44 protein-coding genes and 3 pseudogenes (1 of these 47 only partly in view) are annotated in these 50,614 nt (G+C 75.5%); 29 read left to right on the top strand and 18 right to left on the bottom strand.

All coding sequences use genetic code 11. The features are described from left to right. Positions 1–67: 67 nt before the first annotated feature. The gene (locus PGB27_RS26000; protein WP_456298483.1) at positions 68–364 is read right to left on the bottom strand and encodes a MoaD/ThiS family protein; all 297 of its coding nucleotides are present in this window, start codon (positions 362–364) and stop codon (positions 68–70) included. Beyond that, complete coding sequence (gene moaA / locus PGB27_RS25995; RefSeq protein WP_274203342.1) at positions 361–1,449, bottom strand: GTP 3',8-cyclase MoaA; 1,089 nt, start codon at positions 1,447–1,449, stop codon at positions 361–363. The genes PGB27_RS26000 and moaA overlap by 4 nt, the downstream gene beginning before the upstream one ends. A gap of 326 nt (positions 1,450–1,775) precedes the next feature. Between moaA and PGB27_RS25990 the strand changes: the two are divergent. Both PGB27_RS25990 and PGB27_RS29515 read left to right on the top strand, forming a co-directional pair. Then, positions 1,776–2,143: pseudogene (locus PGB27_RS25990) on the top strand (phenylacetaldoxime dehydratase family protein); the annotation flags it as partial. A 64-nt stretch (positions 2,144–2,207) separates the two neighbouring features. Beyond that, a pseudogene (locus PGB27_RS29515) lies at positions 2,208–2,429 on the top strand (phenylacetaldoxime dehydratase family protein); the annotation flags it as partial. A gap of 10 nt (positions 2,430–2,439) precedes the next feature. On the opposite strand, the gene PGB27_RS25985 reads toward PGB27_RS29515, so the two are convergent. Next, positions 2,440–3,063, bottom strand: coding sequence for a TetR/AcrR family transcriptional regulator (locus PGB27_RS25985; RefSeq protein ID WP_274203340.1), 624 nt, complete (start codon positions 3,061–3,063; stop codon positions 2,440–2,442). Between the two features lie 45 nt (positions 3,064–3,108). On the opposite strand from PGB27_RS25985, the gene PGB27_RS25980 reads away from it, so the two are divergent. The 3 genes from PGB27_RS25980 to PGB27_RS25970 all read left to right on the top strand — a co-directional run bounded on the left by PGB27_RS25980 (position 3,109) and on the right by PGB27_RS25970 (position 5,329). Further along, positions 3,109–3,738: an NAD(P)-dependent oxidoreductase gene (locus tag PGB27_RS25980; RefSeq protein WP_274203339.1), complete on the top strand. Its 630-nt coding sequence runs from the start codon at positions 3,109–3,111 to the stop codon at positions 3,736–3,738. Positions 3,739–3,827: 89 nt separating this feature from the next. Then, the gene (locus PGB27_RS25975) at positions 3,828–4,880 is read left to right on the top strand and encodes an efflux RND transporter periplasmic adaptor subunit (RefSeq protein WP_274203338.1); all 1,053 of its coding nucleotides are present in this window, start codon (positions 3,828–3,830) and stop codon (positions 4,878–4,880) included. Beyond that, positions 4,877–5,329 (top strand): hypothetical protein, encoded by a 453-nt coding sequence (locus tag PGB27_RS25970; protein WP_274203337.1) that lies wholly within the window; start codon positions 4,877–4,879, stop codon positions 5,327–5,329. Before PGB27_RS25975 ends, PGB27_RS25970 begins: the two co-directional genes overlap by 4 nt. Positions 5,330–5,335: 6 nt before the next feature. On the opposite strand, the gene PGB27_RS25965 is transcribed toward PGB27_RS25970, so the two are convergent. After that, positions 5,336–6,376, bottom strand: a complete 1,041-nt coding sequence (locus PGB27_RS25965) for a hypothetical protein (protein WP_274203336.1) — start codon at positions 6,374–6,376, stop codon at positions 5,336–5,338. Beyond that, positions 6,360–7,625, bottom strand: a complete 1,266-nt coding sequence (locus tag PGB27_RS25960; RefSeq protein WP_274203335.1) for a hypothetical protein — start codon at positions 7,623–7,625, stop codon at positions 6,360–6,362. The genes PGB27_RS25965 and PGB27_RS25960 overlap by 17 nt, the downstream gene beginning before the upstream one ends. Positions 7,626–7,810: 185 nt before the next feature. Here PGB27_RS25960 and PGB27_RS25955 point away from each other — a divergent pair, with 185 nt between their 5' ends. Then, positions 7,811–8,557, top strand: coding sequence for a response regulator transcription factor (locus PGB27_RS25955; RefSeq protein ID WP_274203334.1), 747 nt, complete (start codon positions 7,811–7,813; stop codon positions 8,555–8,557). Between the two features lie 55 nt (positions 8,558–8,612). Here the strand turns inward: PGB27_RS25955 and PGB27_RS25950 are convergent, their stop codons facing one another. Then, entirely contained in the window at positions 8,613–9,818 is a 1,206-nt protein-coding gene (locus PGB27_RS25950) for an acyl-CoA dehydrogenase family protein (RefSeq protein ID WP_274203333.1), read from the bottom strand. Between the two features lie 119 nt (positions 9,819–9,937). Between PGB27_RS25950 and PGB27_RS25945 the strand changes: the two genes are divergently transcribed. From PGB27_RS25945 to PGB27_RS25930, 4 genes are read left to right on the top strand one after another with little or no spacing between them, the layout of a single operon-like run. Continuing rightward, positions 9,938–10,342: a TOBE domain-containing protein gene (locus PGB27_RS25945; RefSeq protein ID WP_274203332.1), complete on the top strand. Its 405-nt coding sequence runs from the start codon at positions 9,938–9,940 to the stop codon at positions 10,340–10,342. Continuing rightward, the gene (modA, locus tag PGB27_RS25940) at positions 10,339–11,112 is read left to right on the top strand and encodes a molybdate ABC transporter substrate-binding protein (RefSeq protein WP_274203331.1); all 774 of its coding nucleotides are present in this window, start codon (positions 10,339–10,341) and stop codon (positions 11,110–11,112) included. The genes PGB27_RS25945 and modA overlap by 4 nt, the downstream gene beginning before the upstream one ends. 35 nt (positions 11,113–11,147) lie before the next feature. Beyond that, positions 11,148–11,921 (top strand): ABC transporter permease, encoded by a 774-nt coding sequence (locus PGB27_RS25935; protein WP_274203349.1) that lies wholly within the window; start codon positions 11,148–11,150, stop codon positions 11,919–11,921. Beyond that, on the top strand, positions 11,918–13,012 hold the full coding sequence (locus tag PGB27_RS25930) for a sulfate/molybdate ABC transporter ATP-binding protein (protein ID WP_274203330.1): 1,095 nt from the start codon (positions 11,918–11,920) through the stop codon (positions 13,010–13,012). Before PGB27_RS25935 ends, PGB27_RS25930 begins: the two co-directional genes overlap by 4 nt. A gap of 17 nt (positions 13,013–13,029) precedes the next feature. On the opposite strand, the gene PGB27_RS25925 is transcribed toward PGB27_RS25930, so the two are convergent. After that, complete coding sequence (locus PGB27_RS25925) at positions 13,030–14,214, bottom strand: phosphorylase family protein (RefSeq protein WP_274203329.1); 1,185 nt, start codon at positions 14,212–14,214, stop codon at positions 13,030–13,032. Positions 14,215–14,327: 113 nt separating this feature from the next. Between PGB27_RS25925 and PGB27_RS25920 the strand changes: the two genes are divergently transcribed. Beyond that, positions 14,328–15,977, top strand: a complete 1,650-nt coding sequence (locus PGB27_RS25920; RefSeq protein WP_274203328.1) for an AMP-binding protein — start codon at positions 14,328–14,330, stop codon at positions 15,975–15,977. A 148-nt stretch (positions 15,978–16,125) separates the two neighbouring features. Further along, a complete protein-coding gene (locus tag PGB27_RS25915) occupies positions 16,126–16,512 on the top strand; it encodes a cold-shock protein (protein WP_274203327.1) in 387 nt (128 codons plus the stop codon). A 92-nt stretch (positions 16,513–16,604) separates the two neighbouring features. On the opposite strand, the gene PGB27_RS25910 is transcribed toward PGB27_RS25915, so the two are convergent. From PGB27_RS25910 to PGB27_RS25900, 3 genes are all read right to left on the bottom strand, one after another. Next, positions 16,605–18,383: an RICIN domain-containing protein gene (locus PGB27_RS25910; RefSeq protein WP_274203326.1), complete on the bottom strand. Its 1,779-nt coding sequence runs from the start codon at positions 18,381–18,383 to the stop codon at positions 16,605–16,607. Between the two features lie 137 nt (positions 18,384–18,520). Further along, positions 18,521–19,039: a DUF2771 family protein gene (locus tag PGB27_RS25905; protein WP_274203325.1), complete on the bottom strand. Its 519-nt coding sequence runs from the start codon at positions 19,037–19,039 to the stop codon at positions 18,521–18,523. A gap of 7 nt (positions 19,040–19,046) precedes the next feature. Then, positions 19,047–20,585, bottom strand: a complete 1,539-nt coding sequence (locus PGB27_RS25900; protein ID WP_274203324.1) for an MFS transporter — start codon at positions 20,583–20,585, stop codon at positions 19,047–19,049. 120 nt (positions 20,586–20,705) lie between these two features. On the opposite strand from PGB27_RS25900, the gene PGB27_RS25895 reads away from it, so the two are divergent. Together PGB27_RS25895 and PGB27_RS25890 are read left to right on the top strand one after the other, a co-directional pair. After that, positions 20,706–21,524, top strand: a complete 819-nt coding sequence (locus PGB27_RS25895; protein WP_274203323.1) for a DUF3027 domain-containing protein — start codon at positions 20,706–20,708, stop codon at positions 21,522–21,524. Positions 21,525–21,553: 29 nt separating this feature from the next. Further along, a complete protein-coding gene (locus PGB27_RS25890; protein ID WP_274203322.1) occupies positions 21,554–24,619 on the top strand; it encodes a sacsin N-terminal ATP-binding-like domain-containing protein in 3,066 nt (1,021 codons plus the stop codon). 92 nt (positions 24,620–24,711) lie between these two features. On the opposite strand, the gene PGB27_RS25885 is transcribed toward PGB27_RS25890, so the two are convergent. Next, complete coding sequence (locus tag PGB27_RS25885; RefSeq protein ID WP_274203321.1) at positions 24,712–24,978, bottom strand: DUF2530 domain-containing protein; 267 nt, start codon at positions 24,976–24,978, stop codon at positions 24,712–24,714. Positions 24,979–25,055: 77 nt separating this feature from the next. Between PGB27_RS25885 and PGB27_RS25880 the strand changes: the two genes are divergently transcribed. The 3 genes from PGB27_RS25880 (at position 25,056) to sfnG (ending at position 28,971) form a co-directional block, all read left to right on the top strand. Then, complete coding sequence (locus PGB27_RS25880) at positions 25,056–26,501, top strand: NCS2 family permease (protein WP_274203348.1); 1,446 nt, start codon at positions 25,056–25,058, stop codon at positions 26,499–26,501. Between the two features lie 13 nt (positions 26,502–26,514). Beyond that, entirely contained in the window at positions 26,515–27,576 is a 1,062-nt protein-coding gene (locus PGB27_RS25875) for a nitrilase-related carbon-nitrogen hydrolase (RefSeq protein WP_274203320.1), read from the top strand. 264 nt (positions 27,577–27,840) lie between these two features. Then, positions 27,841–28,971 carry a dimethylsulfone monooxygenase SfnG gene (sfnG, locus tag PGB27_RS25870; RefSeq protein WP_274203319.1) on the top strand — a complete coding sequence of 377 codons (1,131 nt, stop codon included), beginning with the start codon at positions 27,841–27,843 and terminating at the stop codon, positions 28,969–28,971. 76 nt (positions 28,972–29,047) lie between these two features. Here sfnG and PGB27_RS25865 read toward each other — a convergent pair whose 3' ends face one another. Continuing rightward, positions 29,048–31,834, bottom strand: coding sequence for an AAA family ATPase (locus PGB27_RS25865; protein ID WP_274203318.1), 2,787 nt, complete (start codon positions 31,832–31,834; stop codon positions 29,048–29,050). A gap of 150 nt (positions 31,835–31,984) precedes the next feature. On the opposite strand from PGB27_RS25865, the gene PGB27_RS25860 reads away from it, so the two are divergent. The 5 genes from PGB27_RS25860 (at position 31,985) to PGB27_RS25840 (ending at position 36,136) form a co-directional block, all read left to right on the top strand. Further along, on the top strand, positions 31,985–32,269 hold the full coding sequence (locus PGB27_RS25860; protein WP_408630121.1) for an ArsR/SmtB family transcription factor: 285 nt from the start codon (positions 31,985–31,987) through the stop codon (positions 32,267–32,269). Further along, positions 32,266–32,658, top strand: coding sequence for a VOC family protein (locus tag PGB27_RS25855; RefSeq protein WP_274203317.1), 393 nt, complete (start codon positions 32,266–32,268; stop codon positions 32,656–32,658). The genes PGB27_RS25860 and PGB27_RS25855 overlap by 4 nt, the downstream gene beginning before the upstream one ends. Before the next feature lie 86 nt (positions 32,659–32,744). Then, the gene (locus PGB27_RS25850) at positions 32,745–34,364 is read left to right on the top strand and encodes an AMP-binding protein (protein WP_274203316.1); all 1,620 of its coding nucleotides are present in this window, start codon (positions 32,745–32,747) and stop codon (positions 34,362–34,364) included. 124 nt (positions 34,365–34,488) lie between these two features. Next, a complete protein-coding gene (locus PGB27_RS25845; RefSeq protein WP_274203315.1) occupies positions 34,489–34,707 on the top strand; it encodes a dodecin in 219 nt (72 codons plus the stop codon). A 127-nt stretch (positions 34,708–34,834) separates the two neighbouring features. Further along, a complete protein-coding gene (locus PGB27_RS25840) occupies positions 34,835–36,136 on the top strand; it encodes an MFS transporter (protein ID WP_274203314.1) in 1,302 nt (433 codons plus the stop codon). Here PGB27_RS25840 and PGB27_RS25835 read toward each other — a convergent pair. Continuing rightward, complete coding sequence (locus tag PGB27_RS25835) at positions 36,082–37,596, bottom strand: glutamate--cysteine ligase family protein (protein ID WP_274203346.1); 1,515 nt, start codon at positions 37,594–37,596, stop codon at positions 36,082–36,084. The two genes, PGB27_RS25840 and PGB27_RS25835, sit on opposite strands and share 55 nt — an antisense overlap. A gap of 241 nt (positions 37,597–37,837) precedes the next feature. After that, positions 37,838–38,386 carry a bifunctional nuclease family protein gene (locus PGB27_RS25830; protein ID WP_274203313.1) on the bottom strand — a complete coding sequence of 183 codons (549 nt, stop codon included), beginning with the start codon at positions 38,384–38,386 and terminating at the stop codon, positions 37,838–37,840. Positions 38,387–38,562: 176 nt separating this feature from the next. Here PGB27_RS25830 and PGB27_RS25825 point away from each other — a divergent pair, with 176 nt between their 5' ends. Together PGB27_RS25825 and PGB27_RS25820 are read left to right on the top strand one after the other, a co-directional pair. Then, entirely contained in the window at positions 38,563–39,390 is an 828-nt protein-coding gene (locus PGB27_RS25825; RefSeq protein WP_274203312.1) for a TrmH family RNA methyltransferase, read from the top strand. Between the two features lie 11 nt (positions 39,391–39,401). Further along, positions 39,402–40,130, top strand: coding sequence for a DUF2537 domain-containing protein (locus PGB27_RS25820; RefSeq protein ID WP_274203311.1), 729 nt, complete (start codon positions 39,402–39,404; stop codon positions 40,128–40,130). 6 nt (positions 40,131–40,136) lie between these two features. Here the strand turns inward: PGB27_RS25820 and sepH are convergent, their stop codons facing one another. The 3 genes from sepH to PGB27_RS25805 form a co-directional block, all read right to left on the bottom strand. Next, a complete protein-coding gene (gene sepH, locus PGB27_RS25815; RefSeq protein ID WP_274203310.1) occupies positions 40,137–41,279 on the bottom strand; it encodes a septation protein SepH in 1,143 nt (380 codons plus the stop codon). 193 nt (positions 41,280–41,472) lie between these two features. Beyond that, positions 41,473–42,609, bottom strand: a complete 1,137-nt coding sequence (gene serC, locus PGB27_RS25810; RefSeq protein ID WP_274203309.1) for a phosphoserine transaminase — start codon at positions 42,607–42,609, stop codon at positions 41,473–41,475. A gap of 125 nt (positions 42,610–42,734) precedes the next feature. Further along, the gene (locus tag PGB27_RS25805; RefSeq protein ID WP_274203308.1) at positions 42,735–43,862 is read right to left on the bottom strand and encodes a citrate synthase 2; all 1,128 of its coding nucleotides are present in this window, start codon (positions 43,860–43,862) and stop codon (positions 42,735–42,737) included. A gap of 230 nt (positions 43,863–44,092) precedes the next feature. On the opposite strand from PGB27_RS25805, the gene pdxH reads away from it, so the two are divergent. Both pdxH and PGB27_RS25795 read left to right on the top strand, forming a co-directional pair. Further along, complete coding sequence (gene pdxH, locus PGB27_RS25800; RefSeq protein WP_274203345.1) at positions 44,093–44,716, top strand: pyridoxamine 5'-phosphate oxidase; 624 nt, start codon at positions 44,093–44,095, stop codon at positions 44,714–44,716. An 18-nt stretch (positions 44,717–44,734) separates the two neighbouring features. Continuing rightward, positions 44,735–46,072, top strand: a pseudogene (locus tag PGB27_RS25795) (MFS transporter); the annotation flags it as partial. Here the strand turns inward: PGB27_RS25795 and PGB27_RS25790 are convergent. Continuing rightward, positions 46,045–47,559, bottom strand: coding sequence for an NAD(P)/FAD-dependent oxidoreductase (locus PGB27_RS25790; RefSeq protein WP_274203307.1), 1,515 nt, complete (start codon positions 47,557–47,559; stop codon positions 46,045–46,047). The pseudogene PGB27_RS25795 and the gene PGB27_RS25790 sit on opposite strands and share 28 nt — an antisense overlap. A gap of 88 nt (positions 47,560–47,647) precedes the next feature. Between PGB27_RS25790 and PGB27_RS25785 the strand changes: the two genes are divergently transcribed. The 3 genes from PGB27_RS25785 to PGB27_RS25775 form a co-directional block, all read left to right on the top strand. Continuing rightward, complete coding sequence (locus tag PGB27_RS25785; RefSeq protein WP_274203306.1) at positions 47,648–48,583, top strand: aldose 1-epimerase family protein; 936 nt, start codon at positions 47,648–47,650, stop codon at positions 48,581–48,583. Next, positions 48,580–49,515 (top strand): carbohydrate kinase family protein, encoded by a 936-nt coding sequence (locus tag PGB27_RS25780; protein ID WP_274203305.1) that lies wholly within the window; start codon positions 48,580–48,582, stop codon positions 49,513–49,515. Before PGB27_RS25785 ends, PGB27_RS25780 begins: the two co-directional genes overlap by 4 nt. Before the next feature lie 246 nt (positions 49,516–49,761). Next, positions 49,762–50,614: the 5' portion of a citrate synthase gene (locus PGB27_RS25775; protein WP_274203304.1), read on the top strand. It continues 452 nt past the right edge of the window; 853 of the gene's 1,305 nt are visible here — the first part of the coding sequence; it begins with the start codon at positions 49,762–49,764; the stop codon falls past the right edge of the window.

Below are 50,614 nucleotides of genomic sequence, written 5' to 3'. Positions count from 1 at the left end.
CGGTTGCGCAAACACACGGCCCCCACCGCCACTTCGCTCACATCCACGCGAGCCTCGAGCGAGCCCGTCAGCCGCCGGCGAAGGGCGGCAGGACGTCGACGACGGCGCCGTCGGGCAGGACCGTGGCGCGGTCGTGCACCGCGACCTCGTCGAGCAGGAAGCTCGCCGCCCCGAGCACGCGGGCCAGGGCGTCGCCGTGGTCGGCGGCCAGGGCGGTGACGAGGTCGGCGACGGTGGCGCCGTCGGGCACCGCGACGGTCTCGCTGCGCGTGCCGGCCGCGGCCTTGGCGCCGGCGAAGTAGCGGACGGTCACCGTGGCGGCGGGAGCGGTCGTCGCGCTGGTGGACGCGGGAGCGGTCATCATCCTCCGATCGCGCTCATCGGACGGTCGGGCTGCAGGAAACCGGGGTCGTCGATGCCGTGGCCGGGCTTCTTGCCCCACATGGCCACGCGCCACGCGTCGGCGATCTCCTCGTCGGAGCCGCCGCCGCGCAGCAGGCCCCGCAGGTCGTTCTCGGTCTGCGAGAACAGGCAGGTGCGCACCTGGCCGTCGGCGGTGAGCCGCGTGCGGTCGCAGGTGCCGCAGAACGGGCGGGTCACCGAGGCGATGACGCCGACCTTCGCCGGCGTCCCGTCGGGCGCGGTCCAGCCGTCGACGAGGAAGCGCTCGGCCGGGGCGCCGCCGCGCTCGGCGGGGTCGTCGGTGAGGGTGAAGCGGGTGCGCAGCGACGCCAGCACCTGCTCGGCCGTGATCATGCGGTCGCGCTGCCAGGAGTGGCCGGCGTCGAGCGGCATCTGCTCGATGATGCGCAGCTCGTAGCCCTCCTCGAGGGCCCACGCCAGCAGGTCGGGCGCCTCGTCGTCGTTGAGCCCGGGCATGAGCACCGTGTTGACCTTGATCGGGTCCAGCCCGTGCTCCCGCGCCGCGCGCAGGCCGCCGAGGACGTCGTCGAGGCGGTCGCGCCGGGTGATCTCGGCGAACCGCTCGCGTCGGAGCGTGTCCAGCGAGACGTTGACCCGGTCCAGGCCGGCGGCCGCCAGACCGGCGGCGCGGCGGGTCAGCCCGAGCCCGTTGGTGGTCACGGACATCTCCGGGCGCGGCGACAGTGCGGCCGTGGCGGCGACGATGTCCTCGAGGCCCTTGCGCAGCAGCGGCTCGCCGCCGGTGAAGCGGATCTCCTGCACGCCCAGGCGCTCGACGGCGACCCGCACCAGGCGGACGACCTCGTCGTCGGTCAGCGCCTGCTCGCTCGGCATCCACTCCAGGCCCTCGGCGGGCATGCAGTAGGTGCAGCGCAGGTTGCAGCGGTCGGTCAGCGAGACGCGCAGGTCGGTCGCGACCCGGCCCCACGAGTCGACGAGGCGGGGGTCGGAGGGACGGCCCTGGGTGTCGGTGGTGGACGTGGCGGCCCCGGGAACGGCCGGCACACCGAGGTCGAGAGCGGTCATCACGACCACACTAACCGCGTCGCCGCGCTCTGGTGATCAGCATCTCCGCAGGTGGAGGACCGTCTCCGCGCCTGCGGCCGACGCTGGCGGAGATCGGGAGCAGATGCGGGAGCAGGTGTGGAAAAAGGTCCGATCGGAGGGGGTCCGTCACCGTGCCGGACTAGGCTCCCGGACCGGACGCCCTCCACCGAAGGGGAGTCGTGGAATCCGCCATCGACCGCCACCTGCGGTGCCCGCGCACGTTGTCCCGGCGCGCGTCCGACGACTACCGGCCGCCGTTCCCGATCGTCGTCGCCCGCGCGCGCGAGGACGTCACCCAGGTCGTCATGGCCTACCTGGGCGTCCAGTACCGCGGCGAGGAGCACCGCGCGCATGCCCTGGAGACGCTGCGGCGCATCGTCGGGCACTTCGGGCTCGACGACGGCCCCGGGCACCACGACGCCACCCACCACACGGACGCGCAGGGCCGCGAGAACCTCGTCGCGGTCGGCTACTGGCGCGACCCCGAGCGGTACCGGCGGTGGGCGGGTGGTGGGACGCCGACGAGCGCCTGCGGGCGGACGTCGGGGTCTTCCGCGAGGTCGTCATGCCGCGGGTCGACGGGTTCGAGACGCTCTACCCGTTCACCGAGGGGCTGCCCGGTGTCGGCGCGGTCCTGGACGGGGTGAGCGACGAGGTCCAGGAGCACGCCTACTGGGGCGCGATGCGCGACCGGATCCCGCGCTCCCAGACCCGGCCGACCTCTCGAGCAGACCTACGCCATCAGCCACTGGCGCTCGCTCGACCGGCTCGAGCGCTGGGCCGAGTCGCACCCGACCCACCTCAGCCTCTTCGTCGCCTACGTCCGGCGCGCGAAGCGGCTGCCCCGGCTGCGGCTCTACCACGAGGTCTCCGTCGTCGGCGCCGACGACCAGTACTACGAGTACGTCAACTGCCATTCGTCGACGGGCCTGCTGCGCGACGCGCGGCCGGGCGTCTGACGGACCGCCCTCACGGGGGCGGGGGCGGGACGCCGTGGACGGCGGCGCGGGCGATGGCCTGCGCGGCCGCGGTGTCGTCGGCGCCCGTGGTCGGCGCGCCCCTGAACGCGGCGAGGAACGCGGTCATCTGGCAGGCCCCGAGCAGGAGGGTCGCCGTGGCCCGGGGATCGGCCGTGGCGCCGACCCGGCCGGCCTCGGCCTCGGCCGCGAGGAAGGCGGCGAGCGCGTCGACGGGCACGTGCGGCCCGGTCCCGAGGCGGTCGAGGGCGGCGCGGTGGGCGGCGAGGACCGCGGGGTCGGAGAACAGCGACGCCGCGATGGGGAAGGTCTCGCGGTAGAACGCCAGCGCCTCGGCGGCGACCTCCGCGAGGACCGTCTCGACCTCCCCGGTGCCGACGCGGTCGGGCAGGCCGTCGAGCACCTCCCCGAGCCGCGAGGGCACCCGCTCGACCAGCACCGCGACGAACAGTGCCGTCTTGTCCTCGAAGTGCTTGTACAGCGCCGCCTCGGAGAGCCCCACCTCGCGCGCGATCTCCTTCGTCGTCGTGCGCGCGACCCCGCGGGTGCGCATGACGGTCAGGGCCGCGTCGAGGATGCGGTCGCGCGTCGTGCTGCTTGACCGGCGCGGGGACACAAGGCCATTCTACGTTGGTGAGTACTCACTGACCAGGGAGGCGTCGTGCGGCTCGTCGTGCTGGGGGCGTCCGGGCGGACCGGGCGCGAGGTCGTCACGCAGGCGCTCGCGGAGGGCGACGAGGTCGTGGCCGTGGCCCGGCCGGGCTCGGACGTGCCGGACGGCGCGACGGTCGTGCGCGTCGGGTTCGACGACGCCGACGCCGCCGAGGTCCTCGACCGGGCGGTCCGCGGGGCCGACGCCGTGGTGTCGGCGCTGGGGGGCCGGGGTCGCGCGCGCACCACCGTCTGCACCGACGGCGTCACCGCGGCGATCGCCGCGATGCAGCGCACCGGCGTGCGCCGGCTGCTCGTCGTCAGTGCCGCGGGCCTGCCGGGCGAGGGTGACGACCTCGCCGTGCGCCTGCTCGTCAAGCCGATCCTCCAGCGGGTGTTCCGCCACCCGTACGCGGACATGGCGCGGATGGAGGAGGTGGTCCGGGCGAGCGATCGCGACTGGACGATCGTGCGCCCGCCGCGGCTCCTCGACGGGCCCGGCGCCGGCCGCCCCCGACGCGCCCTCGACCGCCACGTGGCCGGCGGGCACCGCCTCGCCCGCGCCGACCTGGCCGGCGAGCTGCTGCGGCTCGCGCGCGAGGACGCGGTCGTCGGGCACCTCGTCGCCGTCGCGGACTGAGGTCCCGCGCCCCGCGACCTCCGGACGGGTGACACGCCGGACACGCGGTTGCCCTGGCCGCACGGCGCGCGGCACTACGGTCGGGCGCCATGTCCACCGGTCGGCGCCGCCTGGGCGGGCTGCTGCCGACGGTGCTGGTGGTGGTGCTGCTCGCGGGCGCGGTCACCGTCGTGGTCCTCCTGCGCCAGCCGCAGCTCCTCCGGGCGCCGTCGGCCGACGTCGTACCGGTGGTGCGCGCCGACGTCGTCACCGAGGTCCGGGCGCCGGGTGCGGTCCGCAGCGCGGGCGAGGCCGACGTGTCGTTCGAGGTCAACGGCACGGTGACCAGCGTCGACGTCACCCCGGGATCGGTGGTCGTGGCCGGCGACGTGCTCGCGACGCTCGACGACAGCACCGCGCGCGCCCGGGTGATCGCGGCGCAGACCGCGGTCGCGAACGGCGCCCGTGACCTCGACGCCGCCCGGAACGCGGTGCCGCCCGACCCCCTGCTGCAGAGCCGGCTCGAGACGACGGCCGCGCGCGACCGCGCCGAGCTGGCCGAGGCCGACCGGGTGCTGGCGGCCACGGTCCTGCGGGCCCCGCGCGACGGGACGGTGATCGCGGTCGCGGGGCAGGTCGGCGACCGCGTCGTCGCCGGCGTGCCCACCCCCGACGACGCGCCGAGCCGCCGCCCCTTCGTGCGCCTCGCCGACCTCGGGACGCTCGTCGTGCGCGCGGCCGTGCCGCCCCGCGACGTCCCCCGGGTGGCGGCGGGGCAGTCCGCGTCCGCGAGCGTCGACGGGGTCGGCGAGCCCCTGTTCGGCGAGGTCGTCGGCGTCGAGCCCGCGCCCGGTCCCGACGGCGCCTACGGCGTCACGATCGCCGCGCCCGTCCCGCCGGCGACGATGCGGGTGGGGCAGGTCGCCGAGGTCCGGGTGCTCGTCGAGCGCGCGATCGGGGTCGTCGTCGTGCCGCCCGCGGCGGTGCGGCGCACGGGCCCGGACCGCGGCACGGTCCTCGTGCGCCCCCAGGACGGGCGCAGCCCCGACCGCGTCGTCGCGGTGACGACGGGACTCGCGGACGCGGTGTCGGTGGAGATCCGCGACGGGCTGCGGGTCGGTGACCGCGTCCTCGTGCCCCGCGACCCGGGACCGCGACCGTGAACCGTCCCGACGAGTGGGAGACCGATCCCGGGGGCTACGGCTACGACGACCGTGACCTCGGCGGACCGCAGCCGGCGGTGCGGGAGCGACCCCGCCCGCGGCGCTGGGTGATCGGGCTGGCGATGCTCACGGTGTTCGTGCTCGGCGTGGTCGGCGGCGTGCTCGCGGACCGCCACCTCGCCGTCGGCTGCGCCGGCTGCCCGCCACCGGCCGGGGTGGGCGTCCCGCTCGTGGGCACGCTCGAGAGCACCGCCGACGGCCTCATCGCCGTCCGGACCCCCGACGGCCGGCTCGTCGCGCTGCGGACGTCACCGGCCACCCGTGTCGTCGGGCAGGAGCCGCGCCCGGGACCGGTCGGCGCGCTGCCGCGGGGGACGCGCGTGACCGTGCTGGGCGTCCCGGACACCGACGGCGTGCTCACGGTGGAGTCGGTCGGCGTCCCGGGCTGACGGTCGTCAGAACGCGCGGCCGAGCCAGGCGAGCAGGTCGGCGCCCCACCAGGACGAGGTCGGCGCGGCCGCGGGCAGGGGGCGCGCGGGCGGCAGGTCGGCGGTGGGGAGCGGCACGCCGGGGACCAGCGCGGCGGGCGGGACGACGGGCGTCGTGGTGGTGGTCGTCGGTGTCGTGGTCGAGGTGGTGGTGGTGGTCGGCTCGGTCGTGTCCGGCTCCGACGTCGGTGGCGTGGTGGTCGTGGGTGTCGTGGTGGTGGGCGCCGGGGTCGTGGTGGTCGGCTCCGGCCTCGCCGTCGTGGTGGTGGTCGGCTCGGTGGTGGTCGGCTCGGTGGTGGTCGTGGTCGTCGGCCGGGGAGTCGTCGTGGCGGTCGTGGGCGTCGTGGGCGTCGTGGGCTGTGTCGTGGTCGTGGTCGGCTGGGCCGTGGTCGTGGTGGTCGGTCGGGCGGAGGTGGTGCTCGTGCTCGTCGGCGCGGTGACGGTCGCGGTCTCGGTGCGGGTCCGGGTCCGGGTCTCGGTGCGCGTCTCGGTCCGGGTGGCCGTGGTCGGCGGCACGGCGGTGGTGGTCAGCCACAGCCCGCGCAGCACCGGGCCCGTGCCGGCGCCCTCGCGGCGCAACAGCACGCGCACGGAGATCTCGGTGCTCGGGCCGCCGAGGCGCGCGCCGCCCTCGCGGGGCACGGTGACCCAGGCGCCCCAGCCGCCGTCGCCGCGCAGCCCGCGGGCCTCGACGACGACGGAGCTGCCGGCCGGCACGTCGGCGGCCGCGACCCCGCGCACGGTGTCGACGACGCCCGCGGTGCGCCGCGGCGCGAGCACCAGCTCGCCGGAGCGCACGTCCGTGCCCGCGAGGCGGATGGCGCCGGCGTCGAGCACGACGTCGCGGTCGTCGCCGCCCTCGATCGCCAGCTCCGCCGCCCAGCTCTCGGTCCGGGGTGCCGGGTCGGTGCTGGCGCCGGCGGGCACGGCGAGGACGACGGCCAGCCCGAGGGCGCCGGCCGCGACCGCGAGGGCGCCGTGGCGGAACGGGTCAGCAGGACGGGACATCGCGCGCCTCCACCTGGTCGGCCGGGACGAACTGGGCGGGTCCGAGGCGCAGCCATCGGGGGCCGGCGCCGGTGCGGCCGGCAGCGGTGTCCACGGCGCAGTCGTAGGACACCCGCGCGTGCGGGGCGACGACGCCGACGACGGCCGCGTCCGGCGCGGGGGCGGCGCGGACCTCGAGGCGGGCCTCGCGGTCGCGGGCGGGGGCCGAGGGGCCGGAGCCGGTCCACAGGTACGTGACGGTCACCCAGGCGTTGTCGCGCAGCCCGAGGTCGTCGCGGAACGTGCCGTCGGCGAGGTCGATCCCCGCCGGGTTGCGCACGCGGCGCCCGGAACCGTCCCGGCCGTCGCGGTAGCCGTCGGTGAAGGCGGCCTCGGCCTGGGGTCGCCCGCGGGGCAGGTCGCCGAAGGCCTGGCGCCGCCGGCCCTCGCTCCAGTAGTCGTCGGTGGTGTTCCAGGGCCCGATGTCCCAGACGGGCGCCCACGTGCACCGGTTCTCCGCGGCGCAGACGCGCACGGTGTAGTCGCCGGACTCCTGCGGGCCGAGGCTGCGCCGCGAGGGCAGCGCGACGAACCGGTCGTCGCGCGCGACCTCGTGGCCGTTGGCGGTGTCGTTGCCGACGAGGCCGATGCGGGTGGCGAAGACGCGGCTGGTCACCGGCGTCGCCGGGCGCGGGACGCCGAGGCCGAGCGGGGCCCGGTCAGCGGTGAGCCACAGGCGTCGCAGGGCGGGGCCGGAGCCGTCGGGTGCCGCGACGAGGGTGACGCGCACCTGCAGCTCGACCGTCGGCTCGTCGAGGCGGGCGGGGCTCTCGGGGCGGGCCTCGCGCCACTCGCTCCACGTGCCGTCGTCGCGGGTGCCGCGCACCGACACGACGACCTCCGCGCCCGGCGGGACGTCGGCGGTGACCTCGGCCGCGACGCGGTCGGTGATCGCGGCCGGCCGCCGGGGGGCGAGCAGCAGGGTCCCCTCGGCGGGGACCGGTCCGGCGCTCGTGGGTCGGGGCGCGAGGTCGCGCAGCCGGACCGCGTCGTTCGCCGCCACGACGTTCGCGTCGTCGCCGCCGGTGATGGCGAGCTCGGCGGCCCACGACTCGGCCGCGGGCACCGCCTCGGCGACCGGGGCCGTGACGACCGCGGTGAGGACCGACGCGACGACCGCGCCCACCGCGACGGCGGCCCCCACGGCGCTCCGCGCCCCCGGCGCCGGGACCCTCCGCGTCGTGCCCGGTCCGGTCCGGCCGTCGGCCATCGGCGCTCCCTGCGCGTCGGGTCCCCGTGCCGCCGAGGACGTCGCGGGACATGCAAGGTCGTGGACTCTCCGTCGACAAGTGAAACGCCTGTCGATGCATGTGGGTGATACCCGGCCAGGCGACTTACAGCACTGTCATTTTCGTGATCGTCGCGCCGCGCGTCGTGCCATCGGAGATCACGCCGATGAGGTACCTCTACCGGGTGCGCGAGGACGGGGGGTCCGGGGAGACGTGTGTCGTCCACGACGAGCGACCCCAGGCACGACGACGCCTACGGTTGCTCGTCGACTCGGTCGCGGGCCCCGACGGCGTGGCCGTCGCGCGGGACGCCGACGACCTGATGGCCCACCTCGCGGCGACCCCGGGCGCGATCGCGGTGCTCGGGCTGGCCGAGACCGAGCCGACCGGGCTCGCCGTCGTGCGCCGTGTGCTGGCCGACGCGCCGGGCACCGGCGTCCTCGTCGCGGGGTCGGCGGGTGCCCACGCGCCCGCCCAGCAGGCGGTCGCCGAGGGCGCGGCGGGGTTCCTGCGCTGGGACGCGCCGCGGGCGATGATCCGCACGCTCGTGCGCAGCACCGCCGCCACCGCCGCCGGCGACGACCTGGTGCCCCGCCCGGCGGCGCCCGCGGACGGCCCGGCGGTCGGGTCGCGGGTCGACGGTCTGCACGACGTGGTCGTCGACCTCGAGGCCCAGCGGCGCCTGGAGCTGTCGGTGCGCGAGGTGCAGGTGCTCATCGGCGTCAGCCGGGGGCTGACCAACGCCGACATCGGCAAGCGGCTCTACCTGTCCGACCACACGGTGAAGTCGCACACCGGGCACCTGTTCCGCAAGCTCGGCGCGAGCGACCGGGCGCAGGCGGTCAGCCACGCCTGGCGCCTCGGGCTCTTCGTCCCCGCGCCCGCCCGCGCCAGGTGCGCTCCGCGCAGGTGAGCAGGAAGAAGTGCTCCAGCACTTCTTTCTGCTCACGAGCGCGTCAGCGCACCGGTCAGCCGTGGGCCTTGAGCTCCTGGCGCGCGACGGAGCGCAGGTGCACCTCGTCCGGGCCGTCGGCGAGGCGCAGCGCGCGGGCCCAGGCGTAGGCGTAGGCCAGCGGGAAGTCGTCGGAGACCCCGCCGCCGCCGTGGATCTGGATCGCGCGGTCGATGACGTCGCACGCCATCCGCGGGCAGATGACCTTGATCGCCGCGATCTCCGTCGCCGCGCCGCGCGAGCCCACGTTGTCGATCAGCCAGGCCGTCTTCAGCACGAGCAGGCGGGCCTGCTCGATCGCGATGCGGCTCTCGGCGATCTGCTCGCGCACCACGCCCTGCTCGCCGAGGGTCTTGCCGAACGCGACGCGCTCGTTGGCGCGGCGCACCATGGCGTCCACCGCGCGCTCGGCCATGCCGATGAGGCGCATGCAGTGGTGGATGCGGCCCGGGCCGAGGCGTGCCTGGGCGATGGCGAAGCCGCCGCCCTCCTCGCCGAGGAGGTTCGACGCCGGCACCCGGACCTCGTTCAGCTCGAGCTCGCAGTGCCCGTGCTGGTCCTGGTAGCCGAAGACCGGCAGCGGGCGGGTGACCGTCAGCCCCGGGGCGTCGCGGGGGACGAGCACCATCGACTGCTGGCGGTGCGTGGGGGCGTCCGGGTCGGTCTTGCCCATGACGATGAAGATCTGGCAGCGCGGGTCGGCCGCGCCGGAGATCCACCACTTCTTGCCGGTGATGACGTACTCGTCACCCTCGCGCCGGATCGACGTCGTGATGTTGGTGGCGTCCGACGACGCGACGGCCGGCTCGGTCATGGCGAACGCGGAGCGGATCTCGCCGGCGAGCAGGGGCTCGAGCCACTGCTGCTTCTGCTCGGTGGTGCCGAACAGGTGCAGGGTCTCCATGTTGCCGGTGTCGGGCGCCTGGCAGTTGATCGCCTCGGGCGCGATCACCGGCGACCAGCCCGACACCTCGGCGATCGGGGCGTACTCGAGGTTCGACAGCCCCGAGATGTCCGGCAGGAACAGGTTCCAGAGCCCGCGGCGGCGGGCCTCGCTCTTGAGCTCCTCCATCACCGGCGGCAGGTCGTGCTCGGCCGGCGTCCCGCGCCGCTCCTCGCGCCAGGCGTCGTAGACCTTCTCGGCGGGCAGGACCGCCTCGTCGAGGAAGGCCCGCATGCGGTCGGTGTAGTCCTGGGCCGCGGCGCTGGGTGCGAAGTCCACCACCGCACCTTCCCACCGCCTCGCCGCGGCGGCGAGTGCGGATCGTCACGACCGATCTCCGGACCTGCGGGACTCGAGGGCCCTGTACAGGCGCAGTCTCGGGCCTAGACTCCCCTCCCGTGACGCACTTCCGGATCGCCGAGGCCGCCCGGCTGCTCGGGGTCAGCGACGACACGGTGCGGCGGTGGACCGACGGCGGCGCGCTGCCGGTGTCGACCGACGCCAGCGGCCGCAAGGTCATCGCCGGCGCCGACCTCGCCGCCTTCGCGCGCGCCCAGGCCCACGCCACCCCCGACCCGTCCGGGGTGGGGCGCTCCGCGCGCAACCGCTTCGTCGGCCTGGTGACACGGGTGCACAGCGACGAGGTGATGTCGCAGGTCGAGATGCAGTGCGGGCCGCACCGCGTGGTGTCGCTGATGAGCACCGAGGCCGTCGAGGAACTCGGGCTCGAGGTCGGATCGCTGGCGGTCTCGATCGTCAAGGCGTCGCAGATCATCGTCGAGACCCCCGGTGGCATGGCGTGAGCAGCGCCCGCAGGCACGTCATGACGGCCCTGACCGCCGCGCTCGCGCTGGCCGTCACGGCGTGCGGATCGTCCGGGGACCAACAGCCCGCCCGCACGCTCACCGTCTCGGCGGCCGCGTCGCTGACCGACGTCTACAACGCGCTGAAGCCGTCGTTCGAGCAGGCCGACCCGGGCACGACGGTCGTGTTCAACTTCGGCGGCTCGGACACGCTCGCCCAGCAGGTCGTGCAGGGCGCGCCCGCCGACGTCCTGGCCACCGCGAGCACCCGCACGATGCAGACCGCGCAGCAGGCCGGGCGCATCGCGGGCGAGCCGGTCACCTACGCGTCCAACCGGCTCCAGATCGCCGTCCAGCCGGGCAACCCCGAGCAGGTCACGGGGCTCGCGTCGCTGGTCGGGCCGCAGGTCACCGAGTCGGTGTGCGCACCCGCCGTCCCGTGCGGGGCCGCCACCGAGGCCGCCGAGCGCGCCGCGAACGTCATGCTGGACCCGGTCAGCGAGGAGCAGGACGTCCGCTCGGTGCTCCAGCGCGTGCAGACCCGCAACGTCGACGCCGGCCTCGTCTACGTCACCGACGTGCGGTCGGCGGGCGGGCAGGTCCAGGGCGTCGACTTCCCGCAGGCGAGCGCCCAGGGCGCGGCGCAGGACTACCTCATCGGCGCCGTCGCCGGCAGGCCGGACGCCGACCTCGCCGACAGGTGGATCCAGTTCGTCACCGGCCCCCAGGGCGACGCGGCCCTGCAGCGGGCCGGGTTCACGCTGCGGTGACGCGCACCCGCCGGGGCGGCGCCGTCACGCTCACGCTGCCCTGGCCGGTGTGGGTGCCGGCGGTGGTGGGGTTCGGGCTCATCGCGGTGCCCGTGGCCGGGCTCGTGCTCCGGACGAACTGGCCGGACTTCGGTGCGCTCGTCACCACCCCCGCCGCGCTCGACGCGCTGTGGCTCTCGCTGCGCACGGGGCTGGTGTCGACGGCGCTGTGCCTGCTGCTCGGGACCCCGCTCGCGCTCGTGCTGGCGCGCTCCGACCTGCCCGGGCTGCCGGTGCTGCGCTCCGTCGTGCTGCTGCCGCTGGTGCTGCCGCCCGTGGTCGGCGGCCTGACGCTGCTGTTCCTGCTCGGGCGCACGGGACCGATCGGTCAGCTGCTCGACGCGTGGTTCGGGATCACGGTGCCGTTCTCCACCGAGGCCGTCGTCATCGCGCAGACGTTCGTCGCGATGCCCTTCCTCGTCGTCAGCCTCGAAGGGGCGCTGCGGACGGCGGGCGAGCGCTACGAGGTCGTCGCCGCGACCCTCGGCGCGTCGCCGCTGACCGCGCTGCGGCGGGTGACGCTGCCCGTGGTGCTGCCGGGGCTGGTGTCGGGGTCGGTGCTGGCGTTCGCCCGCGCGCTCGGCGAGTTCGGCGCGACGATCGCCTTCGCCGGCAACCTGCAGGGCACGACCCAGACCCTGCCGCTGCTGATCTACATCCAGTCGCAGAACGACCTCGACGGCGCGGTGGCGATGTCCCTGGTGCTGGTCGTCGTCGCGGTGGTCGTCATCGTCGCCACCCGCACCCGCGACGTCTCGGGCGTGCGGTGACCGCGCTCGAGGCCCGGGTGAGGACGCGGCGCGGCGGGTTCACGCTCGACGTCGCGGTCGAGGTCGCGCCGGGCGAGGTGGTCGCGGTGCTCGGGCCGAACGGGTCGGGCAAGTCGACGCTGCTCGGGACGCTCGCGGGGCTCGACGCGCCCGAGGACGCGCGGATCACCCTCGGCGGGCGGGTGCTCACCGACACCGCCGCGGGCGTCGCGGTGCCCGCCCACCGGCGCCGGGTGGGGCTGCTCAGCCAGCAGGCGCTGCTCTTCCCGCACCTCTCCGCGCGCGACAACGTCGCCTTCGGGCCCCGCTGCGCCGGGCGGGGGCGACGGGCGGCGCGGGCGGCGGCGGACGCGCGGCTCGCCGACGTCGGCCTCCCCGAGCTCGCCGAGCGCCGCCCGGCGGAGCTCTCGGGCGGGCAGGCGCAGCGGGTGGCGATCGCCCGCGCGCTCGCCGTGGAGCCCGAGCTCCTCCTGCTCGACGAGCCCTTCGCCGCGCTCGACGTCGACGCCGCGCCCGCGGTGCGCTCGGTGCTGCGCCGGGTCGTGCGGCAGACCGGGCAGACGACGCTGCTGGTCACCCACGACGTGGTCGACGCCGTGGTGCTCGCCGACCGTCTCGTGGTGCTGGCCGACGGCGAGGTCGTCGAGCACGGCCCGACCGCCGAGGTGCTGGCGCGCCCGCGCTCGGCGTTCGCGGCGCGGATCGCGGGGCTGGACCTCGTCGGGGGCGCGGCGTCGGCGGCCGGGCTGACGACGTCCGAGGGCACCACGGTGCACGGGCGCGCTTCCGAGGAGCTGGCGGACGGCGAGCCGGCGGTCGCGGTGTTCCCGCCGAGCGCGGTCGCGGTGCACCGCAAGCACCCCGAGGGCAGCCCCCGCAACGTGCTCCCGGTGCGCCTCGCGGCCCTCGAACCGCGCGGCGAGGTGGTGCGCCTGCGCGCGGCGGCGGCGCCGGGCGGTCCGGGGTGGGCCGAGGGCCTCGCCGCCGACGTCACCCCGGCCGCCGTCGCCGAGCTCGGCGTGGAGCCGGGCGACGAGCTGTGGTTCGCGGTCAAGGCCACCGAGGTCGCCGTGCACCCGCGCCGCCGCTAGGTGCGCGCCAGCGCACCTCAGAGGTCGGGCGGGCCCCCGAACAGCGGCTCGTCGACGGCGCGGATCTCCTGGCCGGGCAGGCCCTCGGGGTGCTCGCGGCGCACCGACTCCAGCGCGGTCAGCGCCAGGTCGAGGTGGTGGCGCTTGGACGCCTCGTAGAACTCCTGCGCGCCCGCCGCGAGCTTCGGCGAGCCGTGCAGCGGCTTGTCCGAGACGCAGAGCAGCGTCGCGTGGGGCACGCGGTAGCGGAAGCCGTTGGCCGCGATCGTCGCCGACTCCATGTCGACCGCGACGCTGCGGCTCAGCTGCATCGCCCGCAGCGTCGCCTGCTGGTTGAACTCCCAGTTCCGGTTGTCGGTGGTGTGCACGATGCCCAGCCGGTAGGTCATGCCCGCCCGCTGGAGCGCGTCGAGCAGGTAGGAGTTCAGGCGGTGGTTGGGCACCACGGGCACGTCGAGCGGCAGCACCTCGTCGAGGACGTGGTCGGCGCGCTGGTAGCCGGTGGCCAGCACGAAGTCGCCCTTCTGCTGGTGGTTCCGCAGCCCGCCGCAGTGCCCGATCATGATCATGGTGTCGGGCCGCAGGACGGCGACGTGGTCGGTGCCGGTCTTCGCGTTGGCGGGTCCGACGCCGATGTTCACGAGGCTCACGCCGTCGCCGGCCTCGGTGACGTGGTGGTAGGCGGGCATCTGGGTGCCGGGGCGCTCGGGGCGCACGGCGTCGGGGAAGCGCTCGAGGAACGCCTCGACGTGCATGGCGTAGTTCGTGAACAGCACGTGGCGCTGGAACGCGACGGCCGGCGTGCCCGTGTAGTGGCCGATCCGGTCGATCGAGAGCGCCATGCGCTCGGGGGAGAACAGGAAGAGCTTCTTCGAGCGCGTGTCGACGCGGTCCTCGTCGAGGGCGACGAAGAAGTCGGGGTCGTCGAACGGCGGCTGCACCCGCGAGGGCCGGGCGGTGATCCGCGCGCCCATGGTCAGCAGCGACGCCAGCTCGCGGCACAGGTAGCGCCGGATCGCCCCGGCGCGAGCGAACTCGCCGTCGAGGCGGGGGTTGTGCTGCGACCAGGGGCGCACGACCTCGAGCCGCCCGTACCAGCCGTCCTCGTCGGCGGCCACGAGCACGTCGACGAGCCGGTCGGTGACCTTCTCGACGTCCTCCCCCTGCAGGTCGGTGCCGTCGACCTCGACCACGTCACCCATGGCCGCCATGCTCCCAGGCCCCTCCGTCCGTCCGGTGACGGCGGGGCGGCCGCCGTGACATCGTGGCCCCGACCACAGTGGTCACATCACGTGCTCGTGCCCGGAGGTCTTCTGTGACGGCGCCCGCCCAGCCCCTCGTCCCCAGCTACACCTCGGGGATCTCGGACATCCCCCTGCTCGGGGACACCATCGGCGACAACCTCGACCGCACCGCCGGTGCGCGACCGGACGCCGAGGCGCTGGTCGACCGGGCGCGGGGCGAGCGGTTCACGTGGGCACAGTTCGTGGCCGAGGTCGACGCGCTCGCGCTCGGGCTGCTCGAGGCCGGCGTGGCCGTCGGCGACCGGGTCGGCATCTGGGCGCCCAACTGCTCGCCCTGGACGCTGCTGCAGTACGCGACGGCGAAGATCGGCGCGATCCTCGTCAACATCAACCCGGCGTACCGGACCCACGAGCTCGCCTTCGTGCTCGACCAGGCGGGCATCTCGCTGCTGGTCGCCGCGCGCAGCTTCAAGACCTCCGACTACGCCGCGATGATCGAGGAGGTCCGGCCCGAGCGGCAGGCGCTGCAGCGGGTCGTGATCATCGACTCCGACGAGTGGCACGGCCTGTTCGACCGCTCCGGCGACACGTCCCGCGTGCGCGAGGTGCAGGCGACGCTGACGCCGGACGACCCGATCAACATCCAGTACACGTCGGGGACCACCGGGTTCCCGAAGGGCGCGACGCTGTCGCACCACAACATCCTCAACAACGGCTTCTTCGTCGGGCAGCTCTGCGGCTACACCGACGTCGACCGCGTCTGCATCCCCGTGCCCTTCTACCACTGCTTCGGCATGGTGATGGGCAACCTCGCGTGCACCAGCTCCGGCGCGACCATGGTCATCCCCGCGCCCGGGTTCGACCCGACGCTGACCCTCGAGGCCGTCGCCGAGGAGCGGTGCACCTCGCTCTACGGCGTGCCGACGATGTTCATCGCCGAGCTGGGGCTGGACGACTTCGAGTCCTACGACCTCACGAGCCTGCGCACCGGGATCATGGCGGGCTCGCCGTGCCCGATCGAGGTGATGAAGCAGGTCGTCGAGCGGATGGGCATGAGCGAGGTGTCGATCTGCTACGGCATGACCGAGACCAGCCCCGTGTCCACCCAGACCCGCCGCGACGACTCGCTCGACCGCCGCGTGTCCACCGTGGGCCGCACGATGCCCCACCTCGAGTCGAAGATCGTCGACCCGGAGACCGGCCGCACCGTGCCCCGCGGCGAGCCCGGCGAGCTGTGCACCCGCGGCTACTCGGTGATGCTCGGCTACTGGGACCAGCCCGAGAAGACCGCCGAGGTCATCGACCGGGCCCGCTGGATGCACACCGGCGACCTCGGCGTCATGGACGACGAGGGCTACATCAACATCACCGGCCGGATCAAGGACATGGTCATCCGCGGCGGCGAGAACATCTACCCGCGCGAGATCGAGGAGTTCCTCTACACCCACCCCGACGTCGTCGACGCCCAGGTCATCGGCGTGCCCGACGAGCGCTACGGCGAGGAGCTCATGGCGTGGGTGCGGATGCGGCCGGGCGCCGAGCCGCTCACCGCGGAGGCGATCCGGGAGTTCTCCTCCGGCAAGCTCGCCCACTACAAGATCCCGCGCTACGTGCACGTCGTCGACGAGTTCCCGATGACCGTCACGGGCAAGGTCCGCAAGGTGGAGATGCGCGCCGAGGCCGTCGAGCTGCTGGGCCTGAGCCAGAGCCCGACGGCCTGAGCCCGACGCAGGATCGGGCCGCGGATCGGGTAGGTGGCGTCCGCACGGCGGATTCGTGGTGGCTGCGCGGGGATATCCTGGACGTCTGCGCTCCGGCACGGCCGCCGGGGCGCTTTGTCGTGGGTGGACGCAGGACAGGGAGACGACGGTGCCGACCGGCAGGGTCAAGTGGTACGACGCCGAGAAGGGGTTCGGCTTCCTCTCGCAGGAGGGCGGGGCGGACGTCTACGTGCCCAAGGGGGCGCTGCCCCGTGAGGTGGAGACGCTGAAGTCCGGGCAGCGCGTCGAGTTCGGGATCGCCGAGGGCCGGCGCGGGCCGCAGGCGTTGCAGGTCCGGCTCGTCGATCCCCTGCCCTCGGTGTCCGAGGCCGCCCGCCGCTCGCCCGACGAGCTCCACGGCCTCATCGACGACATGATCAAGATCCTGGAGGCCCGCGTGCAGCCCGAGCTGCGGCGCGGCCGCTACCCGGACCGCCGCCACACCAAGCAGCTGGCCGAGGTCGTCCGCGCGGTGGCGCGCGAGCTCGAGGGCTGATCCCCGCCACCGTCCCCCGTCACCGACCCCGCCACGGACGCGGGAGCGCCCGCCCGTCCCGGAGCACGGGCGGGCGCCCCCGCGGCTCCCGGTCAGCTGCCCGGCACCGGCCCGGTCGTCGTCGGCGGCACGGGGCCACTGGTCGCCGTCGTCTGCGGGGCCGTGGGCACGGTCGGCGGGACCGTCACCAGCGGCTGCACGAGCTCGGGCAGCAGCGGCTGGCGGGGCGTCCCGCCGCCGCCGATGCTGGTCGGCCCGTTGTTGTCGACGACGGCGAGCGCGGTGCGGAGCTTCTGGAGGTCGCGGCTCCAGGCGTTGGCGTTGCTGGCGTAGATCTCGAAGTCGTAGCCCCAGTCGCCGCGGAACTGCGTGCGCATGTTGCCGCCCGGCCCGTTCTCGGCGTTGAGGGCGAACGACGGACCGCTGGTGTCGTCGACGACGTAGGCGCCGTAGTTCTGCAGCGTCCACGCGATCTGGCGGGCGGGCTCGGTCTGCAGGTTCAGCGAGGCGATGCTCGTGCTCGCCGGCAGCGCCAGCAGCGCGCCCATGCGCATGGCGCGGTTCTGGTTGTTGGTCGCCTGGCCGTACCAGGTGACCGCGCGCGAGTCCGACTTCACCGCCGGCCAGCGGAAGCACTCGGCGCGCGTGGGCCCGCAGACCCCGAGCTCGCCGCGGGCGTAGAGGTTGACCTTCAGCGCGTGCCGCGGCCCCTGCTGGCCGGGGCGCAGCTCGCCGATGCGGATCGACCCGCCGAGCGCGCTCATGCCCGACCCGCCGTGCGAGCCCTCGATGCCCGGGCCGTAGATGTCCTGGTCGGGGTAGCGGACGTAGCTGGTCGCCGGCCCGCCCGCACGGCACCGGGCGAGCGGCTGGGGCGAGATGATCGTGCGGCCGTCGGCGGCGAGGATCGCGGCGCTCTGGTTCTTGTTGTCGCTGGGCAGGACGTAGCCCGACGGGATCGGCGCCCTCGCGAGCACGCGCGTGGGGTCGTTCTGGCAGCGGTCGCCGCCCCATCCGCCCGAGCTGAACAGGATGTCGGTCAGGGGCGCGGTCGGCGTGAGGATCAGCGGCTCGTCGTCGACCTGCGGCACGCGGGCGCCGGTGCTGCCGCCGGGCAGCGCGGGCAGGTCCGCGGGGACGTACACCGCGCCGCTGCCGATCGGCATGTTCCAGATCGACGTCGACGAGAAGGGCTGGCGCAGCGGGTCGCGCCCGGCCGGCGGCGGGGTGGTGGTCGTGGTGGTCGGCGGGACCGTGGTGGTGGTCGGCGGGACCGTCGTGGTGGTCGTGGTCGTCGGCGGGACGGGGGTGGTGGTCGTCGTCGGGGTCGTCGTCGGCGTCGAGGCCGCCGGGACGGTCCAGCGCATCGCGGCGGCGGTCGTGCAGTTCGCGAGGACCGTGCGCGTGCCGTTGGCGGTCGAGTTGTTCAGCGGCGCGAGGCAGCGCACCGCCTGCCGGTTGACCACGAGGCCGTCGGTGCGGATCACCCAGTGCTGGGTGTTGTTCGCGGGGTTGCAGGCGACGAGCACGACGTTGGTGCCGGCCGCGGTGCCGTTGTTCAGCGTGCCGAGGCACCGCCCCGCGGGCGTCTTGATCGCCTCGTCGTTCGCCCACCGGCTGAACTGCTGGGCCTGCGTGGTCGTCGGACCGCAGGCGTTGATCCGGATCGTGTTGTTCGTCGTCGTGGCGTTGTTGAGGTTCTCCAGGCACTTGCCGGAGCCGTTGCGGAACTGGCCCAGGACGGTGGCCGCCTCGGCCTGCGGCGCGACCGCGACGGTCGAGAACACGAGCGCGGCGGCGACGAGCACCCCGAGCACGGCGAACCACCGCGAGGCGCGGCGGCGGACGGTGATGGCACGCGACGTGACCATGTGGTGTTTCCCCCCGAGAGTCCCCGATGCAGTCGCGCACCCTGGCGCCCTGCGTTACCGGTACCCAGGGCTGATCGGGTGATAGCGATCTCTACCACTCGACCGCGTGTCACTCGACGGAGGCGCGCCGGGGTGGATCAGCGGTCGTCGACGCTCAGCACCCACGTCGCGCGCGTCGCGAACTCCAGGCCGTTGGGGCCCTGACTGATCCGCGCGCCGTACTGCTGGACCTCGGCGCTGGTCAGCTGGTCGGGGGCGGCCGGCAGGACGAGCGTGAAGCTCGGGGTGGTGCCCGGCGCGAACACGGGGCTGCGGCCCTGCTGGGTGGCGCCGGTCGGGTCACGGAAGGTGAACGCGAGTTGCCACGGGGTGCGCGCGACCTCCTCGGGCACCGTGACCGTCAGCGGGGTGTTCGGCGGGACGCGCAGGACGGCGGTCGCCCCGGGGTCGTCGCCGCACTCCGTGACCTGGACGTCGCAGAACTGGCTCGCACCGACGGTCGCGGTGGCCCCGCCCGCGGCGAAGGTCACGTCGCCGGGCGACGAGGGCCCGGCCGTCGCCCGCACGACGAGCACGACGACCACGGCCACGACGGCGACCAGGACGACGGCGCCGACGACCAGCGTCCGGCGGGAGAGCGAGCGCAGCGATCTCACAGCGACCTCACCGCCCCCTCCGGGGGATCATCGACGACCCGCGGCTCACCAGCACGGTCTGCACGGTACCGAGCGCCACCACGGCGCCGATCACCGTGAACCCGATCCACCACGTCGGCGGCAGCAGCACGCCCAGCGCGCCGCCGAACACCCACGAGAGCTGCAGGATCGTCTCGGAGCGCCCGAACGCCGAGGCGCGGCTCGCCTCGGGCAGGTCGCGCTGGACGACGGCGTCGAGGCAGACCTTGAGCAGGGCGCTGGTGGTCGCGGCGACGAGCGCGCAGACCGCGGCGCTCGCGAGCCCCGTCAGCACGGCCGCGACGACCACCGCCGCCAGCGCGAGCACGAGACCGACGACGAGGAGCACGCGCGGGCGGCGGAAGCGCTGTCGCGCGCCGATGAAGTTGCCGAGGAACCCGCCCGCCCCGGCGGCGGCGCCGACGATCCCGAGCAGCACGAGCTGGTCGCCCGGCGCGCCCTCGGTCTCGTTCTTGACGACGAAGGCCGCGAACAGCATGAGGAAGCCGGTGAGGCTGCGGATCGTGCCGTTGGCCCACAGGGCGGTGACGACGTCGCGGGACAGCGGGCTGCGACGCGGGACGTCCTCGGTGACCCCGGGCACCGGGAGGATGCGCGTGGGCTCCTCGCCCTCGGTGACCTCCACCCACGCCGGGATGCGCAGGCACAGCCACACGGCCGCGAGGCAGATGACCGCGGTGAGCCACGCGGCGCCGGGGGAGCCGAAGAGCCACGCGACACCGGCCGCGACCGCCCCCGCGACCCCGGACGCGATCAGGCCGAAGACGGTGAGCCGGGAGTTCGTCGTCACCAGCGTGATGCCGGGTGGGAGCACGCGCGGGGTCACCGCGGCCTTGAGCACGCCGAACGACTTCGACAGCACCATGATCCCCAGCGCCGCCGGGTACAGCGCCCAGGTGTCCATGTAGAGCGCGAGCACGACCGCGAGCGCGCCCTGGCCCGCGGTGGACGCCGCCATCGCCGCGCGCCGGCCCTGCTGCAGCCGGTCGAGCGCCGGCCCGATCACCGGCGCGACCAGCGCGAACGGCGCCACGGTGATGAGCAGGTAGAGCGCCACCCGGCCCTTGCTCTCGGCGCTCGCCGCCGAGAAGAACAGCGTGTTGGCCAGCGCGACCGCGAGCGTCGCGTCGGAGGCGTAGTTGGCCATCCAGGCGTAGGTCAGCGCCGTGAGCCCGGAGCGGTCGGCGCCGTCGGCGGACGCGGCGCGGTGGAAGGCCTGCGCGCCCCGGCGGGTGAGGCGTCGGGCCCGCCAGGCCGCGACGCGGGTGACGGTGATCTTGCGGGGACCGGGGTCGTCGTCCTCGCCACGGGGGTCGTGCGCGCGGGGGTCCTCGGTGCGGGCGTCGTGGCGGGTGTCGGCGCGCGGGTCGAAGCGCGTCGCGTAGCGGGTGTCCTGGTCGTCGGCGGGCTCGCCGGGGTCGCCCTCGGGGAAGGGTCGCGTGGACCGGGCCGTGGGCGGCAGGCGCTCGGGCCGGCGGCGCGGCGGCGGGCCGTACGGTCCGGTCACGGGTCCATGATGACCGACGGGCCCCCCGATCGGGACACCCTCGGTGACCGGCTGCCGACCGGGAGTGGCCGGTGCACGCCCGGCTCCGCCGTCCGGCGGCGTGGCGGGCACAATCGTGGCGTGGTCCCCGAGCTCGCCGACCCCGCCGTCCCGTCGACCGTCCCCGCCCACCTCGCCGCCGTGGGCGAGCTGGCGCGCGCCGCCGCCGTGGAGACCGCCGACGGCGAGGCCGGCCAGGTCGGCGAGGCCGTCGCGGTCCGCGCCGAGGACGTGCCCGACGCCGCGACCCACTACTTCGCGGCCGACAAGCCGGGCTACCGCGGCTGGTACTGGGCCGTGACCGTCGCCGGACCCGAGGGCGACGTCAACGTCAGCGAGGTCGTGCTGCTGCCCGGGCCGGAGTCGGTGGTCGCGCCGACGTGGGTGCCGTGGACCGAGCGGCTGCGCGCCGAGGACCTCGGCCCCGGCGACCTGCTGCCCGTCGAGGAGGACGACGAGCGCCTCGTGCCCGCGCACGCCGCCCTCGACCCCGACGAGGAGGAGGCCGCCGAGGCGCCCGAGCCCGGTCCCGGGGTCCGCGAGGTCGGCGACGAGCTGGGCATGGGCCGCCCGCGCGTGATGAGCCGCGAGGGACGCCTGGACGCGGCGGTGCGCTGGTCGGGCGGCGACTTCGGTCCCGGCGCCGACATGGCCCGCGCGGCGTCGGCGCACTGCGGCACGTGCGGCTTCTACCTGCCGGTCGCGGGCTCGCTGCGGGCCGCGTTCGGGGTGTGCGGCAACGGCAACGTCCCCGCCGACGGGCACGTGGTGCACGCCGAGTACGGGTGCGGCGGCCACTCCGAGATGCAGGTCGACAGCGGGTCGATCATCGCGGTCGCGGACCTCGTCTACGACGACGGCGTCGAGATGGAGCCCGAGACCACCGGTTCGGGCGGCTGAGGACGCGACAGATCGGGGACAGGGGAGCCGTGAGCCCCGATCCCTTCGGCACGGCCGCCCTGCGGCAGGCCGTCCTCGACGCGTGGTCGGGGTCGCCGGCGCGCTTCCGCGAGGACGCCAACGCCGAGGAGGACCTGCTCCGCGGGGGCTACCGCGACCGCTGGTTCGTCGAGCTCGCCCAGAACGCCGCCGACGCCGCGGAGCGGGCCGGGACCACGACGGTGCTGCGGGTGCGTCTCGAGGGCGGCGAGGTCCACGTCGCCGGGGCGGGTGCGCCGCTGGACGCCGACGGCGTCGCCGCGCTGGCGTCCCTGCGCGCGTCGGCGAAGCGCGGCGACGGCGGGGTGGGTCGGTTCGGGGTCGGGTTCGCGGCGGTGACCGCGGTCAGCGACGCCCCGCGCGTCGTCACCCGACGCCCCGACGGCACCGTCGCCGGCGTCGCGTTCGACCGGGCCCGCACGGCCCGCGCGGTCGCCGACGCGGGGGTGCCCGCGCTCGCCGACGAGCTCGCCCGCCGCGACGGCGCGGCCCCGGCCCTGCGGCTCGTCTGGCCCACCGACGCCGACGAACCGGCTCCGCCCCCGGGCACCGACACCGAGGTCCGCCTCCCGCTGCTCCCGGGCCTCGAGCCGGCGGACCTCCTCGCCGCCGCGGCGGCCCAGGCGCCCGACCTGCTGCTCGCCCTGCCCCCGCTGCAGGCGGTCGACCTGCCCGGCGGCGTGGTCGCGCGCACCGAGGACGGGGACGTCGTGCGGGTCGGCGACCGCGCCTGGCACGTGCTCCGCGTCGAGGGCACGATCCCCGCCGACCTGCTCGCCGGGCTCGCGGTCGAGGACCGCACGCGGACGGGGTGGCGCGCCACCTGGGCCGTGCCCGCCGACGGCGCCGCGGCCTCCTCCGACGTGCTGCACGCGCCGACCCCCACCGACGAGCGCACCACCCTGCCCGCGCGCCTGCTCGCCACCGTCCCCCTCGACCCCGACCGGCGGCACGTGCGGCCCGGCCCGGTCACCGAGCACGTCCTGCGTGCCGCCGCGGCCCGCTACCCCGACCTCGTGCGCGCCCGGCCCGTCGACGAGCGCCCCGGGCTGGTGCCGCGGCCCGCGCTGCCCGCGTCGGCGGTCGACGCGACCCTGCGCGACGCCGTGCTCGGCGCGCTGCGGACCTCGCCGTGGCTGCCGGGCACCGCCGGCCGGGACCTCGCCCCGGCCGCCGCGCAGGTCCTCGACCTCGACCCCACCGCCCCGCCGGAGGCGCTCGCCGCGCTGGGCGACCGGCTCGCCGACGTGCTGCCCGGCCTCGTCGACGCCCGGCTCGCCGCGCCCCGCCACGCGGCCGCGCTCGCCGCGGTCGGGGTGACCAGGGTCGGCCCCGCCGCGCTCGTCGACGCCCTCGCCGGCCTCGACCGGCCCGTGGCGTGGTGGCGCGCGCTCGTCGCGGGCCTGGCGGCCCTGCCCGCGCTCACCGCGTCCGGCGCGCGCGAGGAGCTCGCCGGCCTGCCGGTGCCGCTGGCCGACGGCCGGGTGGTGCGCGGGGCGCGGGGCGTGCTGCTCGCGGACGGCGGCACGGACGGCGGCACGGACGGCGACACCGATCTGGCGGCCCGGCTCGCGGCGGCCGCGGTCCCCGGGCTGCGGGTCGCCGCCCCGGGCCTCGACGCGGACCCCGGCGCCCGCGACCTGCTCGTCGCCCTCGGCGCGCGCCCGGTCGAGGGTCCCGCGCTGCTCGCCGACCCCGCCCTGCGCGAGGCCGTCGAGCGCTCGGTCGACGACGCCGAGGCGGGTGCGGACCCCGAGCTCCTCGACGCGCTCGGCGACCTGGTACTGGCCCTCGTCGCGGCCGGCGGCGACCCCGACGGCGGGCTCGGCGCGGTGGCCCTGCGCGACGCCGACGGCGGGTACCGGCGCGCCGACGAGCTCGTCCTGCCCGACGGCGCGCTGCGCGGGCTCGTCGACCCGGACGGCCCGCTCGGGGTGCTCGACCCGGCCGTCGCTGCGGCCCACCCTCGTCACGCGCTCACCGCGGTCGGCGTGCTCGACGGCTTCGCGGTCCTGCGCGACGACGCCCCCGCCGGTCCCGACCACGACCTCGACGACGAGGAGACGTGGTGGGCCGAGGAGGTCGACCCGGCCGCCGAGCGCCTCGACGGCCCCGACGGGCCCGGCCCGGGCCCGATGGTCGCCGTGCGCGACCTCGAGCTCGTCGCCGACGACCGCTGGGACGCCGCGTGGACCGTGCTCGCGGGTGACCGGGAGGTGCGCGAGGCCCTCGGCGGCGCCCGTCCCGTGGAGGCCGCCGGCGACGACCGGCCGCGCCCCTACACCGCCTGGTGGCTCGGGCGCCACGGACGCCTCGCGGGGCGCCCGCCGACGGCGTGGCGGCTGCCCGGCGCCACCGCGGTGGCGGGGCTCTGGGACCCGGTGCCCGACGCCGTCGCCGCGCGCCTCGACCCGGCGTTCCTCGCGGCGGTGGGCGTGCGCACGCGGGCCCGGGTGGCGTGCGCCGACGACGCCACCGACCTCCTCGCCCGCCTCGCCGACCCCGAGCGCACCGTGCCCCCGGCCCGCGCCGCCGCCGCGCACGCCGCGCTCGCCGAGGCGGTCGCGGCCGGCCGCGTCACCGTCGCCGACGTCGAGCCGCCCGACCGCGTGCGCACCGCCGACGGCCGCGTCCGCGACGCCGACCCGGCCCGCGACACCCCGCCCGCCGTCCTCGACCGCGCCCAGCTCGCCGGTGTCCTCCCGCCCGCGGTCCTCGTGCTGCCGGGCACCGGCGACCCGGCGGTGCTCGCCGACCTCCTCGACCTCGCCCCGGCGTCCGAGCGCGTGCGCGTCACGGTCCGCGAGGGCGGGCGCGCGGTGCCATGGGAGGAGCTGCCCGCGGCGGTGTCCTGGGCGGCGGCGCTCGGGCAGGCGCTGCCGGACGGCGCGCTGGTGCTGCACGAGCGCCTGCGGGTGCTGGTCGTCGACGGCGAGCGGGGCGGCGCGCCGGTCGAGTACACGCCCTCGGCGTGGGTCGACGACGACGGCGTCACCCACGCCGACGACCCGGTGCGCGGGCTGATCGCCGCGCTGGCCCACGAGCACGAGAAGTAGCGGACCGAATCCGTCCGCCCCTCCCGCGTCGACACGGTCGCCGCGGTCACCGGGCGCCCGCCGCGGACCGTCGCCGGGTGCGCCGGTGTGGCCTACAGCTTCTGCGCCCACTTGACGCCGCGGCGCACGGCGCGGCGCTGCAGCGCGAGGACCCCGAGCCCGATCCCGCCGAGCGCGACCCCGCACAGCGCCGCGGCGAACCACGCGTCGAGCGGCCGGACGCCGGTCGCCGCCAGCACACCGAGCACCACGGCGACGACCACCCACACCGCCGAGCCGGCGAGGACGGCCGGCACCGGGTCGGTCAGCCGCCGCGGTAGCGGCGGCGGTTCGGCGTGCAGATCGAGGCGGCGGGCCACGGGCTCACCCTACGTGGTGGAAACACCGTGTTGCGCCACGGAGATCACAGACATGAAATACCTGTGATGCGGTTAGCCTGCCCGCCGTGTTGCAGCGCTTCTTCCGCCTGAACGAGCGGGGGACCTCGGTCGGCCAGGAGGTCCGCGGGGGTGTCGTCACGTTCGTGACGATGGCCTACATCGTGGTCCTCAACCCCCTGATCCTGGGGAGCATCGACCCGGCCTCGCCGTCGGCGAAGCGCGACATCCTCGGCGCGACGCTCACGGTGCCGCAGGTCGCGGCCGTCACGGCCCTGGTCGCGGGCGTCATGACGATCATCTTCGGCCTCGTCGCGAACTTCCCGTTCGCCATGGCCACCGGGCTCGGCATCAACACCCTGGTCGCGGTGACGATCGCGCCGCAGGTCAGCTGGCCGGAGGCGATGGGCCTCGTCGTCGTCAACGGCGTCATCATCGTGATCCTGGGCCTCACCGGGTTCCGGACCGCGGTGTTCAACGCGATCCCCGACCCACTGAAGATCGCGATCGCGGCCGGCATCGGCGCGTTCATCGCGTTCATCGGGCTCGTCGACGCCGGGTTCGTGCGCCGCCTGCCCGACGCCGCGAACACGACGGTGCCGGTCGGCCTGGGCATCGAGGGCTCGATCGCGTCGTGGCCGACGGCGGTGTTCTGCTTCGGCCTGCTGCTCACCGGCGTGCTCGTCGCGCGGGGCGTGCGTGCCGGCATCCTGCTCGGGGTGCTGGCCACGACGCTCGTGGCGATCGTCGTCGAGGCGATCGTGGCGGTCGGGCCGTCGAACGGCACGAACCCGAAGGGCTGGAACCTCGGCTACCCGGGCCTGCCGTCCTCGATCGTCTCGCTGCCCGACCTCTCGCTCGTCGGCGACGTCTCGTTCGGCGCGTTCGCCCGGCTCCCCGCGCTCGCGGTGACGCTGCTGGTGTTCACGCTCGTGCTCGCGAACTTCTTCGACGCCATGGGCACCATGACCGGCCTCGGGCGCCAGGCCGGTCTGCTCGACCAGAACGGCCAGCTGCCGCGCGTCGGGCGCGCGCTCGTCGTCGAGGGCGCCGGCGCGATCGCCGGCGGCGCGGCGTCGTCGAGCTCGAACACCGTGTTCGTCGAGTCGGCGTCGGGCATCGCCGAGGGCGCGCGCACCGGCCTCGCGAACGTCGTCACCGGCGTGCTCTTCCTCGTCGCCATGTTCTTCACGCCGCTCTACGAGGTCGTGCCGGTCGAGGCGGCCGCCCCGGCCCTGGTGATCGTCGGCGCCCTGATGATCGGCGGGGTCCGCGACGTCGAGTGGTCGGACTTCTCGGTGGCGCTGCCGGTGTTCCTGACGATCGTCGTCATGCCGTTCACGTACTCGATCGCCAACGGCATCGGCGCCGGTTTCATCAGTTGGGTGCTGCTGCGCACGGCCACCGGTCGCGTGCGGGAGATCCACCCGCTGATGTGGGTCGTCGCGGTCGCGTTCGTCCTGTACTTCGCCGTCACCCCGTTGCGGGTGCTGTTCGGCCTGTGAGGTACTCGGGCCCGTGATCGAGCCCTACCAGGTGGTCGGCCTGATCCCGACGATGCGCGGGATCCGCCACCGCGACGAGATCAAGGTCAACATCGAGCACCTCGAGCACCTGGCCAAGGCCGCGTCGTGGCTCTCGGCCATGGCCCTGCCCGTCCGGCTCATCACCATCCCCGAGGGCGCGCTGCAGGGGTTCAACGACGAGGTCCTCGACCACGACCACGAGTGGTTCGCCCGCGAGTGCGCGATCGACGTCCCGGGGCCGGAGACCGACGCGCTCGGGCGGCTCGCGGCGACGTACGACGCCTACGTCATGGCCACGGCGAAGGCGCGGCACCCCGAGTTCCCCGGCCGGTTCTTCAACGTCGGGTTCGCGATCTCGCCGCAGCAGGAGATCGTGCTGACCCATTACAAGGTCACGCCGCTGCAGCCGGTCGAGCACTCGGTCACCCCGCACAACGTGTGGGACCGCTGGGTCGAGCTCTACGGCGACGGGCTCGACGCGTTCTACCCGGTCGCCGACACCGAGATCGGGCGCCTCGGGATCATGATGGCGAACGAGGCGTCGTACCCGGAGAACGCGCGCGGCCTGGCGATGAACGGCTGCGAGGTCGCCTACCGCGGCCCGTACCCGCACCCGCACGCCGGCAACGGCTTCTACGAGATCCAGAACCGGGCGCGCGCCCTGGACAACAACATGTACGTGGTGGCCAACCAGGTCGGCACCTACTACCTGCACACCGACTCCGACATCCCGATCGACACGTTCGGCTCGCCGAGCATGATCTGCGACTACCGCGGCACCGTGGTCGGCGAGGTCGGCTACGCGGGCCACTCCACCTACCTGGCCGGCACGATCGACATCCAGGCGCTGCGCGACTTCCGCGCCCGCGCCCAGTTCGGCAACTGGCTCAAGGACCTCACGACCGAGCAGTACCGGACGATCTACGCCGAGCCGATCTACCCGAAGAACCTCTACCTGGACCGCAAGCCCTACGACCACGCCGAGTACCGCCGCGAGGTCACCGAGAAGCAGATCGAGCTGCTCCACGAGCGCGACGTCTGGCGCCGTCCCTGATCCACGGGGCGAGCTCCCGCTCGTGGCGTCTCCCCGAGCGCCCTCGGGTGTGACCCGACCCGGCCTCCGGTTGACAGGGCCCGGCGGTCCGGGAAGCGTCGTGGCCAATGGATCGGGCACCGCTGACGCGCCGCCGGCACGTCGACCACGGGCTGCTCGCGGCCGCGCTCTGTCGCGTCTGTCGCTGAGCCCCGTCTCGTCCCCCTGTCCGGATTCCTGCGCGCGCTCGCGCGCCCTCACCCCTCTGCGAGGAGGCACACCGCCGTGTCCGTCGGCATCCCCACCAAGCCCCTGAAGTTCGCCTACTGGGTCCCCAACGTCTCGGGCGGCCTGGTCACCAGCGGCATCGAGCAGCGCACCGACTGGAACTGGGAGTACAACCGCGACACCGCCCGCGCCGCCGAGGCCGCCGGGTTCGAGTACGCGCTGTCCCAGGTCCGGTACATGGCGAGCTACTCGGCCGAGTACCAGCACGAGTCGACGTCGCTGTCGCTCGCGATCATGATGGCCACCGAGAAGCTCAAGGTCATGGCCGCGGTGCACCCCGGCATGTGGCACCCGGGCGTGTTCGCCAACTTCGGCGCCACCGCCGACCACCTCACCGGCGGCCGCTTCGCCACCAACGTCGTCTCCGGCTGGTTCAAGGGCGAGTTCACCGCCTTCGGCGAGCCGTGGCTCGAGCACGATGAGCGCTACCGCCGTACCGAGGAGTTCATCCGATGCCTCAAGGGCATCTGGGAGGAGGACGACTTCACCTTCCGCGGCGACTTCTACCGCTTCCACGACTACACGCTGAAGCCCAAGCCGCTGAACACCCCCGAGCGCCCGCACCCGGAGATCTTCCAGGGCGGCAACTCGACGGCGGCCCAGAAGATGGCCGGCCGGGTGTCGGACTGGTACTTCTCCAACGGCAAGGACTTCGACGGCGTCACCGAGCAGCTCGACGTGATCAACGCCGAGGCCGCGGCGAACGACCGGTCGGTGAACTTCGGCCTCAACGGTTTCATGATCGTCCGGGACACCGAGAAGGAGGCCCGCGACACCCTGCGCGAGATCGTCGACAAGGCGAACGTCGAGCAGGTCCAGGGCTTCCGCGACGCCGTGGCGCAGGCCGGGAAGTCGGCGTCGGACGGCAAGGGCATGTGGGCGGAGTCGTCCTTCGAGGATCTCGTCCAGTACAACGACGGCTTCAAGACCCAGCTCATCGGCACCGCCGAGCAGGTCGCCGACCGCGTCATCGCGTACAAGAAGCTCGGCGTCGACCTCAACCTCCTGTGCTTCCTGCACGTGAAGGAGGAGATCGAGCAGTTCGGCAAGGAGGTCCTGCCGATCATCCGCGAAAAGGAGGCCGAGCTCCCCGACGCCGAGCCGGCCCCGGCGCTCGCGCAGGCCTGACCTCCCCCGTGAGCGGACTCCGGCGCTATAGCGCCAAAGTCCGCTCACGAGGATCCTCGGGGTCGCGCCCCGACAGTCAGCCGAGCAGGGCCGCCAGCTCGTCGCGCCCGGTCACGCAGAGCTTGCGGTACACGTGCCCGAGGTGGGTCTCGACGGTCTTCGTGGTGACGAACAGCGCCTGGGCCACCTCGCGGTTCGACAGGCCGTCGGCGGCGAGGTCGGCGACCCGCCGCTCGGCGGCCGTGAGCGCCTCGGCGCCGGTGACGGCCACCCGTCGCGGGCGCGCGCCGGCCGCGCGCAGCTCCTCGCGGGCGCGCGCGACGAGCGGGTCGGCGCCGCACCGGCGCGCCAGGTCCTGCCCGGCGGCGAGCTCGCCGCGCGCCGCGACCCGCTGGTTGTCGCGGCGCAGCGCCGCCCCGAGGTCCACCCGGGCGCGCGCGAGCTCCAGGCGCGCCGGCGTGGGCTCGAGCAGCGTCACGGCCTCGCGCAGCGGGGCGAGGGTGCCGCCGACCAGCCCGCGCACCCGCAGGGCGTCGCCCAGCGCGCGGGGTGCCGCGAAGCGGCGCCCGGCCGCGACCGCCTCGTCGGCCGCCCGCACCGCGCCGTCCGCGTCGCCGAGGCGGTGCAGCGCGGTGGCGAGCCCTGTGCGCCAGGGCAGCAGGCCGGGGTGCTCGATGCCGCGCAGCCGCAGCCGCTCCCCGCAGCCGGCGAAGTCGTCGCGCGCCTCGCCGGCCCGGCCCTGCGCGAGCCGCAACCGGCCCCGCGCCTCGAGGAGGTACGCCAGCCCCGTGGGGGCGTCGGCGGCCGCGAGCGTGGCCGCGGCCTCGTCCACGGCGCCGCGCTCGACGAGCACCACGACCAGCCAGGCAAGCGTGTAGCGGCGGGTGTGCAGGCCGTGCTCGACGGCGAGGGCGTCGGCGAGGCGCGCGTCGGCCTCGGCCTCGTCGAGGCGTCCCTGCAGGTAGCGGGTCTGGGTCCGCAGCACGCTCGCGGCGACGAAGTCGTAGGTCGACCCCCGGCGCCGCGCCCCCGCGAGCATCGCCTCGGCGCACGCCCGGACGGGGTCGAGGTGATCGATCGCGACCAGCACCATCGTCGCCGGCAGGACGACGCCCGGGTCCGGGGCGGGCTCGCGCAGGGTGGCGTCGAGCGCCTCGCGGGCGAGGTCCACCGCCGTCGAGTCCCGCGCGGTCTGCAGCGCGTCGAGCGCGGTGAACGCCAGCAGGGCCGGCCCGCCACGCCCCGGCAGCGGGCCGTCGCGGCGCAGCGTGCGGGTCAGCTCGGCGGCCGCCGCCCGCCGCGCGGGGTCCCGGCGGGCGAGGCCCACGGTCGCGGCGGCGAGCTCGGTGGCCAGCTCGCCGTCGTCGGTCCCGGCGAGGGCCGCGGCGGCCTCGTCGAGGACCTCCAGCGCCCGCCCGAACGCGAGCGTGACCGACAGCGCCCGGGCCAGCTCCAGGGCGATCAGCCCACGCCGGTGCGGGTCCGTCGCGGTCGCGAACGCCTCCTCGAGCAGCGCCACGCCCTCGCCGAAGGACACGTGGGCGGTCGCGGCGCCCAGCTCGTGGAGCACCGCGGCGCGCTCCCCGGCCGGCGGCGGCTCGGCCACGGCGCGCTGCAGGTAGGTCCGCGCGGTCTCCGGCGCGCCCTTGCCCAGCGCGACTCGGCCGGCCTCGCGCAGCCACGCGACGACCGTCGGGTCGCCCAGGGCCTCGGTGCGCAGGAGGTGCGCCGCCACGCGTTCGGCGCCGGCGCCGTCGGCGTCCAGCGCGGCGGCCGCGCGCCGGTGGGCGCGGTGGCGGGTCGCCGGGTCGAGGCGGTCGGCGACGGCCTGCTCGACCAGCGAGTGTGCGAACGCCAGCGGCCGCCCGGGACGCAGCAGCCGCGTCGCGGCGAGCGTGTCCGCCGCCCGGGCCACCGCGTCGGCCTCGAGCCCGGACACCGCGGCCACGTGCCGCAGCTCGGCCGCGGTCCCCAGCACGGCGACGGCCCCGGCGACCGCGACGGCGTCGTCGCCCGCCTCACGCAGCCGGCGGTCGACGAACGCCGCGACCACCCCGGGCGCGAGCTCGGCGACCGCGCCGGGCGCCGCGAGGTCGGTCCCCGTCTCCGCGGCCGCCGCGAGCAGCGCGCGGACCAGCAGCGGGTTGCCGCCGGTCGCCTCGTGACAGGCGTCGGCGACGGCCGGGGCCGCGTGCGCCAGCGCGTCGGCCACCAGCGTCGCGACCGCCACCCGGCTCAGCGGCCCGGGGCGCAGCACCGTCGCCACCTCGGCCCCGCGCAGCGCGTCGAGCACCGCGGGCTCGACGTGGCCCACCGGCGTCTGGGCGGCCAGGACGAGGGCGACGGGCAGCTCGGCGACGCGCCGCGCCAGGTAGGCGAGCGCCCGCAGCGAGGCCGCGTCGGCGAGGTGGGCGTCGTCGACGACGAGCAGCACCGGGGCGTGCTCGGCGAGGTTGGCGACGAGCCAGTAGATGCCGTGCAGCGTGCTGGCGGCGTCGTGGGTCGCGTCGTCACCGGGCACCGGGGTCACGACGGCCGCGGCGAGGCGGGCCGCGCCGGCGAGGAGGCCGTCGCGGCGCACCGGGTCGGTGAGCAGTGGCTCGAACAGCCCGCGCACCACGCCGAAGGCGAAGTCGCGCTCGAGGCGCCCGCCCCGGGCCAGCAGGACGGTGTGCCCGGCGCCGACGACGGCCCCTCGCGCGGCGTCCACCAACCGGGTCTTGCCGATGCCCGGCGGGCCCTCGATCCAGGCCAGCGCGCCGCGGCCCTCCCCGGCGGCGCGCACCACCGCGGCGAGCGCGGCCAGCTCCTGGTCGCGCTCGAGGATGGCCGTGCCCGTCACGGCCGGCGGCGTCAGCGTCACGGTGACACCTCGTGCTCTCGAGCGTCCCCCTACCGCTGACCGTAGGAGGGGACGTCGCCGACCACCATCACGCGAAGTGACTAACGCGCTGACAGGCAAGTGGCGGCTTGCCCTTGATAGGCAAGCGGTGACTTGCCTATCCTGCTCCGCGTGGCCGACGTGTTCCACGCCCTCGACGACGAGACCCGGCGTCTCGTCCTCGACGAGCTCGTCGCCCGGGACGGCCAGACGCTGTTCGAGATCTGCAGCATGCTCGTGACCCGCCACGGGCTCTCCTCGTCCCGCCAGGCGATCTCCCAGCACCTGGCGGTGCTCGAGGACGCGGGCCTCGTCGTCACCGAGCGACGCGGCCGCTCCAAGTTCCACTACTTCGACGGCCGGCCGCTCGCGGAGATCGCGCAGCGGTGGCCCACGACCCGGGAGGGGACCCCGTGAGGATTCGCCTGACCAGCATCTTCGTCGACGACCAGCGCGCCGCGCTCGCCTTCTACACCGACGTCCTGGGCTTCACCAAGCGCCACGACATCCCCCTCGGCGACGACGCCTGGCTCACCGTCGTCTCCCCCGAGGACCCCGACGGCCCCGAGCTGCTGCTCGAGCCGGCCGGGCACCCGGCGGTCAAGCCCTATCGCGACGCCCTGGTCGAGGACGGCATCCCGCTCGTCCAGTTCGCCGTCGACGACGTCGCGGCCGAGTACGAGCGGCTGACCGCGCGGGGCGTCACCTTCACCCAGCCGCCGACCGACATCGGCAACGCCGTCGTCGCGGTCCTCGACGACACCTGCGGGAACCTCGTCCAGATCCTGGCGATGAAGCCCGCCTGAAGGCTTTCTCGGGGTCCCACCCCGACGCCTCCGACACCGGCGCGGGCGTCTCCTGACGGCTCACCCCTGAGCGCCCGGAGGTCCGCATGTCCCGCGACCGCGTCGTCCGCAGCCGGTGGCCCGCCGTCGAGGTCCCCGACGTGACGGTGCCCGAGTTCCTGCTCGCCCACGCCGACGTCCGGCCGGACGCGACCGCGGTGGTCGACGGGCCGTCGGGCCGGACGGTGACCTACGGCGAGCTGCGCCGCGACGTCCGCCGGTGCGCGGCCGGGCTGCGGGCGCGGGGCCTGCGGCCGGGCGACGTGGTGGCGATCGTCGCGCCCAACGGGCCGGAGTGGCTCGTCGCCTGCCTCGGCGCGATGGCGGCCGGGGGCGTGGTGTCGGGGATCAACCCGCTCTACACCGCCGACGAGATCGCGCCGCAGCTGCGCGACCACGGCGCGCCGGTCGTCGTGACGATCCCACCGTTCCTGCCGCTGGTGCGCGCGGCGATCGCGGCGGTGGGCGGCGAGCCCGACGTCGTCGTGCTGGGGGAGGCCGAGGGCGCGACGTCGTTCGGGGCGGTGCTGGCCGCCGGTGGGGACGGCGAGCTGCCGCCCGGGCTCGTCGACCCCGCCCACGACCTCGCCCTGTTGCCCTACTCCTCGGGCACGACGGGCCTCGCCAAGGGCGTCATGCTCACGCACCGGGCGATCGTCACCAACGTCGAGCAGATGCAGACCGTCATGGGCCTGACCCCCGAGGACCGGTCGGTCGCCGTCGCGCCGTTCTTCCACGCGGTCGGGCTCAACGTCGTCGCCGGCGTGACGCTGCGGGCGGGCGCCGCGATCGTCACCCTGCCGCGCTTCGACCTCGAGGCCTTCCTCGGGGTCATCGAGCGCCACCAGGTGACGATCGCGGTCGTCGTGCCGCCGATCGTGCTCGCGATGGCCCGCCACCCCGCGGTCGAGCGCTACGACCTGTCCTCGCTGCGCCTGCTCGGCAGCGGGGCGGCGCCGCTGTCCGCGGACCTGCAGCAGGAGTGCGCGCAGCGGGTCGGGTGCCCCGTCGGGCAGGGCTACGGCATGACCGAGGCCGTCGCCGCGATCACGCTCTTCGACGCCGCCGCGCCCGTCGTGCCGGGGTCGGTCGGGGTGCTGCTGCCCGGGGTCGAGGCGCGCATCGTCGACCCGGTGACCGGCGAGGACGTCGGCACCGAGGGGAGCGGGGAGCTCTGGGTGCGCGGCCCGCAGCTGATGGAGGGCTACCTGGGCAACGCCACCGCGACCGCGGCGACCATCGACGCCGACGGCTGGCTGCACACCGGCGACCTCGCGCGCTGCGACGCCGACGGCGACGTGTTCGTCGAGGACCGTCTCAAGGAGCTGGTCAAGGTCAAGGGCCTGCAGGTCGCCCCGGCCGAGCTGGAGGCGGTCCTCCGGACCCATCCGGCGGTCGCCGACGCCGCGGTCATCCCGGTGCCCGACGAGCGGGCCGGCGAGCGGCCGAAGGCGGTGGTCGTGGCGTCGTCGCCGGTCGCGGCGGAGGAGATCGTCGCGTACGTGGCGGAGCGGGTCGCGCCGCACAAGAAGATCGCGGACGTGGTGTTCGTCGACGCCATCCCCGTGTCGCCGTCGGGGAAGATCCTGCGCCGGCTGCTCGTGGCGCAGGACCGGGCGGGCGCGCTCGCCCCCGCCGCGCCGGCCCGGCCGGTGGCCGCGCCGTGACCACGCCGGGGGCCGGCAGGGGGGCCTGAGGCCGCCCGGCGCGCGTCACGTGGCGCGGCGCCGGAGAACGGGTACCGCTCCCCGCGGAAGGACGGACACCCCGACCAGCGCGAAGGAGCCCTGCGTGGCGGACAACACCTACAGCAAGACGGAGATCGTCGGCAGCTCGGCCGAGAGCGTCGACGAGGCGATCCGCGGCGCGATCCGCCGGGCGTCGACCACCCTGCGCCAGGTCGAGTGGTTCGAGGTCACCGAGATCCGCGGTCACGTGCAGGACGGCGAGGTCGGCCACTTCCAGGTCACGCTGAAGATCGGCTTCGCCCTCGAGGACACCAAGTCCTGAGCCCGCGTGGTGATGTCAGCGAAGTGGCGTCACGGACACTGGACGTCTGTGACGCCACTTCGCTGACACGACCCGGTGCCAGGTCGTTAGGTAAGCTCACGAGTATGGCGCGTGGTGGCGGACCCCGGTGAGCGAGGTCGACAGCCACACCGACGGGGCGCGCGGCAGCATCTTCGCCGCCCTGCGCGTGCGCAACTACCGTCTCTTCGCCTCCGGGCAGGTCGTGTCGCTCGTCGGCACGTGGATGCAGCGCGTCGCCCAGGACTGGCTCGTCCTCGAGCTCTCCGGCGGCAGCCCCGTGGCCCTCGGCGTCGCCGCGGCCCTCCAGTTCGGCCCCACCCTGCTGCTGAGCCTGTGGGGCGGCTCGATCGCCGACCGCTACGACAAGCGCCGCCTGCTCATGGGTCTGCAGGTCGCCATGGGCCTCTGCGCCCTGGTGCTCGGCCTGCTCGACGTCACCGGCCTGGTCACCCTCGCGCAGGTCTACGTCCTGTGCGTGCTGCTGGGCTGCTTCTCCGCGCTCGACGGGCCGGTGCGCCAGTCGTTCGCCGGCGAGATGGTCGGCTCGGGCGCGCTCGCCAACGCCGTCGCGCTGAACTCGATGACGTTCAACACCGCGCGGGTCCTCGGGCCCGCGGTCGCCGGCCTGCTCGTCGCGGGGGTGGGCACCGGCTGGGTGTTCCTCATCAACGCGGTCACGTTCGCCGCGGTCCTCGTCGGGCTCGCCCGGATGCGCCCGGCCGAGATGTTCGCCTACACCCGCGCGCCCCGGGAGCCCGGTGCGATCCGGGCGGGCCTGCGCGAGGTCCGGCGCCACCCCGACGTCGTGCTGCTGCTCGTGCTCGTCTTCTTCGTCTCGACCCTCGGCATCAACTTCTTCATGACGCTCGCGATCGTCGCCCGCAACGTCTTCGGGCGCGGCGCCGAGTCCTACGGCCTGCTGACCTCCGCGCTCGCCGTCGGCTGCCTGCTCGGCGCGCTGACCGCCGCGCGCCGGGTCGGGCGCCCGCGCCTGCGCACGGTCGTCGTGGCCGCGGTCGTGTTCGGGGTCTGCGAGGTCGCCGCCGGCCTCATGCCCAGCTACCCGCTCGTCGCCCTGCTGCTCGTGCCCACCGGCGCCGCACAGCTGCTGTTCACCAGCGCGGCGAACGCGGCGGTGCAGCTCGGGGTCGACGAGTCGGTGCGCGGCCGGGTCATGGGCCTGTGGATGGTCGTGCTGCTCGGCGGCACGCCCGTGGGCGGACCGGCGCTCGGCTGGCTCGCCGAGGAGCTCGGCGGGCGCGCGCCGCTGGTGCTCGGCGGCGCGGCGTCGGTGGTGGCCGCGGTGCTCGTCGCGGGCGTCTGGCTGGTGCTGCAGCGTCGGCGCGGCCGGCGTCAGGCCGGCGGCCACTCGTGCACGGGCACGTTGGCCTCCATGCCCTCGAGGTAGGCGCGCATCATCTCGAGGATCGCGTTGCCCCGGTCCAGCCCGCGGCGCTCGGCGTCGGCCACCGCCCGGACCTGCCAGGTGGCGCCCGTGGACCGGTGCACGCAGCGCTGCTCGATGATCGACAGGTAGCGGTCGGCGGCCTCGGCGTCCACGCCCCAGGCGGCCAGCCCCTCCTGGGCCAGCGGCAGCATGCGGCGCAGCACGAGCTCGTCGGCGCGGACCGTGCCGATGCCCGGCCAGTAGAGGGCGGCCTCGATGCCGTGGCGCGCCCCGGCGGTGAAGTTGGCCTCGGCGGCGTCGAACGACATCAGCTGCCACGGCGGGCGGTCGGACTCCGCGAGCGCCCGGATGAGGCCGTAGAAGAACATCGCGTTGGCCACCGCGTCGACGGCCGTCGGCCCGGCGGGCAGCACACGGTTCTCCAGGCGCAGGTGCGCCACACCGTCGGCGACGTCGTAGACCGGACGGTTCCAGCGCCACACCGTGCCGTTGTGCAGGCGGAGCTCCTGCAGGCTCGGCGGGCGGCCCGCCTCGAGCTCGGCGAAGGGGTCCTCGTCCTCGGCGAGGGGGAGCAGCGCGCCGAAGTAGCGGACGTTCTCCTCGAACAGGTCGTACGCCGAGTGCGCCCACCGGTCGCCGAACCACACCCGCGGCCGCACGCCCTGGTTGCGCAGCTCGACGGGCCGCGTGTCGACGGCCTGGGTGAACAGCGGGATGCGGGTCTCGGCCCAGAGGCGGCGCCCCAGCAGGAACGGCGAGTTGGCCGCGAGCGCGACCTGCATCCCGGCGATCGCCTGCGCGGCGTTCCAGTAGGCGGGGAAGAGCTCCGGGGTGAGCTGCAGGTGCAGCTGCAGCGACGTGCAGGCGGCCTCGGGGGCGATCGAGTCGACGTCGAGGACGAGGTGCTCGGCGGGCGCGCCGTCGGTCGGGCCGTGGCGCGAGGCGGGCGGCTCGGTGATGTCGAGGCGGAACGGCTCGCCGCGGGCCGTCAGCATCTGCCGGTTGAGCAGGGCGTAGCGCGGGTCCTCGGTGAGCTGGTCGGACGCGAGGTGCTCGGCGGCGAGGGTGGGCAGGATGCCGATGGTCACCGCGCGGGCGCCGAGATCGCGGGCGCAGTCACCCGCGTTCGTGGTGGCGTCGAGCATGTCCTGCTCGAGGTCGCGCGCGGTCGCCCCGGGGAGCATCCGCGGCGGCAGGTTGATCTCGAGGTTCCAGCGCCCGAGCTCGGAGGTCAGGACGTCGGAGGCGGACCGGTCGAGCACCGCGTGGTTGAGCATCGCCGGGCGCATGTCCTCGTCGACCAGGGCGAGCTCGATCTCGACCCCGGTGCTCGGCTCGGCGGCGGCGAAGCGCCCCTCGGTGACCATCGTCCCGAACGCCTCGAGGCAGCGGTGGATGCGATGGCGGTAGCGGGCCTGGTCCGAGGCGGTGAAGAGGGTGGCGGTGAGGTGCTGGCCCATTGCCCGCCCGGCTCCCGTCCACGATCCGATCTCGACCACCGGAGCCGTCACCACCTGCCCGGCGGCACACCCCGGCTACCTCACCCGAACCCCGACGAGCGGTCACGCTGACACAGCCCGCGGGGACACGCCAGCGGTCGACACCGTCCGACCGCGGAAAGCGTCCGTTCAGCGTAGGACACCGATCGTGTCGACCGCTGGGCGACGCACGGTGACCTCCGACCCTCCGTGACGCAGGTGGTCAGCCGCTTCGTCCGAAGTCCTCCGGCGAGATGTTGTCGAGGAACGCGCGGAAGCGGTCGACCTCGTCCTCGTCGGTGCTCGACCCCCCGCTGCCCGACCCGGACTCCTCGCCCTCGTCGTCCTCGACCACCACGCCGGCGTCGTCGAGGACGCCCTCGGTGGCGTGGATCGGCACGTCGGCGTGCAGCGCGATGGCGATCGAGTCGCTGGGCCGCGCGGACACCCGCAGGCCCCGGTCGAAGACCAGGTCCGCGTAGAACGTGCCGGCCCGCACCTCGGTGATCTCGATGCGCTCGAGGCGCCGGCCCAGGGCGGACACCACGTCGGCGATGAGCACGTGCGTCAGCGGCCGCTCGGGCAGACGGCCCTGCTGTTCGAGCGCGATGGCCTCGGCCTCGGCCAGCCCGATCCAGATCTGCAGGCAGCGCTTGCCCTCGGTCTCCTGCAGCAGGACCACCGGGTGCCGACTCTCACCCGACCCCGACGAGCCGCCGGATTGCGTCGCGTCGTCCACGGCCAGAACGCCGACCACCCGCATCTCGCTCACGGCCCCAGCCTCCCACGTCCCCGGGCCCTTCCGGGGTGTTCGGTTCCGCTCTCGTCCGGTGCTCGGCGGAGCAGCGTGCACCCGGGTGCCCCGACCGGCGCCCGCCACACACGGGCCGGCACATCCCCGGGTCGCCGGGCGCGGAGCTCGTGGTGGCGGTCTGGAACGATACGCACGTGGCGCGTGTGGTGGAGATCGACGACGCGGCGGACCCGCGACTCGCCGACTTCCGCGACCTCGCCCGCGCCGACCGTCGTCCCGACCGCCCCGGCGGCCGGGGTCTCGTGCTCGCCGAGGGCACCGTCGTCGTGCGGCGCCTGCTCGCCTCGCCGTACCCGCCGCGGGCGCTGCTCGGGGTCGCCCGGCGGGTCGAGGACCTCGCGCCGGACCTCGCCGGCGTCGACGTCCCCGCCTACGTGACCGACGCCGACACCATGGCGCACGTGGTCGGCTTCCACCTCAACCGGGGGGTGCTCGCCAGCGCCGACCGTGCGCCGACACCCGACCTCGCAGGCCTCCTCGCGGGCGCGCGGCGTGTGGCGGTGCTCGAGGGCGTCAACGACCACGAGAACCTCGGCGCCCTGTTCCGCAACGCCGCCGCGCTCGGGGTGGACGCGGTGCTCGTCGGCCCGGGGTGCGCCGACCCGCTCTACCGGCGCAGCGTGCGGGTCTCGATGGGCCACGTGCTGCGGGTGCCGTTCGTGCCCTGCGACCTCGACGAGGCCGTGGCGGCGCTGCGCGCGGCGGGCTTCGTCCTCGGGGCCCTGACGCCGGCGGGCGACCCGGGCGCGATGGCCGGGCTCGCCGGGCACGAGCGGGTGGCGCTGATGCTCGGGGCCGAGGGCCCGGGGCTCTCCGCCGCGGCGCTCGCCGCCGCCGACGTCCGCGTCCGCATCCCGATGGCCGGCGACGTCGACTCGCTCAACGTGGCCACCGCCGCCGCGGTCGCGTTCCACGCCACCGCCGGCGTGCTCGTCCCCGGCGGGCGGACGGGCGCGCCGTGAGGGTCGTGGAGGTGACCGCCGTGCGCGGCCGGGCGCTGGTGGCCGGGGTGCCGCTCGGGGAGCCCGACGCCGACGGCGGGCCGGGCCGGACCTGGGGGCTGCCGCCGGACCTCGTCGACGCGCTGCAGGAGTGGGCGCGGATCGCGGCGGCGGTGCCGGCCGGGAGACGGAGCGCAGCGGAGCTCGACCCGTCGACCGGGAGGGCCGCCGACACCACCGCCGACACCACCGCCGACACCACCGCCGACACCGTCAGCCGCCGGGGCCGCCAGCTCGCGGCGCGGCTGTCGGTGGAGCTCGCCGCGCCCGTCGACTACCGGGACCCGGTCACGGGGCACCGCGTCGCCCTGCGCGCCGTCACCCGCACGCCGTACCCGCCGCCGGTGCCGCCGCTGCCCCGCAACGGCAACGGCCACGCCGCCGGGCCCGCGCCGCACCCCGTCGTCGAGGGGGGCGAGCCGTCGGCGGTCACGGCGGCCGCGGAGCCGACCCCGTGGGGCGTGGGCCTGACCCTCGCCGTCCTCGTCGCGGGCGTGGTCCTGCTGGCGAACCTGGCGCTGGCCGCGCCCCTGATCACCGGGCTCGGCCCGCTCGGGCTGCTCGTCGACGCCGCCGTGGTCGCGGGCCTGGTGCCGGCGCTGTGGCTCAACCGGCACGTCCCGACCTGGCGCTGGGCGGTGTACGGCACGTTCGCCGGCACCGGGACCGCGCTGGTCTTCCTCGCCGTCGCGGCCTTCTGAGCCGGCTCAGCTCCGCGGCGAGCGCGTCCCCAGCAGCACGTCCTCCCACGACGGGACGATCGGGTGGGTGCGCCGGCCGCGCCGCCCGGTCTCGACGGGTGCCGCGTGCTCGGTGGTCTCGGCGGCCGCGGGCTCGGCGGGCCGCCCGGTGCGGGGCACGGGGACCTGGTCGTCGGTGGCCGCCGGCGTCTCGCTCGAGGCTGCACCCGAGACAGGGCTCGAGGCAGGGCTCGAGGCAGGGCTCGAGGCCGCGGACGCGGCGGGGGTGCTCCCCGCCGCCGGGCTCGCCGGGCTCGCCGGGCTCGCCGAGCCCCGGGTCGGACGCCCGCCGCGCCGGCCCGTGCCGCGCTCACCCCGCCGCGAGGCGCTGCCGTGGCCCGTGCCGTGTCCTGTCCCGTGGCCGCCCGCGCTGCGGCGCGCCGGGGCGGTGTCGCCCCCGACGGCCAGGGCCGGCGTCTCCTCGAGCGTCTCGTCGTGCCTCTCCGGGGCCTCGCCGGGCGGGGCCTCCGGCGCGGGCGCCGCGGCGGGCACCGGCGCGTCGACGCGGCGCGGGCCGCCGACCGGGTCGTGGCCGAGGAGCTCGCGGGCGGGGTCGTCGCGCGGGTCGACCGTGCCGCCGGAGCTGCCCGGCCGGAAGGCCCAGCGGGCGAGGTTGTCCGAGCGGCCCGTCTGCCAGGCGAGCGTGACGATCCACTGCGCGTCCTCGCCCTTGTGGGCGTCCCACCGCGCGTCGTCGAGCTCCTGCCCGCGGGCGATGAAGGTGGCCGCGACGATCTCGCCGAGCGTGCGCCCGTCGGTGCGCGTGGGGTCGGTCGGCAGCACGGGGTGCGCGCGCCGGGCGATCTCGGCGACGCGGGCGCGCTCGAGCAGCACCGGGTAGGCGAACCGCTCGACGTGCGCGGTGCTCACCCCGGAGGCCGCGGCGACGTCGTCGACCGACTCGCCGGCCCGCACACGCGCCTGGATGTCGCGGGGACGCAGCGGGCTCGAGACCTCGATCTCCATCTGCCCGAGGCGTCGCACGTCCCCCCGGGCCGCGGCCCGCAGGCGCTCGTCGCCGGAGACCGCGAACCGCTCGTGGCGGATCGGGTCCTCGAGGATCACGGTCTCGTGGTCGTCACCCAGGCCGACGACGCGCAGCTGACGCATCAGGCCTCCCCGTCGGCTCGCGGCCCGGGCCCCGTCTGCCGGGTGGGGCCTCGTGGCTCGCCGACCGACGCTAGGCGACGGATCTGCACGGACGAGGGAGGCGCGCCGCGCCCGTGTCCGCCCGTCGGTGGACGGGAGACACGGGCGGGGCGCGTGTGACGAAATTGCTAGCCCGATCGGACCAGCGCGCTGGTCACGACTGGCGCTCGACGACCCAGTCGATGCAGCGGGTCAGCGCGGTGACGTCGTCCGGCTCGACGGCGGGGAACATGCCGACGCGCAGCTGGTTGCGCCCGAGCTTGCGGTAGGGCTCGGTGTCGACGACGCCGTTGGCGCGCAGGGTCTTCGCGATCGCGGCGGCGTCCACGGCGTCGTCGAAGTCGACGGTGCCGACGACCTGGCTGCGGTGCGCCGGGTCGGCGACGAAGGGCGTCGCGAACGACGACTCCTCCGCCCACCGGTAGAGCCGGTCGGAGGAGTCCTTGGTGCGGCTGGTCGCCCAGTCCAGGCCGCCCCCGGCGTTCATCCACTCGATCTGGTCGGCGAGCAGCAGCAGCGTCGCGACCGCCGGGGTGTTGTAGGTCTGGTCCTTGCGCGAGTTGTCCAGCGCCGTCGACAGCGACAGGAACTCGGGGATCCAGCGCCCGCCCGGCCGGTCGGTGTCGATCTGCTCGACGCGCTCGAGCGCGGCCGGCGACATGATCGCGATCCAGAGCCCGCCGTCGGCGGCGAAGCTCTTCTGGGGCGCGAAGTAGTAGACGTCGGACTCGCTGATCTGCACCGGGAGCCCGCCCGCGCCCGAGGTCGCGTCGATGGCGACGAGCGCGTCGCCCGCGCCGCTCGGCCGGGTCACGGGCACGGCGACACCGGTGGAGGTCTCGTTGTGGGCCCAGCCGATGAGGTCGGCGCTCGGGTCGGCCGTGGGCTCCGGGGCGCTGCCGGGGTCGGCGGAGACGACGATCGGGTCGGCGAGGAACGGCGCGCCCTTGGTCACCGAGGCGAACTTCGAGGAGAACTCGCCGTAGGTCAGGTGCAGGCTGCGCTCGCGGACGAGGCCCGCGGCCGCGGCGTCCCAGAACGCGGTGGTGCCGCCGACCCCGAGGACGACCTCGTAGCCGTCGGGGATCGAGAAGAGCTCACGCAGCCCGGAGCGCACCCGCCCGACGATCGACTTGACCGGCTTCTGGCGGTGCGACGTCCCCATCACGGCCGCGCTGTCGGCGATGTGGGCGAGCTGCTCGGGGCGCACCTTCGAGGGCCCGCACCCGAACCGCCCGTCGGTGGGCAGGAGCTCGGCGGGAATCTGCAGCGTGTCGGTCGACGTGGTCACCGCGGCATCCTCCCAGCGTCGCCGGGCTCGTGCTGTCGCCTGCACCACGTCCCGGGGTGTCCAGCCTGGCGTCCACGCTGACACCCGACGACAGGAAAACCCCCACGACCACGCGCGGCCGGCGCTCAGGCCGTGCGCGCCACCTCGTCCACCGGCCGCGCGCCCGGGCCGATGTACTGCGCCGACGGGCGCACGAGCCGTCCGGTGCGCCGCTGCTCGAGCACGTGGGCGGCCCATCCCGCGGTGCGCGCGCAGGTGAACATCGCCGGCATCATCGCCGCCGGCACGCCCGCGAGGTCGAGCACCACGGCGGCCCAGAACTCGACGTTCGTCTCGATCGCCCGGTCCGGGCGGCGCTCGCGCAGCTCGGCCAGCGCCGCGGTCTCGAGCGCGGCGGCCGCCTCGTAGCGCGGCGCGCCCAGCTCGCGGGCGGTGCGGCGCAGCACGCGGGCGCGGGGGTCCTCGGCGCGGTAGACACGGTGGCCGAAGCCCATGAGCCGCTCGGAGCGGTCGAGGATGCCGCGCACGACGCCCGCGGCGTCCCCCGTGCGCTCGACCTCGGCGATCATCGGCAGCACCCGGGCCGGCGCGCCGCCGTGCAGCGGGCCGGACATGGCCCCGACGGCGGCGGAGAGCGACGCAGCGGCGTCCGCGCCGGTCGAGGCGACGACCCGCGCGGTGAACGTCGAGGCGTTGAGCCCGTGCTCGGCGGCCGACACCCAGTAGGCGTCGAGCGCCCGCACGTGCGTCGGGTCCGCCTCCCCGTGCCAGCGGGTCAGGAAGCGCTCCACCGGGTCCTCGCCGGCCAGCGCGCTCTCGGGCACCGGCGCGGCCCCGGCCCCGCGCGCCGAGCGGGCGACGAGCGCGAGCGCGGCTGCCGCGCAGCGGGCGAGGTCGTCGCGGGCACGCTCCGGCGTGGCGTCGAGCAGCGGCGGCAGCGACCAGCGCGCCCCGAGCAGCGCGAGCCCGGCCTGGGCGTCGACCCGGACGTCGCCGGAGAAGAGCGGCACGAGCCCGGGCTCCTCGCGCGGCAGGGGACGGCCGAGGTCGCCGTCGACGAGCAGCCCGAAGACGTCGCCGAAGCCGACGGAGCCGACCAGGTCGTCGATGTCGACCCCGCGGTAGCGCAGGGCGCCGCCGTCGCGGTCCGGCTCGGCGATCTCGGTGCGGAAGGCCACCACGCCCTCGAGCCCCGGCGAGTACCCCGGCGGCGGGGGCGGGACAGCGGCGGGCCTCGCAGCAGCTGGACTCACGGCGCTCGTCCTCCTCGCGTCGACGACGCGGGGACCAGGGGCCCCGCTGCCCAGCAGCACCGTGCGCCGCGGGGTGCGCGCCGGGCAACGGAGCGTGCGCCGGACGGCTTGTGTCACTGCTCACGTGGTGTGCACGGCGCCGTCGCCTACGGTGCGGCGGGAAACCGGACAAGGACGCAGTGAAGGAGGCCGGGTTGGCGGAACGGACTGCGGGCACGGGCCTGCCGGGGATGCGCGAGGACTACCGGGCCGCGACGCTCGACGCCGCCGACCTCGCCCCGACCTGGCACGAGCAGCTGCACGCCTGGATCGCGGTCGCCCGCGACGCGGGCCTGCCCGACGCCAACGCCATGGTCCTGGCCACCGGCGACGAGGAGCACCGCGTCACCACCCGGACCGTGCTCGCCAAGGACGTCGACGCCGCCGGGGTCACGTTCTTCACCAACTACACCTCGGAGAAGAGCCACCAGCTGCGCCAGACGCGCCAGGCGTCGGCGACCTTCCCGTGGCTCGCCCTGCAGCGCCAGGCCACCGTCGTCGGCACCGTGGAGCTGCTCTCCCGCGAGGAGACCGCCGAGTACTGGCGCACCCGCCCGCGCGGCTCGCAGCTCGGGGCGTGGGCGTCGCCGCAGTCGGCGGTCGTCCGCGACCGGGCCGCGCTCGAGGAGCTCCTCGCGACCGTCACCGAGCGCTTCGCCGGCGACGAGGAGGTCCCGCCCCCGCCGCACTGGGGCGGCTGGCGGCTCGTGCCCACCCATGTCGAGTTCTGGCAGGGCCGCACCGATCGCCTGCACGACCGGCTGCGCTTCCGCCGCACCGATCCGGGGTGGGTCGTGGAGCGCCTCGCGCCGTAGGAGCGCAGGATCGTCGCCGTGCCACGACGGACGCGCAGCCATCCTGGGAGCACGCCCAGAGGGGAGCCGGACCCGACATCTCGGCGACGCGGACTCCTCGCCGACACCACACCGCTGCGCACCCCCGCCTTCAAGCGCCTGTGGATCGCGGCGATCGTCACGGTCGTCGGCGCGCAGCTCACCGTCGTCGCGGTCCCGACACAGCTCTACCAGCTGACGGGGTCGTCGGCGTGGGTCGGGCTCGTCGGCCTGTTCGGCCTGGTCCCGCTCATCGTCTTCGGCCTGTGGGGCGGGGCGATCGCGGACGCCGTCGACCGCCGTGGGCTGCTGGTGTTCACCGGCACGGGCATCGCCCTGACCTCCGCGCTGCTCGGCGTCGTCTCGGTCACCGGCGTCGGCGGACCCTGGACGATCCTGACGCTCTACGCGGTGCAGACCGCGTTCCTCGCGATCAACCAGCCGACCCGCGCCGCGGTCCTGCCCCGGATCCTGCCCAACGACCAGCTGCCCGCGGCCAACACGCTGCTGTTCACGGTGAACCAGGTCGGCGCCATCGCCGGCCCGCTGCTCGCCGGCGTCACCCTGACCTTCACCTCGGTGGGCGTCCTCTACCTCGTCGACACCGCCTGCCTGACCGCGTCGATCTGGGCCGCCTTCAACCTGCCGCGCCTGCCCGTCGGCGACGGCCCGGGCGGGGTGCGCGGGGCGATCCACGCGGTGCGGCAGAGTGCCGGGTTCGCCGACGTCCTCGCCGGCTTCCGCTACATCGCGACCAGCCAGGTGCTGCTCGTGTCGTTCCTCGTCGACATCGTCGCGATGGCGGTCGGCATGCCCCGCGCGGTGTTCCCCGAGGCGGCCGAGCGGGTGTTCGGCGACCCGCCGGGCGGCGGCTTCGCGCTCGGCGCACTGTTCGCCTCGATCGCGATCGGCGCGACCCTCGGCGGCCTGTTCTCCGGGCGTCTCCACGGCATCCGCCGGCAGGGCGTCGCCGTGACGGTGGCGATCTGCGTGTGGGGTCTCGGGGTCGCGCTGTCCGGGCTGACCTCGATGCTGTGGCTCGCGGTGACGCTGCTCGCGGTCGCGGGCGCCGCCGACCTCGTCAGCGCGGTGTTCCGGCAGACGATGCTGCAGGTCGTCGCCACCGACCGGATGCGCGGGCGCATGCAGGGGGTCTTCACGGTGGTCGTCGCCGGTGGCCCCCGCGTGGGCGACCTCTGGCACGGCCCGGCCGCCGACGCGTGGGGCACCGGCACCGCCACGTTCGTCGGCGGCATCGGCGTCATCGTGCTGACGGTCCTGGTCGTGGCCGTCTTCCCCGTGTTCTGGCGCTACCGGGCCCCGTTGCCCGGCGACCCGCCGCCGCCCGAGGCCGTGGCCGCCTCCGAGGAGGTCTCCGCCGATGCCGCCTCCGACGACGCCTCGGGTGACGCGGCCTCGGCCGATCCGCCCGGGCGCGGCGGGAAGACGGCGTCCGACGACGGACCCGCCTGACCCGGGGACCGCCGGTGCGGGAAGCCGAGCCCGTGCTGCGGGACCTCCGGCGAGGCGGAGTCCAGCGGCACCGCGGGGGAGCGCACGAGCCCGAGCTGCGCGGTCTGGCGCGGCAGGAGGGCGTCCATCAGCCAGTCCACGGCGGTGCGCAGGCGGTTCCCGGGCATGGCGAGCAGGTGGTAGCCCCGGGCGACGACGTGGGCGGGCACCCCGGTCAGCTTGAGGCCCAGCGGGTTGGCCGCCGCGTCGAAGCCACCGAGGTCGACGACGAAGCCGAGGTCGCGGTGCTTGTAGGCCTTGCTGCGCCCGTGCCCGAGCGACGCGGCGACGTTGCGTCCCGCGAGCTTGCCCTGGCGCTCGGCGTGCTGGGCGGTCATCGCCGTGTACTGGCCGGGGCGGGCCCGGTCGGGCACCGCGGCGGCGTCCCCGCAGGCGAACACGTGGGGATGCCCGGGCACGCGCAGGTGGGTGTCGGCGACGATGCGGCCCTGGTCGACCTCGACGCCGAGCTCGTCGATCAGCGGGTCGGGGCGCACCCCGACGCACCACAGCAGGGTGCGGGTCGGGATGTGCTCGCCCGTCGAGCTCAGGCGCACGCCGTCGCCGGTGGCCTCGTCGACCTGCTCGCCGGTGCGCACGTCGACCCCGCGCTCGCGCAGCACCCGCTCGGCGTTGCGGCCCAGGTGCGCGTCGAGCCCGGACAGGACCTCGCCGCGGCTGACGAGCACCCAGCGCGGGACCTCCTCGAGCCCGCGGCTCGCGGCCAGCTCCTTGGTGAACAGGAAGCCCTGGGCGGTGGCCTCGGTGCCCGTGTAGCCCCCGCCGACCACGACGACGGTCAGTCGGGCGGCGCGCTCCTCGGGGTCCTCGCACATCGCCGCGAGCTCGACCTGCCGGATCAGGTGGTCGCGCAGGTAGAGCGCCTCGGGAACGCCGCGGAATCCCTGCGCGTACTCGGTGATGCCGGGCACCGGGAGCACCTTGTGCACGCTGCCGGCCGCGATGACCAGCCGGTCCCAGTGTGTCTCGTGGTGCACGCCCTCGGGGTCGAGCCAGCCGATGGTGTGCCCGTCGAGGTCGAGCTCGTCGACCTCGCCCGGGGCGTGGCGCACGCAGCGCGGCAGGGCCGCGGCGAGGGCGACGGAGATCCGGCGCGGCTCGAGGATGCCGGCGGCCACCTCGGGCAGCAGCGGCAGGTAGAGGAAGTAGTTGGTCGGGCTCACGAGGACGATGTCGACCTCGTCGCCCATCCGTCTGGCGAGGGACCGCGCCGCTTGGAAGCCGGCGAACCCGCCGCCGACGATGACGACCTTCGGCGGGCGGCCGTGGTCTCCCGGGGTGTCCTCCGTCATGTCCGGCTAGGTGACCACTCGGACCGGGGGACGAAACCGGCGTCGGGCAGACGCAAACCGATCGTCACAACCGCTAGCGTGTTCTGCCGTGCACCCGACCGGCGAGCAGATCGACCTCGTCGCGGGGCCGACCCGCGCCGTCGTCACCGAGGTGGGCGCGGGCCTGCGGGTGCTGAGCGTCGACGGGCAGGACCGCGTCGAGTCCTACGACGCCGACGCGAGCCCCCCGATGGGCGCGGGCTGCGTGCTCGTGCCGTGGCCGAACCGCATCGCCGGGGCCGTGTACCGCTGGGCCGGCCGCGAGTACCACCTCGAGGCCACCGAGCCCGCCCGCGGCCACGCCATCCACGGCTTCCTGCGCCGCCGGCCGTGGCGGGTCGTCGAGCGCGCCGCGGACGCCGTGACCCTCGCCGCCGACGTCGACGCCGGCTGGGGCTGGCCGGGGCCCCTGCACGTCGAGACCACCTACACCGCGACACCCACCGGCCTCGCCGTCGGGCACGCGCTGACCAACACGGGCGACGTCGAGGTCCCCGCGGGCGTCGGCACCCACCCCTACCTGCGCGTCGGCGACGTCGCCCCCGCCGACTGCACGCTTCGCCTCGCGGCCGACCGGATCGTCGACACCGACGAGCGGATGATCCCGACCGCGGTGCGCCCGGTGACCCCGGACGAGGACCTGCGCGGCGGCCGGCGCGTCGCCGACCTCGCCCTCGACACCTGCTTCGGCGCCGCCCCGGGTGGGGACGGCGTGCTGGGCGTCCTGACCGCGCCCGACGGCCGGGCCACCGCCCTGTGGGGCGGGTCCGACGTGCGCTGGGTGCAGGCGTTCACGCCCGACGACCTCGCCGGGCGCGGCAAGGCCGTCGCCGTGGAGCCGATGACCTGCCCGCCCGACGCCGCCAACTCCGGCACCGACCTGCGGGTGCTCGCGCCGGGGGAGACGTGGGTCGTGCGCTGGGGCGTCACGGCGCAGGACGCGCCGCGCAGCGGAGCCGGACCCGTCGGGGAGGACCCGTCGTGACCGGCCGCGTCGTCGTCGGCGGCGAGGCGCTGGTCGACCTGGTCCCCACCGGGGACGAGCACCCCGACGACCCGGCCCTGCGCGCGCTGGCGCCGCGTCTCGGTGGCGGGCCGTTCAACACCGCCGTCGGCCTCGGCCGCCTCGGGGTGCCGACGACGATGCTCACGCGCCTGTCGACCGACGCCTTCGGCGAGGCCCTGGTCCGCCGGCTCGAGGCCAACGACGTCGACACCTCGCTGCTGCAGCGCGGGCCCGAGCCGACGACGCTGGCCGTCGTCACCCTCGACGCCGCCGGCGCCGCGCACTACGCGTTCCACGTCGCGGGCAGCGCCGACCGCCTCGTCGCGGACCCCGGGGAGCTGCCGGCCGACACCGCCGCGGTCGCGGTCGGGACGCTGTCGCTGGTGCTCGAGCCGGGCGCGTCGCGCTACGCCGCGCTCGCCGCGCGGGAGGCCGAGCGCGGGCGGCTGGTCAGCCTCGACCCCAACCTGCGCCCCGGGCTCGTCGACGACCCCGACGCCGTGATCGCCCGCCTCGACGCGATCGCGGGGGTCGCGGGCCTGGTCAAGCTCTCCGACGAGGACGCCGAGCGGTGGGGTCGCACGCCGTCGGACCTGCTCGACGCCGGGGCGGGCGCGGTGGTCCTGACCCGCGGCGCCGAGGGGCTCACGGCCCACACACGCGGCGGGGTCGTGGCGGTGCCGGCGGACGCCGTCGGGCCGCTGGTCGACACGATCGGGGCGGGCGACAGCGTGCACGCCGCCCTGCTGGCCTGGCTCGCCCGCCGTGACGCCCTCGACCGGGCCGCCGTCGCGGATCTCGACGCCGACGCCTGGACCGACGCGCTGCGCGCCGCGGCCCGCGCCGCGGCCTGGACCGTCTCGCGGGCCGGGGCCGAGCCGCCGTGGCGGGACGAGCTCGAGCGTCCCTGATGTCGGTCGTGACGCTGGGTCGTAACGCAGTTGTCACGGAGTGACGTGTCCCACGCCGCGCGGCGCCGGTCCTCGTACTGCACAGCGGGCTTTCCGGGCGCTACGGTTCGCGCTCGAACCACCCCCACTGCTGCGGGAGCGCGCCGCGGGGACACCCCCTCCGGCCGGGCGGCCCGGCACCTCCGCTCGCCGAGCCGGCGCCGCCGCCCTCCCGCCGCGGACGAGCGCGAGAGGGACTGACTGCCGATGGCCAGCGAGGACTCCGAGAAGCGCACCGCCACGCTGTCGTACCCGGGCGGCGAGCACCAGATGGAGATCGTCGAGGCGACCGAGGGTGCCTCGGGCGTCGCGCTCGGGAAGATGCTCGGCGAGACCGGTCTGATCACGCTCGACCCGGGCTACGTGAACACCGGCGCCTGCCGCTCGGACATCACGTACATCGACGGTGACGCGGGCATCCTGCGCTACCGCGGCTACCCCATCGAGGAGCTGGCGCAGAACTCCACGTTCGTCGAGACCAGCTACCTGCTGATCTACGGCGAGCTGCCGAACAAGCAGCAGCTCGAGACCTTCACCGACCAGATCCAGCGGCACACGATGCTGCACGAGGACCTGAAGAAGTTCTTCGACGGCTTCCCGGTCGACGCGCACCCGATGCCGGTGCTGTCGTCCGCCGTCTCGGCGCTGTCGACCTTCTACCAGCGCAGCCTCGACCCCTTCGACGAGCCGAACGTCGACCTGTCCAGCGTCCGCCTGCTGGCCAAGGTCCCGACGATCGCGGCCTACGCCTACAAGAACTCGATCGGCCAGCCGTTCCTGTACCCGGACAACTCGCTGGGCCTGGTCGAGAACTTCCTGCGCCTGACCTTCGGCCTGCCGGCCGAGCCGTACGAGGTCGACCCGGACGTCGCCAAGGCGCTGGACATGCTGTTCATCCTGCACGCCGACCACGAGCAGAACTGCTCGACGTCGACGGTGCGCATGGTCGGCTCGTCGCAGGCCAACCTCTTCGCGTCGATCTCCGCGGGCATCAACGCCCTGTTCGGCCCGCTGCACGGCGGCGCCAACGCGGCGGTGCTGTCGATGCTCGAGGGCATCC

This window comes from Actinomycetospora lemnae, assembly GCF_028737315.1.
Classification (GTDB): Bacteria; Actinomycetota; Actinomycetes; order Mycobacteriales; family Pseudonocardiaceae; genus Actinomycetospora; species Actinomycetospora lemnae.
The sequence above is the reverse complement of the archived record's forward strand: the minus strand, read 5'-3'. Positions and strand labels throughout refer to the sequence as shown.

What these genes read in the sequence shown, in the direction of transcription:
- PGB27_RS26000 (WP_456298483.1), bottom strand. Translation starts at nt 364, where the DNA reads ATGATGACCGCTCCCGCGTCCACCAGCGCGACGACCGCTCCCGCCGCC.
- moaA (WP_274203342.1), bottom strand. Translation starts at nt 1,449, where the DNA reads ATGACCGCTCTCGACCTCGGTGTGCCGGCCGTTCCCGGGGCCGCCACG.
- PGB27_RS25975 (WP_274203338.1), top strand. Translation starts at nt 3,828, where the DNA reads ATGTCCACCGGTCGGCGCCGCCTGGGCGGGCTGCTGCCGACGGTGCTG.
- PGB27_RS25965 (WP_274203336.1), bottom strand. Translation starts at nt 6,376, where the DNA reads ATGTCCCGTCCTGCTGACCCGTTCCGCCACGGCGCCCTCGCGGTCGCG.
- PGB27_RS25960 (WP_274203335.1), bottom strand. Translation starts at nt 7,625, where the DNA reads ATGGCCGACGGCCGGACCGGACCGGGCACGACGCGGAGGGTCCCGGCG.
- PGB27_RS25955 (WP_274203334.1), top strand. Translation starts at nt 7,811, where the DNA reads ATGAGGTACCTCTACCGGGTGCGCGAGGACGGGGGGTCCGGGGAGACG.
- PGB27_RS25925 (WP_274203329.1), bottom strand. Translation starts at nt 14,214, where the DNA reads ATGGGTGACGTGGTCGAGGTCGACGGCACCGACCTGCAGGGGGAGGAC.
- PGB27_RS25910 (WP_274203326.1), bottom strand. Translation starts at nt 18,383, where the DNA reads ATGGTCACGTCGCGTGCCATCACCGTCCGCCGCCGCGCCTCGCGGTGG.
- PGB27_RS25850 (WP_274203316.1), top strand. Translation starts at nt 32,745, where the DNA reads ATGTCCCGCGACCGCGTCGTCCGCAGCCGGTGGCCCGCCGTCGAGGTC.
- PGB27_RS25835 (WP_274203346.1), bottom strand. Translation starts at nt 37,596, where the DNA reads ATGGGCCAGCACCTCACCGCCACCCTCTTCACCGCCTCGGACCAGGCC.
- sepH (WP_274203310.1), bottom strand. Translation starts at nt 41,279, where the DNA reads ATGCGTCAGCTGCGCGTCGTCGGCCTGGGTGACGACCACGAGACCGTG.
- pdxH (WP_274203345.1), top strand. Translation starts at nt 44,093, where the DNA reads ATGCGCGAGGACTACCGGGCCGCGACGCTCGACGCCGCCGACCTCGCC.
- PGB27_RS25790 (WP_274203307.1), bottom strand. Translation starts at nt 47,559, where the DNA reads ATGACGGAGGACACCCCGGGAGACCACGGCCGCCCGCCGAAGGTCGTC.